A 55,403-nucleotide genomic window follows, 5' to 3' on the forward strand; every position below is an offset into this window, starting at 1 on the left:
GAGCCTTCGCATGAAGGCTTCCTTAAAACCCCAATATTCATCTAGCTTTCACAGCCCGGCCCTTTCCTAGCGGGAACCGCTTCTTCTCAGTAGTATCCACCTGGGTGATCTCCCCATCGTGCACCGTTATGATCACGGATCCATATTGCAGATCCTCCAAGCTTGAAATGATATGCCTGATTTTCGATTCTTCTTTCTTTTCCATATTATCTCCCCTTTACTGGTAATTAAGCTTCGTGTCATAGCTAATGTCAAAAGAGATCGGCCCCTGTTTTTTGAGGAATGCGGCCAGCTATCCATGAACAAAAATAATCCTTCGAAGGATTTCGGGATCCCTTTGCTTGCCTTTACATAAAAAAAGCACCCAGCATCCAATTTATTAGATGTAAGGGTGCCTTTAGTTGACTAATCGGCAATATTAAAGGGAAAAACCACATGGGAAAAGCAAAAGCGTATTATTCTTACCAACAAACTTGGTATTTAATAATATAATCCAATCTCTTCCTTTTGTCAATCATGCAGTAAAAAATACTCTGAATAATCTGCCTTTTATATTTTACTTATTTACCACTTTACCAAACTAAACTATTTACGATATACTATTTTAGTATAAGTAGTCGGCGCAACAAACACATCTCGCATTCAAGAAAGGTTCGATTATAAATGGTTAATAAAAAATGGGGTTTACTGATTTTGACCACTTTCGTAGTTGGAAATATGGTCGGCGGCGGGATCTTCATGCTACCTGCCCAATTAGCACAGGTATCCAGTCCGTTAGGGGCGACATTGGCTTGGGGCGTTACAGGACTGGGGGTATTTTTAATAGCGCTTGTTTTTGGCAACCTGGCTGTCCGGAAACCGGAATTGAAGGCAGGCCCTCAAAGCTATGCCCAATCATTGTTCAAGTCTCCTGCAAAAGGGAGGATTTCAGGTTATAGCATGGCTTGGGGATATTGGGCGGCGAATTGGGCTGCGACAGCTTCCGTCATCATTTCATTTGCTGGATACCTATCGACGTTTTTCCCAGTGATGCACAGTACGAAAGTGATTTATACAGCAGGTTCGTTTCAACTCGAGCTTGGTAAAGCACTGACGTTTGCCGTATGTACAATCGTCCTTTGGGGAATTCAGGCAATCCTTGTCAGAAGCTTTAACAGCGCCGGTAAAATGAATCTTATTGCTACCGTCACGAAAGTGCTTGGATTCTTGTTCTTCATCATCATCACGATATTCATCTTTGATTCTTCCAATCTCGGAAATGGCGGAGAATTTTATGATAAAGCTGGTACATCAATTTCTTTAGGAGCTCAAGTTAACGCTGCTGCGATTTCGGCATTATGGGCCTTCATTGGGATTGAAGCAGCCGTCATGCTATCAAATCGCGCGAAATCTCAAACGGATGTAAAAAAAGCGACAATCATCGGTTTGCTGATCGCCGTTTCCATTTATATCGGCATCACTTTATTGACGATGGGTGCCATTTCACAAGAGGAACTGAAGGTTTCACAAAAGCCGCTCGTTGACGCATTGCAATCCGTAGTTGGCTCAAGCGGCACCTATTTGATGGCCGCTCTTGCCGTCATCTCGCTATTCGGCTCAACCATCGGATGGATTGTCGTTGCATCTGAAGTTCCATACCAAGCAGCAAAATCCAATCTTTTCCCAGCCTACTTCGGAAAAGCGAACAAAAATGGCACGCCGGTACGATCCATGACAATAACGAATGTCATGACACAGATTTTCTTATTCTCCACCATTTCGGGTACGATTTTGGAAGCTTATAAGTTCTCCATGATCGTCGCAACACTTGCCTACCTGATTCCTTATCTTGCATCGGTCCTATATCAATTGAAGTTGGTCTTGACTGGGGAAACGTATGACATCATGAAGGGATCAAGGGTCCGCGACGGTGTCATCACCATCCTTGCATTAGTATACTCCATTTGGGTCATCAAGACAGGCACAGCCGATATGCATACATTCATACTCGGCATCGCCCTTTATGTCCTTGGACTGCTGCTATATCCGTTATGGATGAAAAAGAAAGCATAAACAAGAAACACCCTGGCAGCTGCCAGGGTGTTTCTTTATATCTCCTTCAAAATCAGTTTCGTTTTCAACAAAATCGTTTCCCCTGATCCCAGCTCCCTCATCCCCGTGTAGTCAGCCGGCAAAGAAAGATTGGGTGCATTCGTTACCCAAGTGTAGGGTTCAGGGCACACGAACCCCTCCTGATTGAATAATACCCAAAACTTATAATGCTGGTCGCCCTGATAGATGACCTGTACGCCGGCCTCTTGATCGGTAAGCACGCATTCGTTTTTCAGATTGCCTTCCTCGTCATAGCCAAATATATCATCAAACAGCCTTCCTTCCAGACAAAGTCCATCTTGGATTTCTTTTTTAAGGGCCGATTCGCGGATTTCCCCAGTGGGCAAAGACCGTTCATTCAATTCCCAATGCTCGTGAACTGGCAGCGATATGCGGCAATTCGCGAGTTGGCTATCTGCTCCAAAAGGAAAATTGAATACCGTGTGATATCCTGCCCCCCACGGAAAGGATTCAAGACCGTTATTAAGGATTTTCAATTGTAACTCCAAGGTATCATCTATTAAAATAAACGACATATTGACGATGATATCTTGCGGAAAGCTCTTTTTAAGAAGAGGAAAATCCCGGCTTGAAAATTCCGTCTTGATGACGATTCTATTCCCGGATACCTCCCTTTTGATGACATTCCATGGCCTGTTATGTACAAAACCGTGAATGTGATTCGATTTTTCCCTTTCATTGATTGGGAATTTGTATGTTATGTCCTTATAAGTAAATTGGCCATCTTCGATTCGGTTCGGCGGAAATAAAATGGGCATCCCGTATAATATCGGGAGTTTTTTATAATCACCTGAACAACCGGGGGTCCGAAGTACCTCAATATCCTTATCCTTAAACTTTAATGAAAGAAGATTGCTTCCCAATGACGGTACAAGTATCGCTTCCATATGATCATTGCCGAATTTTAGGGCCTGTTCCTTTATGAAAGTCATATCTTCTATATAACTTGCCACAAACTCTCCTCCTTTTGGCTTTCACATATTTCCATCGTACTTCCACCAGCCTTTTTTTGCAACAAATGGCACGTGAACCTATTAGACCTTCTGACACTTGAAAGAAACATGAACAGCAAGGGAAATCCATCAGTCAACCAATCTCGTTTTTTCTGGACAAACAAAAAAAGGATGCCTTTGCGGCACCCTTTACTTATCGATTGCTTTCACTTACCATGGCCACTATTCCTTCTTCATCATCCAGCACAAGTTCGATTCCGGAATAGGGATCTTTATTCATATATTCATCAAGCCATAGGCGAAGTGCTTCTATCAAATTGATCGTAATTAACACCTGCTTACGGCCATCGACAAATGCTTCCGCCGAAAAGCCATAATCATCATCATACATCAATTCCACCTCTACCTCATTTGGCTGTACTTGCTTTTTACGAGCAATGTATACGCAAACGGCATTGATGATATCTTGTTCAGAAATCTTTAGCCTCTCCATGGATTAGGATCCTCTTTCTTCTTCTTATCTTTGAAATAAGTGAATATTTTTCGGATGACAACGACTAAAGCAATGATCGCTAATACGTTAACCATTAGACCAAGGATCGAACCAAGTGCTCCCATATTGGCAAATAGGCCACCAAACAGCAAGCCGGCCAATCCTCCAAGCATGATTCCCTTCATTAAACCGCCTTTAGCAAAAGAACTTCCCGTATTCGTTTTTGCTTTATTGGTGGTAGTGGCATCCGATTTATTCGTTTGTTTATTTTGGAAATTCGAATTATTATTATTGTTGCTATTGAAGCTTCTTTTTCCGGATTTGTAGCCTCTTGCATCTACTGACTCCGCGTGGTCCTGGAATACATAGGCACCTAGTGGCGAGAATGCTAGTGAAATCGTAAGTAATGCAGCCATTAATTTTTTCATCATTGTTTTTTGCCTCCGTTTAGTAGTATGAAATGTTGATTCCTTATATGTTTTCCCAGATTTACTGAACGTCCACATCACCCATCCTTGTTTTATCTTATAGTATTTACGTTCCATATCAAAATAAGTTTCATTTTTTTTGATATTTTATTTAAAAAAATAAAAAAATAAGCAGGTGAGCCTCAGCCCCCCTGCTTATTGAAGAATCTTTAGTTTACACGTACGACACGGCCGTTGAATTTATCTGCCCAATATCCGCTGTACATATTGGCAATTGCAACACCTGTAGAACTTTGAGAACCGATGAACTTGCCCCCGCCGACATAAATACCGACATGGCCATCCGTTTTATACGTATTGAAGAATACTAAATCCCCAGGTTGCATTTGGCTTTTAGAAACTTGAGTTCCCGCGCTGGTCAATGCTCCCGTACTTGCTGGAAGATTCACACCCGCTTGTTTATATGCCCATGCAACGAACGCCGAACAGTCGAATCGGCCGTTGGCAATATCGGATGCCGTTCTTCCGCCACCGAATTTATAAGTCGAGTTACCGATATATTTATAGCCTGCTGTAATGGCAGAACCTGTATTTGCACTGCTTGGCTTGCTAACTTTTTCTGTTTTGCTGGCAGCTGGCTTGCTCGCTGCTGGCTTACTGGCTTCAGGTTTGTCAGCAGAGCTGCTTTTGGATGAATTGGAAGAAGCAGAAGTAGATTCATTAGAAGAACCTGATGACACCTCTTCACCTTTAGAAGATTCATCACTAGAAGACTTCGAAGTATTCACTTCTTGTGCAGCACGATCAAGATCTGCTTTTTCTGCTGCTTTACGCTCTTCTTCTTTTTTGATATTTTCACGAATCGAAGCAATTTGCGCTTCCAAGCCAGCATCTTTATTCTCTAAAGATTGTTTTAGGGCTTCTGCTTCCGATTCTTTCTTTTCACTCTTTTCCTTCATTTCGACCATTTCCGCTTTTTGGTCTTCAATTTGGGCTTGCATGCCTTTAAGTTCTACTTCCATATCCTTAAGATTTTGCAACTTTTTCTCTACAGAACCTTGTTTTTTCTCAAGGTCAGCTTTGTCTGCTTCCTGCTCGCTAAGAATTTGCTGGTCAGCTTCCACGATCGTTGCCACCGCTCCAACACGATTGACGAATTCTCCAAAGCTTTTCGATCCTAAAACGACTTCCAGGTAATCAACGTCCCCGCCGCTTTCTTGGAATGAAACGGCACGTTCTTTCAAGACTTCCTCACGTTTAGCGATTCTATCTTCCAAAGCTTTGATCTCTTTCTTTAAAGAATCTATCGCTTTTTCCGTATCTTTGATTTCCTGTTTAGTTTCGTTAATCTTTTCGTCATTTTCCTTCATTGACGTTTCAATCTGGGCAATTTGGGAATTCATTTTGGATTGCTCTTGTTTCAATTCCTTGATGACTTGCTCTGCTCCAGATATGTCTGATTGTATTCCTGTGCGTTGTGATTGGATGTCTGAGATGGACTCTGCCTTCACTGACGGTATTGCAAAAGCGCTTCCTAAACCGAGCATAATGGTCGTGTTCAATACGATAAGTTTTTTCTTCAAGCTCATTTCCCCTGCTTTCCTCCCCGTGCATTTCCATCGACCCACTTCTTTTTCTCTATGAAAAAAATCAGCCAAGTTAAATTGCTGGGAACTCTTCTCTATTTTTTTTACTCATTATGTATTTTTCTAGGGTTGTAACAATATGAAATATATTTCTGAAACGATACTATGTTTTTACCTAAGTCGTAGTATATCATCACATTTTGTCAAATGCGTAATAACAATATTACAATTACATTTCATTTTTAACATAAAACGTGAAAATTCGACTTTTTGACGTGATAAAACGTCCATTATTTTACAAAGCATGGCATGGATATGGATGCAAGACTATATATCTACTTTTTATACCCAAGGTACCAGCGACCATTGGCGGGTGGAAGCCAGCTTTTCATTTTCCATTTTGTCTGCGGATATACGGAGATGAAAACCTATTGCCTGCACTCTATTTGTTTAAGATTATCAGTATGAAACGTGAGCTGCGAAGCACTGGTCACACGCATATAGAGGGCGGTGGGTCCTGATGCCCTTGCATAGAACTGATCACCGATTGAGAAGGCAGGAAAAGCGAATCCCGTCTGCAGCTGCCGCATACAAATCAAAAAGGCTTCGGAAGGGGCAAGCTTTCCGAAACCTCCGTTTGTCGCCCTTAGCTTAAATCCCAGCCATATAGTCGACAAAGACTCTCAATTCTTTCGGCCTGACAAACACTCTTTCTCCTTTCTTTAATTCAAGCAGAGTATATTGTTCTTTGGTCAGTTCGATTTCAAGCGGTTCGTTCGTATCCTGGCGGATTACCTCGATGCGGACGATAGCTCCCAGCGAATGAATATGGTCAATGTTGGAGGCTATCGAATCATTCCCAGACGCTTCTCTTTCGATAATGAAATTATGGGCCCTCACATACCCTGTACTCACGCCATCTTCACTGTCAGGAGCATTCATTTCCACATTCCCGCTTACTAATTTGCCTTGTTGGACGTTACCCTTGAAAAGATTGACACTGCCAAGAAAATCATAAACAAATGGATTTATCGGATGGTCATACACTTCTTCCGGAGTTCCGACCTGTTCAATTTTCCCTTCATTCATGATGACCACACGATCGGCAACATCCATCGCTTCTTCTTGATCATGCGTCACGAACACACTCGTCACATTGAATTCATCATGAAGCCTTCTTAACCAACGCCTGAGCTCTTTGCGTACTTTGGCATCCAATGCCCCAAATGGTTCATCCAGCAAAAGAATGTTCGGCTCGACTGCAAGCGCCCTTGCCAAGGCTACACGCTGGCGCTGTCCTCCGGATAATTGGGACGGATAGCGCTCCTTGTATCCTTCCAGCTTGACAAGCTGAAGCAATTCGATCACTTTTTGTTCAATCTCTTTTTTACTTGGTCTTATTTTTCTTGGGCGGACCTTTAATCCATATGCAATATTATCAAATATGGTCATATTGCGAAAAAGGGCATAATGCTGGAAGACGAAACCAACATTGCGATCCTTGACATGCTTATGTGTGTAGTTTTCTTCATTGAATAAGATATTGCCGTTCTCTGCCTGCTCAAGCCCTGCAATGATTCGCAGTAACGATGTTTTCCCAGATCCGGAAGGGCCAAGAAGGGCGATGAGTTCCCCGCTCTCAATTTCCAAATTGATGTTTGTAAGAGCTTGATATGATCCGTAATATTTTGTAATGTTTTCAACGATGATACTCATGTCTTCCCTCCTAGCTCGCTTTTGTCGATTTAAAGTCCGTTTTCCATTCTATGATGCTTTTGATGATCAAGGTGATGATGGCAAAGATGGACATCATGGAGGCAACGGCAAACGCAGCTGAAAATTGATATTCATTGTATAAGATTTCTATATGAAGCGGCATCGTGTTGGTCATTCCCCTTATATGCCCGGATACGACCGATACCGCCCCGAATTCCCCTATCGTCCTTGCATTGCAAAGGATGACGCCATATAAAAGTCCCCATTTGATATTAGGGAGCGTTACATACCAAAACGTCTTGAAACCTCCTGCTCCAAGTGTCAGTGATGCCTCTTCTTCGGAAGTTCCCTGGCTCTGCATGAGCGGGATCAATTCACGCGCAATGAATGGGAAAGTGATGAAAATGGAGGCGATGACAATTCCAGGTATCGAGAAAATCACTTTCAAGCCAAGCGATTGCAGCACCGTACCAAGTGCCCCATGTAAGCCAAACAAAAGGACAAAAATCAAACCGGCGATGACAGGCGAAACTGAAAAAGGTAAATCTATCAGGGTTATTAAGAAGTTTTTTCCCCTAAAATCATATTTGGTTATCGTCCACGCAGCCACTACCCCAAATACGGCATTCAGGGGCACCGTGATGAGGACAACGATCAAAGTCAATTTGATTGCCGCCAATGAATCGGGATGGGCTATAGCCGCCAGGTAAGCATCTGCCCCTTTTTCAAACGCCTTTACAAAAATGGCGATCAAGGGGACGACTAAAAATAAAGTCAAAAATAGCAAAACGATGGAAATGAGGATCCACTGTATCAATTTTGGCTCTTTTGTCGCATTTTTCGTCATGATGACTGGTCCGTTCGTCTTTGCAACAACTGTATGATCTTGTTCCATTATGTCCCCTCCTACTTCCCTGAATATCTTTTCCCTGTCCACCATTGCAGGACATTAATGGTGAACAAGATCAGAAATGTAATGACGAGCATGACTGCCGCTACCGCTGTGGCACCTTCATAATCATACTGTTCAAGCTTTGTCATGATGATCAACGGTGAGATCTCCGTTTTAAATGGCATGTTCCCGGCAATGAAGACGACCGATCCATACTCTCCCAGCGCCCTTGCAAATGAAAGTGCAAAGCCAGTCAATATGGCTGGTATCAATTCGGGAAAGATTATTTTTATGAATGTTTGCATGCGATTCGCCCCGAGGGAAGCCGAGGCCTCTTCCATCCCCTTTTCAATATTTTCAAGCACCGGCTGTACCATCCTGACCACGAATGGAAGACCGATGAATATGAGGGCAATGATGATGCCCACAGGGGTAAATGCGATTTTAAAGCTGAAAAATTGGCCAATCCAGCCATTCGGTGAATACAAGGTGGTCAATGTTATCCCTGCGACTGCAGTCGGCAGGGCAAAAGGCAAATCAACCAATCCATCGATGATCCGTTTGCCGGGGAAAGAATAGCGAGTGAGCACCCAGGCAATTAAAACACCAAAAACCGCGTTCACGAAGGCCGCAGTTAACGCTGTCATAAAACTCAATTTATATGAGGCGATTACCCTTGGTTCTGTTATGGTCGACCAGAACTCCGGCAATCCCATAGAAAACGTATTTAGAAAAACCATCGATAACGGAATCAAAACGATGATGGTAAGGTACATCAATGTAAAACCCATCGTCAATCCAAAACCGGGTATGGTCCTTTTATTCTTCCGTTTTCCTTCTGTCATTATTGTCATCGTTTCGCCCCAGTTCCTTCATATGGATTATGAGGGAGAGGTGTGAATATGCACCTTCTCCCTCATGGCTTATTTGGGTTGGTAAATTTCGTCGAATGTGCCGCCATCGTTGAAATGTGTCTCTTGGGCTTTTTTCCACCCGCCAAACTTGCCATCAACCGTCACCATATCGATTTTGGCAAATTGGTCTTGATATTTCTCGAGAACCTTCTCATCCCTAGGACGATAGAAGTTCTTCGCGGCAATTTCCTGCCCCTCATCCGTGTATAGGTATTTCAGATAAGCTTCAGCCACTTTCTTGGTTCCTTTTTTCTTGACCACCTCATCGACAACGGCAACTGGAGGCTCTGCTAAAATACTGAGGGAAGGATTGACGATTTCATATTTGTCATCACCGAACTCCTTGAGTGTTAAATAAGCTTCATTTTCCCAAGCAATCAGGACATCGCCGATTCCCCGTTCCACAAATGTGGTCGTTGCACCGCGTGCTCCCGAATCCAAAACCTCAACATTCTGATAAAGCTTCTTCATGAAATCCTTCACTTTTGCTTCGTCATTATCGTATTTCTTCTCGGCAAAGGCCCAGGCAGCCAAATAATTCCACCTTGCCCCTCCGCTAGTCTTTGGATTTGGCGTAATGACCGATACATCCTTCTTGATTAAGTCATCCCAATCTTTAATTCCTTTTGGGTTATCTTTTTTCACCAAAAACACGATCGTTGATGTATATGGCGTCGAGTTTTCCGGCAATCGTTTTTGCCAATCCTCCGCCAATAGGTTACTAGCTTCATGGATGGCATCAATATCATATGCAAGTGCCAATGTAACGACATCCGCCTCCAGCCCATCAATCACGGCCCTGCCTTGTTTACCGGAACCGCCATGAGATTGTTGAATCGTTACGTCCTGACCGGACTCTTCCTTCCAATGCTTCGCAAATGCCTCATTGAATTCCTGATACAATTCCCGTGTCGGATCATATGAAACATTCAATAGCTCAACCGATTTCGGTTTCCCGTCTCCCTCCGTTTTTTCCGCCGAATTACAACCAGCCAGTAAACCGAAGGCTAAAACTACACTTGACCACACCAGCAACTTTTTCATGGACTTCCCCCTAGTATTCGCTTTTAACAACAAAAAAGGCAAACCACCCCCTCAATCACTCTATTCAAGGAGATCGCATGCCTTCAGTTCTCTGATCAGCAAATATTCTGAATTTACGTATAACTACCATAAAGGAAAGTATACCAAGTTGTCAACTATGTTTTTATGCAAATAGGTGGAACTATAGTTTTTCAAATCCCTTTAATTTTTAATATGAGCAAAATGAAATGGACTAAGCACATGATCCAAACTATGGAAAATCAAATTTTATGTTCATCTTTACGCTAAGGGCACTGAACAGGTCATGTCCAAATATCATACACAAAAACGCCCTATAGGATGGAATTTCCTCAAAGTGTCCATCCCATAGGGTCCATATTATAAACAAAGCGAGCACATACATGTAAACGCATTTAAGGCATGTCATCTTTTTGATACAGCTTCTTATCCAAAATATATTGATAACATCGATCAGGCAGCAAATACCTTGGCTCTCCCCCCATGGCGAATTCATCCCTAATATAGGTAGAACTGATTTCCATCGAAAGACCTTTATCAATTAGATGGAAGGTATTTCCGTCATCATAATTCCTAAGCAGCGGACTTCTGGAAATGATCTTCAGCATGTCAATCCCATCACGTGCCATAACGATAAATTTATGATTGGCAATTAATTTTTCCCTGAATTTCCATCGCAAGTGTACGGGCTGATCCTGATTATCCATATCACCGAGTAAGTCGGCACCCATTATGAAATACAATTCGTCCATCGGATACCGGGATTTAAAGAATTCCATCGTATACCAAGTATATTGTTTACCTGTACCGGCACGTTCATTGATTTCATAATCACTCGCTTCGAATAGCGGATTATCCTCAATGGCCATCCGAAGCATTTCCCAACGATGCTCATTGCTCGTTTTCATCTGTTTATCGATACGCCCACTTGCACAAGGTAAGAAAATCACCTTGTCCAGCTTAGCACGGTGCGCAATCGTGGATGCTGTCCATAAATGGACATTTGTGACTGGATCGAAGGAAGAACCGTAAATTCCAATCTTGCCCATCCATTCATCTCCCCCTTTTTATCACTGCCTTGACCCATCAAATTGAAACCGTAAAAACGGGAACGTCCATCAAAGCTTACAACCTCGTTCATAGCAGCCAAGCCTTTATTGAGTCATACGATTCTTCTTCCTCCTCACCTTCTCTTGACTTTCATCATGAAGGTGTAAACAATGCAAAGAAAAATCAACCAAGGCACTCCAAACTGGAGAACGATTTTAAATGGCCCGGTGAACCAGGTGGATACCGTCAAAGCAAGCAAAAGCAAGGCGCCAAGCCATGTTAAATACGGAAAACCGTGCATTTTTACGGGTAATTTCCGGCCGCCAGATTTCTCCCAGCTCTTCCTGAAATACAAATGCGAGATGAACACCATGAACCAGGTCAAAATGGCGCCGAACATCGATATCCCCATCATGAAAGCATAAGAGGTTTCAGGAAGCAGGACCTTTACGCCAGCGGCGAGGAAAATGCCCAATGTGGAAATGAACAAGGCCCTTACCGGGACTCCATTTCGGCTCAATTTCCGAAAAAATGCCGGGGCCTGCCTTTGCTCGGATAAAGAAAATATCATCCTCGTGGAGGCATATAATTGACTATTCATGGCAGATAGTGCTGCCGTTAAAATGATAAAATTCATGATTCCCGATGCACCGGGAATATTGAGGATTTCCATCACCCTGACAAAGGGGCTTTTATCAATGCCGGCATCTTGCCATGGTACAATCATTAACATGATCCCGATCGTCAGTACATAAAAAGTGGCGAGTCTGAAGACAGTCGCCTTTAAAGCTTTCGGCACAGCAATATCAGGATCCTTTGCTTCTCCTGCCGTCACCGCAATCAGTTCCGTTCCTAAAAAACTGAAGAGGGAAATGAAAATGGCGACCCAAAGCCCCCAGAACCCAAATGGCAGAAACCCATCGTGATCGGTATAATTCCCCACGCCGATTCCGCTTGCGGGCTCGGCACCGATGACCACGTACGCTCCCAATAAAATGAAGATGACGATGGCACTTATTTTTATCATCGAAAACAGATATTCGAAGTTCCCGAATGCATTGACGCTTGTAGCATTAACATAAACCAGCAAGGCCGCAAAAAGGATAATCCAAATGCTTCCAGGCACATCCGGAAACCAATATTTCATATATACAGCAATGGCGCTCACTTCGACCCCAATTGCCAGGACATTCGCGATCCAATACGAATACCTCACAACAAAACCAGCAAACGGACTGATATACTTTTCGGCAATCGTTCCAAAGGAACCCGATGTTGGGTAGGCTACCGTCATTTCCGCCAAACAGCCCATCAAAAGAAGGACGATGAAGGCCCCGATTGCGTAGCTGATCAGGACACTGGGCCCTGCTGTCGATATCGCGAGGCCGCTGCCCAGGAATAAACCGGTGCCTATTGCACAGCCCATGGCAATCATGGTGATTTGGTTAGATGATAATTCACGACGCAGTTTATTCTTCTCCATATGTTGCTCCCATCTTAGACAATGATATCCCTTTGATTTACATGGTTTTTCGTATAAGCAAGGCCCAGCTGCTACCAGCCCTTGAAGAAATCTTCGCTTATCTCAATCTCTTTTTCCAGCAACCGTTGCGGAAGGATCCTACGTCCATCGGCATCGGTCATTTGCAGATTTCTTTACCTTCCCCTGCCAACTTTATCATTCCATTAGGATCTTTTTCAATATAATCTCTTTTATCAAAGATCATCGTGTAACGATTGGCTTCCTTGTATTTTGGCCAAATTTCCCCTTCTGGCGGATTGGGATCTCCATATTTCGCAAAATTAACCCAATGATCCCTTATCCTGTCTGAAGCCTTATGCGCTGTTGGCCTGAAACGATCGGAACGGATTCTCTTCACAAGTGTGGCACCTAAAGTCCGGAAGGTAAAAGGCCGGTTCAAGCCAGGCGTCGCTTTCCATTTGTCTAAGCGATTGATCTCCGTTTTATGATCACAGCGATACATCCATGTTTTTTCAATACGGCTGTATGCCTCCGCAAAACAAATGGAAGGGATATGGTACGTTCCATCACAGCCAATACCAAGCGTTTCCTTTTCAGAGAACGAACAGTAAGCCTTTGAAATCCACTCTTTCTCCTCTGGCTCCGTGTTTTCATGCATTTCCCCGACACTCCCAGCATTTGTCACATTGTAAAGGAAATCGGATTCGCCAAATAGTGGCGTATCGTCCCGACTTATTCCGATAAGCAATGGGATGCCTTCGGTGTTCCTCGAGATAATCGATTCCAGTGGATAATCAGGCCAAAAATCACCATCGACGATAGGCCCAAACGGCAGCAGAGAACCGGGGATGACTTGGGCATTCTCGTGTTGAAATTGCGAAGAGGCCGCTATGATGTCTGCAACTGGAATTGTTTTTAACCGGTGTATTTCATCCATTCCGATCCCCAAGATCTGAAGGAAACTTTCACTGACTTTCCGTGCGCTTCCTTTTCCGACTGCAAATGCCGGGGCAGGGCAATCGGCTATAGCCCTTTGAAATAGTCCTTTTGCGGATGGGACAGACAGTAAGGTCGTTACGGCACTCCCCCCGGACAATTCGCCGAAAATCGTTACATTTTCAGGGTCACCGCCAAAAACCTCTATATTTTCCTTGACCCATTTTAGGGATGCAACTTGGTCTCGTAAACCTAAATTGGTTTCGAATTCTTCAGACTCTCCAGCAAAATCCAAAAACCCCAGTGCCCCTATCCGGTAATTGATGCTTACAACGACAACATCTCCACTTTTCGCCAAGGACTGCCCGCTAAATCGAGCGGCGGTTCCAGCATCGGATATGTATGTCCCACCTGGTATCCACACCATGACGGGCCGCTTGTTATCATCAGCTCTCGGTGACCATATATTAAGAAACAAGCAATCCTCATCCATTTTCCCAATGCCTGCCCCTTTGCTTGGCTGAGGCGGAAAGGCGCCAAATTCCACTGCATCCAAAACACCGCTCCATTTCTCCACCGGCTCCGGTGAGCGGAAACGCAGGGCATCAATTGGCGCCTTTGCATACCTGACTCCGCGCCAAACGCATATATCATTCTCCATCGTACCCTGAAGGTGTCCTTTTGCCGTCGTTACGATTGATCCTATCATCCACTCTCACCTCTTTAAAAAAGTTTTGATTACTAAAGTCTTCTTTTTCAATTCCTTCATATCCTTCATCTTTACAAAAAAAAGAAATATGAAGAATAAAAAATCAGCAATTGATCGTCACAAAAAAGGACCCAATGGGGTCCTTTTTTGGTTGAATGTCAACTGCTTAAGCCAAGCATGGCAATGATGCTCAATAAAGAACTGCTTCTAACGGAAAGCTGCTTCACGGCAAACTTTACCTGCTGTTCATCAAGCTGGTCGAGTAAAGGCTTTAATTCCATCAATTCATTTTCCAGCCCTTTAAGATCATTTGCTATCTGGTCCATCTTAAAGAGCACATGTTCAGAGTCGACGGTGGTTTCCTTCCAGACCTGTAATCGTTCCTTGATGTCATTCAATGGCATATTTTGTTCTTTATACCGATTGATCATCCGAAGGCGGTTTAGCGCATCTTCCGTGTAATATCGGTATCTGGACCCAGTTTTTTCATAGTTCAGCATTCCTAGCTGTGTGTAATAATCAATGGTTCTCCTTGAGACATTTGCAAGTTCAGCGAGCTGGCCAATCCGATAAATATTCACCCAGATAGTCACCTTCTTTTAAAATCTACTGTTAACGATACTATAACATAAGATTTCAAAAAAGGACTTCCAGGATGAATCAATTAGACTACTTTATCCGCACTTCCATTCATCTGTTTTTTAGCAAAATATAAGGCATCTTCCTTGGATTTAAAAAAATGCTGTTTCTCGATTTTATGGTACAACCCCGTGCTGAGAAGCAACTCCTTCGGTTGTTGCTGGATTCCGGAAATGATCAGTTTTCCTTTGCATTTCCTGATGCGATTAACGATTGCCAATAGTGCAGCCTCTGCTGACGTATCCATATAGGATACCCGGCGCATGCTTAAAACCAATATTTTCGTCTTATTATCCAAGTTCTCCAATATCGAAGACTCCAGTACATCTATCGAACCAAAGAATAATGGCCCTTCCAAATTATACACGTTGATTTTTGAATCCGAATCATCTGTCGGGATGATTTCAGTGATATCGTTCCTTTCTCTAACCTCTAAGGTATGGCTCATTTTTTTTATGAAAGTGACGAACGCAATCAATAGGCCAATGCCGACCCCCATGATTAAATCAGTGAAGACCGTGACAAGAAAAGTCACTAATAATACCGCTGAATCAGTCGTCTTCGTTTTCAATACATGGGCGAACTCCTTTCTTTCACTCATATTCCAGGCAACAAACATCAATATCGGAGCCATGCTGGCCAAAGGTATATGCTCTGCAAAAGGGGCAAGTACGAGTAAAACCATCAGAACGACGATTCCGTGAATGACTCCCGACACGGGGGACACTGCCCCGCTTTTTATGTTGGTCGCTGTCCTTGCAATGGCACCCGTTGCCGGTATTCCTCCAAAAAATGGAGTCGCCATATTCGCAATTCCTTGGCCGACCAATTCCTTATTGCTATCGTGCTTGGTTCCTCCCAGGTTATCGGCCACAGTGGCGGATAACAAGGATTCGACTCCTCCCAACAAAGCAATCGTAAAAGCAACCGGTAGGAGGGTGATGATGGTTTCCACTGATAAGTCCGGCACATTGAATTCCGGGAATCCTTTCGGAATCGCACCATACGTCGAGCCAATGGTGGCTACCTTATCCGGAAATAAAAAGGAGGCAGCCAAAGTCGAAACTAGCAGGCCCAGCAATGCCCCCGGCACTCGCGGCAGAACTCTCGGTGCCAGCAGGATGACGATGAAGCATATACACGCGACAACGATACTATAAAAATTGATCGTGTCCGCTTTGATCACCAATTCCTTCATGTTATCGATAAACGCTTCATGCTTTTCCACCTTCATGCCCAGAAAGCTGGCAATCTGTCCCGAAAAGATGATGATGGCAATGCCTGTCGTAAAGCCGATAATGACTGGACGGGGAATGAACTTCATCAAATTGCCCAGCTTTAGCAGGCCCATCAACACTAATATCAGCCCTGCCAAAAATCCGGCAATCAGCAAGCTTTCATACCCATATTGTATGACGATGCCGAATAATAAGGGAACGAAGGCACCAGTAGGCCCTCCAATTTGAAATTTCGATCCGCCCAAAATGGAAATGAGAATTCCTGCGATGATCGTCGTATATAATCCGTATATTGGTTCCACACCTGAAGCAATTGCAAATGCCAATCCTAAAGGAATGGCCACGACGCCTACAACCAACCCAGCCGTTACGTCTTTTTGAAAACCCTTCATGTTATACCCTCGAAATCTAGTATCTTTTATCATCTTGATCATTCTCACATCCTTGGTCATTTTTGATTAACATCCACCATCGACAGAGGGGGTATTCTAAAAGCATGAACCTTGCTTAATGGAAGAACTTCACAGGGGAAAATGTTTCTTACTGACTGCAGGAGCATTGGGTTTACGGAATGGACGTCATGTGCACTCTCCTTTGTTAAGTTATTTGACATGCTTCAATATTATACAGTAAAACGTAAAACTGTACATTGTTAGAAATGTAAACATTTGTTTACATTTTTTCCAACGTTTTTACACTCGTATTACAAACCAGGACAATACTTCCAGACTGGTTATTTTGATACCGGAGATATAGACTATGAATCAGGAAGATTGAACTTCCGGCTATTTCCCCATCCAAATCACCCTGCTGGAAGAAAGATCATGATTGTGGAAATTCCGTTCAAAATGCGCTCCTTCCTCATGAACATAAAAAAACCCGTCCTCCGATGAAGGGGGGACGGGTTACTGGGGAAGCAGCCTTTAGCGCATGACATTTACGGTCTTCCTATTTCTCCAATTTTGATATTCAGCCTTGATATTTTCCCATTTGAGTCCTTTTGTTGCAGTTACCTGATAATCTGATTTGTAAAGGGTATTCCCCACACCTACAGCAAACATTTTGCTTGCCTTGATCGAATCGATGCCGGCAGCGGCATCTTCAATACCGATCGAACGCTCCGGGTTTGCCTCAAGCCGGTTACATGCAGTGAGGAAGATTTCCGGATCTGGTTTTGATTTTTTCACTTTTGAAGCATCGACAATATAATCAAAAGTGTTGTCCAACTGCAGTGCCCGCAAAACCGTCAGGGCATTTTTGGAAACGGATGCAAGGCCAATCGGAACACCTTCTTTTTTAATGGCGGAGATCAGCTCCACTATTCCCGGCAGGATATCTTGAGGCGTCAAATGGTTTAAAAACTGGCAATAATGTTGATTCTTTTTTTCCGCCATAGATTCTTTTTCATGTAATGTGAAGTCGTTTTGTCGATTGCCTTCTTCCAAGATCAGTTCGAGTGAAGCCATGCGGCTTACGCCCTTTAGCCTTTCGTTAAACACTTCGTCAATTTCGATGTTCATCTCATGAGCGAGTTGCCGCCAAGCCAGGAAATGATAATGCGCAGTATCCGTTATGACGCCATCCAGGTCAAATACTACAGCATCAATGAACCTTTCATCCATTAGAACCGTCCCTCCCATTTTGAAGCAGTGCCGCCACATTCCGAGATGTTCTCTCGATATTCGCATAGGCACCGCCTAGAATTTCTTCAATTGGCCGCATCGCAGGAATGGTGGGGAAGATCGCATCAAAGCCATGTTCGTAAAGGGCTTCCGTGCCTTCACCCACACTTCCGCAAATCGCTATGACCTTCGCTTTTCGCGGCGCGCATTTCGCAACGCCTGCAGGTGCCTTTCCATAAATCGTTTGGCCATCCATTTTACCCTCGCCGACAATCACGATATCCGCATCATGGCAAACCTCTTTGACCTTTAAGTGCTCCAGCACAAGATCAATGCCCTTCTTAAGCTGAGCTCCTGTGAATAACAGCAGTCCTGCTCCCATCCCTCCGCCGGCACCGCTTCCCGGCAAGGAGGAGACATCCGTTCCCATATGGCTGCCTGCTATTTGATAAAAACTGCCCATAGCTTGATCCATCTCATTCAACATCGTTTCCGGGAGCCCTTTTTGCGGACCGTATATGTAAGTTGCACCGTTAAGTCCAGTCAAGGGATTTTCGACATCTGCAGCCACTGTGATTTTCATAGAATCCAAACGCCGGTCACGGTTAAGATCAGACAATGATGTTATCCTGAACAGATCCTTGCCGGTACCCTCTACAGGCTTTCCTTGTTCATCGAAAAATTCATATCCAAGCGCGGAGGCCATGCCCACTCCGCCATCATTAGTGGAACTCCCGCCGACTCCAATGATCAGTTCCGAGGCCCCTTGATCCAGCGCATGACGCATCAGCTCTCCCACTCCAAAGGAGGTGGTATGCATAGGATTTCGCCGATTTAGCGGAACAAGGTGTAATCCACACGCCTCCGCCATTTCGATAAAAGCTGTCTTGCCACCATTCGAGAATGCTATTTTCGCTTCTACCGGGTTTCCAAGCGGACCTGTAACCGAAATGCTTTCGATGCTCCCCTTATGAGCGGATACCAGAGCTTTGACCGTACCTTCACCGCCGTCTGCAATTGGCAGCAAATGATACTCCGCTTTTGGGAATATGGACATGAACCCTGCTTGAATTGCTTTAGCCACTTCGTCTGCTTGTAAACTCTCTTTAAATGAATCTGGTGCAATGACAACTTTCATGTTTGCCTCCCATTTTTTAATGATCACTTGCAAGGTCGAATGCTCCATCCGAAAGTGAAGGCCTCTTACCCAAGGTCCACTTCAACTATATTCGATACAAGAAATACATTCCCCTTTAGCTCAATGTACAGATCATCACCGGCAACCTTCGTGATCACGGCTTGCTCATGGGTGATGGCAATGTGTAAGCGGGTTCCTTGGAAAATGAGCGGAAAGGTAAGTTCCGACCATTCCGAAGGCAGTCTAGGGTCTAGGTTCAACCGCTGATTCTTGATGGAGACATTGGCAAAACCGAACATCGCAGCCATCCAGATGGCACCGAGGGAAGCTGCATGAAGTCCCTCATCAGATGAATGCGGATTCGGGCCCAGGTCGATTAAACAGCTCTCCTGGAAAAATTGATAGGACTTATCGATGTCACCCGCCCTCGCTGCAACTATGGCATGAATCGCTTTGCTCAATGAAGAATCGTGAATGGTATGCTCCTCATAGTAATCCAGATTTTTTGAAAGTATATCACGCGGGAATAAATCAGGTAATAAGTAAAGCAGCATGACGACATCCGCCTGTTTCAGGATTTGCATTTCATTCACTTCTTGTCGTGAATAGTCCATGAGGATCCCTTGGCTGCCTTGAGCTAGTTTGTACCGCGAAAGGTCGATCTCAGGCTTGCTCAGAAACGTATCATCTTGGGGGATGATCTTATCATCATTGGCCTTAGGCAGATATAAGCGCTTCAAAAACTCATGGCCCCGATTCTTTAATTGACCATCATCATCGCCGTATTTATCCATAAAAAACAGCGCCTGCTTGACATTGTACCAAGCCATATAATTGGTGAATGCATTATTATCTACGTGTTCCGTGTATTCATCCGGGCCGATGACATCTTTGATGACCAGCTGGCCCTGTTCTTCCTCGGCCCGGCTGATCCAAAACCGGCTCGTTTCCTTAAGAAGCTCCAGTCCTTCTTTTTTCATGAATGTGTCATCCAGTGTATTTTGGTAATACTTCACCACCGTATAGGCAATGTCTGCAACGATATGATGCTCCGCCAAGGCGGAGGCAACCTTCTGCCGCTTCCCGGTTTTAATGTTAATGGCGGCAAATTCGGGTGTTTCTTCTTCCCCAGTAAAGGCACTTTCCCAAGGGAACAAAGCACCTTCATATCCATTAGATGCAGCTTTACCGAGCGCCTGCTTCAGTTTCAGGTAACGGTAACGCAAGAGCTTTCTCGCTTTTTCCGGCTCCGTAAACAGATGGAAGGGTATGATGAATATTTCCGTATCCCAAAACACATGGCCTTTATATCCTTCTCCCGTCAAACCCTTGGCGCCTACGCTAAACCGTTCATCATGAGCAGGGGTCATGACCTCCAGTTGATAAACTGAAAAGTCGAGCGCAAGCTGGTCAAAATCCCTCGTGGAGCTCACTTTAATGCGCTTTTCCTTCCAAAATTGCGCCCACTCTGCTGCGGATTCGTGAAGCAAAGCATCATATCCGGCAGCAGAGAAGCTTCTTAGTGCCGCTTCACTCGCCTCTTCAGGGCTTTGCTCCCTCAAATCACCATCAAGAGACGTATAAATGACGCCGATTTTTTCAAGGACGAAAGGGGCATCGGCCGGAAGATCGTGCTTAATGGCGGATAGGAGCTGCCTATTTTTGGCTGTATGGGCTATCCCGCCATTGGCTGAACAGGTACAACATGCTGCAAGTGCGATCGTTTGCCCTGATTCGGTTGTTTTATAGATTCCCTGAAGCAGGTCCCCTTCCGCAACACGCACCTTTTCTTCAATAAGATGCTGTCTTCCATAATTCGTTTGCTGCGCATCGATTCCGGTCACGATCTTCATTTGAGCCGGTTTATCCAAAGAAGTTACCGTCAATTTAGTTGCCAGGACATGGAGGTCATTTTTGGCTGCAAGACGCTGGAATGTAAGGCGGAAGCGTGAACCGGCACCGTTTTTCCATACGATATCACGTCGCAATTCCCCATTTTCAAGGTTCAACTGGCGTTGGTAGGAAAGGATCTCTCCAGTTATCAGGGAAAAATACTCTCCGTCAAGCTCAATGTTCATGCCTACCATATCAGGCAAATTGACTAAATCGGACGGTTCATTGGCTGTAGCTTTATTATAAATCCCTGCCACATACATTCCTCTTGTTTGACCTACATAATTCTCCTCATGAGAAGCACGAAGACCGAAATATCCGTTACCTACAGTCATTAAACTAGCGAATTTATTTATATAACGCAGATCGAATCTATTTTCATCTAATTTTTTCATATGGATATGCTTTCACCTTTTTCAGCAGATTGATAGAGAGCTTCAACGAGTTGCATGATCAAGTAACCTTCCCTACCGTCAGCCACCATGACCTCTTTGCCAAGGCATTTATCAACAAAGGCGGCCATGCCCTTTTGCAGCCTGTCTGGGTCGGCTGTCTCCCTATCCAAGATCGTCACCAATTCCCCTTTTCGATCAGAATAAATGTGGGCAGGAAACAGGGTTGCACCCGCCTCGTCTCCAAGAAATTCCACATTCATGATCGATGTTTCTTTTATATTCAGAGCAAAGGAAGTCTCGATTTGCAGCAAGCACCCGCCCTCAAGCTCTATGAATCCAAATAGGGAGTCCTCCACTTCATACTTGTTCGGGTCCCATTCACCAAAAGATCCGTGCGATTTTTTCGTGCCGATTTTTTGAAACATTTTTGCCGTTACTTTTTCTACTTTCGGATAACCCATTACATAGAGGGCAGCATCAAGCATGTGGACGCCCAAATCGATTAGGGGACCGCCTCCCTGCGCTTCTTTATTGGTGAAGTTCCCCCAACCAGGTACACCGCTTCGGCGCAGAGCTTTTGCTTTAACGACATAAATGTCCCCAAGGACGCCCTCCGCCACTTGTTGCTGCATGATTCTAACATCTTCTGCAAAGCGATGGTGGAAATTATAAGCGAGAATAAGGTCATTTTCTTTAGCAACTTCATGCATGCGCTTTGCTTCTTGAGCTGAAATGGAAGGAGGCTTCTCGCACATTACATGACAGCCATGCCCAAGGGCCTGCATGACATGCTCATAATGGTATTTATTCGGCGTGCAGACACTGACGATGTCCGGCTGTTCCGCTTGAAACATCTCCTCGGCATCCGTATAGTATCGTGCGATTCCGTTCCGTTCCGCAAATTTTTTTGTCCGCTCGAAATTTGGGCCGACAACTGCGACAATTTCTACCTCATTCCTGGTACGGTAGAATGAAACATGGACCTTTTCTGCCATTTGCCCTCCACCTATTATCGCAATCCTCTTCTTCATCCATTCTCAGCCCCTTTAACCTAGTGATTGCCTTAGGTAATGTAATGCTTTCATATATTCCGCTTGCGGATCATTTCCCCTAACACGGCATTCGAGGGTTAAAAAACCATCATATCCATCTTTCTTCAGCTGATTGAAATGACGACTGAAGTCCAGTGAGCCGCTGCCTGGCTGAAAACGGTGGTTATCCGCCAGATGGATGTGCCGAATCAAATCACGATTCAGATGCAGTGCCTCGGATATACCATCTTCTTCAATGTTCATATGATAGAAGTCGGCGATGATTTTCACGTTGTTCAACTCGTTTTCTTCTATATAACTCCTTGCATCTGCAAGCGTATTGATCATATGATCTTGATAGCGATTCAAAGGTTCAAGAAATATCGTTGTCCCGGTTTCCCGTGCAACTGTCTCCAAGTAAAGCAGGGAATCGTTTACGGCCTTTCTATCTGCTTCCCGGCTTCTGGGAGCATCCATCGGCGGCAATCGGTAGGTGAACATGCCCCAGGCAGCCGGAACGACAATTCCGCTCCCGCCCACTTCTTGGAGCGCTTCAAGGATTTTTCTGATTTCTGCTAATCCATTCAGCCTGCGTTCCTCATTGAAGTCACCAATCCAACCCATGTACCCTCCGCAGGCAGTCGTTATCGGAAGCCCTGTCTCCCTAATGGCATCCTTCACTTCTTCCAAATGATCGACAAGGAGTTTGCCATCAATTTCAAAGCCTTCAAAGCCTGCCTCTTTTAAGAAAAAGAATTTTTCTTTCAAATCCCTCGGAAAAAACGGCTGATCCTGTGTACCGATTTTCATTAATACATCCCCCATTCACAAATATTTCAACATTGATCATCGCCCGATAAAGGCTCATTTATTATAGTCAATACCCATTTTGATACTTAATTCGGGATGCTGATCGATATATTCCATGTAGGCTTCTGCACTCTGTTCAAATGAAACGATTGGTTCGATGATATCCTCGCAATTCAGATAGCCGTTCATGAGCAGCTCCCAGCAGGTCTCTTCAATGCGCTTCCTGTTCCAGCGCGGAAAATCTGGATTAGGCTCGCTTGCTGCGCGGGAAAACACGATTTTGGCATTATTGAAATGGGCTTCCCTTCCGAAATTCAACCCTTCCGGAAAGGCTTTCCCAAAGGCCACATAGGAAATGATGCCGCCATACGCAATGCCCTTCAGTGCCGCTTGAAGGGCTGCCGCATTTCCGCTTGTTTCAATGATGGAATCCGCCCCTATTTTATTCGTCAGCTTCTTCACTTCAAAACCAACGTCATCAATCGTCGGATCAAAGCAAGCATCTGCCCCGTTACGCCGTGCGATCTCCCTGCGTTGACTCAAGGGATCGACACCGACAACGATGCTCGCACCCGCTTTCTTTGCCAACTGAATGGCCAATTGCCCAATTGCACCAAGGCCCACCACAACGACGTAATCACCTGCGCGTACGTTGGCATCGCGGACACCGCTCATGGCAAATTGTGCGGGATCATAGCACACGGCATTTTGCCATTTGGCGCCTTCAGGCATTTTTCGTAAACGGTGGTTATCCACAGCATTTACAATGACCGTTTCCATGATGGGTCCGTATGTACAAACCGTATCCCCCACTCGGTATTCCGTTACATCGGTTCCGATTTCAATGATTTGTCCTACAACCATATTCCCAAGCTGGAATTCACCGAATACGATCCCTTTAGTCGATCCTTCTTCCCTTGGCATGAACATCCGCCACTCTTCAGAAAAATCCTCATCCATGAAAGGTGTCATCCCGCGGAAGTCGATCACTTCGGTTCCATGTTTAGGCGATGCGAAATGCACATCTATTCTCACTTCATTCGGCTTGATGTCACTTTCTTCGTAATCGACCAATGCTGCTACCCTTGGTTTTACCGCAACTAATTTTTTCATCCTATATACCTTCTCTCATTTTTTTTTGAATTTTTCCGATTATCCTTTCACTCCGCCTTCGGTCATGTTCCCTTTAATGAAGTGCTCGGATATTGCATACATCCCCACAACAGGCAATGCCGTTATGAGCGAGGCTGCCATCATTCTTCCCCAAATATAGTCAGGTGTACTGAATAAGGCATTCAAGCCGATCGGAAGCGTGAAGTTTGCGGAATCCGACAGGAATATCGATGCAAACAAGTAATCATTCCAAGCGACCATGAAGGAATACACAAAAACAGAGATGATCCCTGATATGGCTAGAGGGATGATTATATAGAAAATGATTTGGACCCTGTTTAACCCATCAATCATAGCCGCTTCCTCCAGATCATCGGGAATGGTGTCAAAATAACTTTTTAACATGAAAATCGAGGTTGGAAGCGTTTGAACGATCATGGTGATGATCAATGCTGTTTTTGTATCATACAAACCAAGGCCCGAAATGATCTTGAATAAAGGCACGACAAGCAAAATCCCGGATAGCATGTATACGGTATAGAAGCTTGCATTAATGGTCGTTTTTCCGATAAAGTTCAATTTCGAAAGGGCATATGCCCCGAAAATCCCGATTAAAACAGACAGCAGCGCTGCAGTGAGGGCCACCGTTAAGCTGTTTTTAAAATAGGATAAAAAAGGGAAGATATCCGGATTGAAGATATCAACATAATGCTGCAATGTCCAATGCTTCGGAAAAAAGGTCGGTTCGGTAGCAACCGCTTCCTTGGAGTTCTTGAATGAAGTCATCAACATGATGAAGAAAGGAAATAAGGAAACGACCAATAAGGCGATCAGCCCGGTATAAAAGCCGATTTTCCTTGCTGCTTTATTCTTTTTACTGCTAGCCATTGCCATTGAACTTCACCCGCTTTCTTGATGCTATGATTACGATGGAAAGGATAATGAAAAGAATGACAGATATGGATGCGGCCTTACCGAGATCATTGAAGGCAAATGCCGTTTCATACAAGTAGATACCGATGATGTTCACTTTGTTCGTCAACAGATATACATCCGTGAACATATAGAATAACCAGATGGAACGAAGCGTTATTATCGTTATCAGTACAGGCATGATTGCTGGGATGGTCACATTCCTGAACTTCTCCCAGGTCGAAGCACCATCGATTTCCGCTGCTTCATACAAACTGGAATCAACCGTCTGCAGGATTGCCAGGAACGAGATGAATGCATAAGGGAAGTACCTCCAAATTGCAAAAAGCACGACCAGGATGAAGCTGCTGACAGGATTGTCGAACCAAAGGGGTGCTTTATCAAATAGATGGAACACGTCCACCCCCAAATGATTTATGACGCCATATCCATTATTGAACATGTATTTCCAGGCAAAAACCAAGGAAATCGAAGGGGTTACATAAGACAGGATGATTAATGACCGGGCCGCTTTGCGGAATTTGAAAGGGCGGTTAAAAAAGATTGCCACGGCCAATCCCAATGCCGTGCTCCCAGCCACTGCCAGTATCATGTATAAAACGGTAATCCCTAATGATTTAATGAATTCGACATCCGTCAGTATGTCGGTATAGTTTTTTAACCCGACAAAGGCTGCATCTAGCCTTGGGTTAATTGGTAGATCAAAAAAACTAATCCTTATATTGGATATCATTGGATATGCAACAAGCAAAAGCACTAAAAAGACACTTGGGAAAAGCAGTACCAATGCCAACTTCATATCCGATTTCCCTCTGTTTTTCATGTTCATGACCCCCTTAATACATCCCGTTTCCCCCTATGAAATGTCCAAGACCCCTTATTATGCTACCAATTATCACAAATAGGCATCGATCTTGGACAAATTTCCTGAAATGGGGGGCTTCCGGATGTTTTTTCCTTTCCTTGATTTTATTTGCTCAAGATATCTTTGATTTTCTTATCAGCGATTTCAAGTTCACTGTCGACGCTTTTTCCGCCAACTGTAATTTCATTCACTAATTTCGAAATGGCACCCGAGCTCGTTATATCGCCCATTTTCAAGTAGTTTTTTTCTCCTACCAAGCCAAAGACTTGGATATCGTTAAATGATGTGGCAATTTCCGTCGATAAGTCCCCAAAGGACTTCACCACTTCATTGGATTGATAAACAGCATTTTCCGTGACCGCTTTATTGACCGGCTGTGCACCGCCCGGTGACATCAATACCCACTCTGTCATATTTTCCGGTTCTGACAAGAACGCCGTGAATTTTTCTGCGGCCTCTTTTTGTGCATCATCCAAACCAGAGGAAATGGTGATGGCCGAAACCGTTCCATACACCGCTTTGGATTTTTGTTGCGGAATCGCAAAACCAATATTGTCTGCATCGCCTTCTGCATGAACCGAAGGCAGGATATACGTCGAATATACAGCCATCGGGGTCGTCCCATTCATGAATGCATCTTTCACCTCGGTGGTATCATTTGAACCTGGCATCGTGTATTGGGATAGCTCTTTATAATAGGTCAGCGCTTCTTGCATCGCTTTGTTATTCATATCCAGCTTCCCTTTGCCATCAAGTACATTCGCATCGTTCGATAGGGCAAATTGGGAGAATGCTTGCTCAGAGAATCCCCCTTCAACAGTCGGCAAGCCAATGCCGTACTTTTTACTGCCGCTGTCCGTAAATGCTTTGGCGACTTTCAGTACATCATCCCAGGATTTCGGCTCTTCAAAACCTTTGGAAGCGAGCATCGCTTTATTGAACCAAATCCCTTGTACCCAGCCACTTATCGGAATACCGGTATACCCCTTCCCATCTTCTGGGGTCACTAATCTTAAAGCGCCATCATAGAAGTCCGTTTTACCCGCTTTCTCAAGCGTTTTGGTGACGGCCTCTTTATCAATGAGCTGCTCCTTATCCATTACCTTTGCATAATCCTGCCCGACTTCAAGGACTGCAGGAAGTTTTCCTGCGCTTGCTAACGTTATGATCTTTGTATTATATGAATCTTCTTGAACTGGAACTTGCTTGATTTTAATAGTCGGGTTTTCTTTCTCGAATTTATCGACCAGCTTGTTGATCACGGCCAGGCGCTCTTGTTCAACCGAGGAATGCATGAACTCGATCGTTATGTTCTCTTCTGTGCCTGCCTTGCTTCCACCGCTGCAGGCTGATAACACAATGCTTAAAACGAAGATCAACGCTACACTCATGATTTTGAATTTCATCGGTTTGCCTCCTAGTTACTTGATTTCAACCAAAGGAATTGATAAGGATCCAGTGTAATAGTATCGGTGAAAGTCATTTCTTCCCCAGTGAGCACATTGACGAATTGTCCCGATAATTCGAGCTCCACCTGTTCATTCGCAATATTATGAATAATGGTAAGATTTTTTCCCGAACCGGTGCCCCTCTTCAAGGCAAATATTCTTTCACCTTTGTCCAAAACCTCCATAGGCACATCCGGATGGAATAAGGCTTCCGCTTTCCTTATTTGGATGATGTGCGTCAATTCCCGATATACCTTGCTACGCAGCGTGCTTGGTTTGGTCAGCTCCGTTACTATATCATCCAATTTGTACTTTTGGCGGTTAATGGATCGGTTCATTCCCGTTTTGACTACACCTTCATGATCATTTCTGGATCCCAATATACTTTGGATGTATACTGCCGGCACTCCCTGAAGTGTTAGTAAAATGGAGTGTGCTGATAAAAAGCGTTTCACCCTTAGTTGATCATCATCCTCCCGTTTATTTAACGCGTCCAGGTACGTCACATTTATTTCATATGGACTTTGTGTACCATCCGGATTATTTTTATAGTTCACCCTAGCTCCTTCTTCTTTTAGATCAGATACAAGAGCAAGGATTTCTTCTTCAGGGATGATGCCGCGAATCGGATTCAGGCCAATGCCGTCATGGGAAGCAAGAAAATTAAAAAAAGTTGTCTCGTCTCCGGCTGGCTGTAAATTCCTTGCCCAGCTTGTGAGAGCGCTCCCATTGCCGCGATTAATTGTATATAGCACAAGCGGCGGTAGGGGAAATTGATAAACCATATGTGCTTCATCGCTACCATTGCCGAAATATGAAATATTATCTTTATGAGGTACATTCGTTTCCGTGATGATGACCGTTCCTTTTGCTACTTCCTCCACGATATCACGGAATAGTTTGATGATTTGGTGTGTTTTTTCAAGGTGGATACACGTGCTTCCTACTTCTTTCCACATGAATCCCACCGCATCCAGCCGAATATATTCCGCTCCATGTTCGATATAGAATAATAGGACTTCGATCATTTTCAATAATACATTCGGGTTTTTGAAGTTCAAATCGATTTGGTCTTCACTGAAGGTTGTCCAAATATATTTTTCCGTTCCATCTTTCATTTGAAACTTGGTAAGGACTGGAGTCGATCTTGGTCTCGTAACTGCACTCAAATCTGTGTCAGGATCCATCTCCGTAAAAAAGTGAGCATACTCGGGGCTGCCTTTTATGTATTCTTTAAACCACTCACTCTTTGCCGAAATATGATTGCACACGTAATCAAACATGATTCTCGTTTTCGTTGAAAGGCTTGCCACATCTCCCCAATCCCCGGCTATTGGATTGACCTTTTTATAATCGATGACCGAAAAACCATCATCCGACGAATAAGGATAAAAAGGAAGCAGGTGAACGATTTCGAATTTATCTGCCAAATACTGATCAAACACCTTCTCGAAAGTCGCCAATGTTGGCTTTCCTTCCTCCCGGAATTGATCTGAATAGGTAATCAATACAAGATCTTTTTCATCCCATCTTTGTTTGCGATCTTTATAGTGTGTTTGTTTTGCTTTTAATAGCTTCTCTTTCAGGGTGGTCCATATCTTTTGTGCATCAGAATCCCCATATATTGCAGATAGCCTATGTTTGATATATTCCATAATACGCCTCCTCCTTGGAACCGTTTCCATATATTTATAGAGAAATTCCCCCTCGTGGTACCGCTCCCACAAACAAAATATAATACAGTAAGCGCTTTCTGTCAACGAAACAATTCTCACATACTTGCTATAAAGAGCCTTCTCATCCTGCTTGCCTGCCAGTTTTAAAATTTCTATTGCCAGCATCACGTTTGACACATATAATTTACCCTATGAAACCGCTCTCTTTATCAATCATGCAGAACATTTCCTTTTGAACCTATTAAAATCCAGTAGAGATCATACAGAATACAGGAGGGGGAGAATATTATTGGGACACACCATCTACGATATTGCCCGTGTTGCGATGGTTTCGAAATCCACCGTGTCACGCGTTCTCAACAATCAAAGCAATATCTCTGAAGAATCGCGCGAGCGCGTGTTAAAAGCAATTGAACAACTGAACTATCATCCCAGCAAATTAGCCAGGGGCCTTTCCTCAGGATTTGATGCCATCATGGTACTATCTCGTTCTACCAAGACTACCGCTAATAATCCATTTTTCTCTGAAATTATCCATGCCATTTCAACCAATGCCGAAGATAAAAACTTCGATGTGATTTTACAGACTGCGAAAAACAGCCAAGATGAGCTTCAAAAATGCATCAGGAAAATAAAGGACAAATTCATCAAAGGGATTATCATGCTAAGTTCCCCTGCAGATGAGAACTTTTTCCAACAGATAGATCCCTTCAATATCCCGATTGTCGTCATCGGCAAGGTTGAAGGACATTATAAAAATGTTTTTTCTGTAGACACGAATAACTTTAGGGACAGCTATGATTTGACGCAATACTTGATTGATAAAGGACATCGCGATATTGCCTGCCTGCATTCTCCGCTCGATTATCATGTGTCCATCGATCGCCTGGAAGGATATAAATCATGTATGGAGGCAAACGGCCTCCCTCTAAAGGATGAATGGGTCGTGAATAGCGGCTACACCATTGATGCCGCCCATAAATCAGTAAAAAAAATGCTCGGGAATAACCGGCCGACGGCCATTTTCGCGACTGATGACCTTAAAGTGATGAGTATCTATAAGATGGCCGCAGAAAACGGCCTCACCATTCCGGAAGATCTATCCATCGTAGGATACAGCAATTCGAATTTACATCCATTCCTTTCTCCATCCTTGACTTGTAAAGAAATTCCCGTGAGGAAATTGGGGGATGTGGCAAGTCAGATCCTTTTTGCAAAAATGCAGAACGACCCAAATCCGAACCCTCATACGATCATTCCAACTGAAAACATCATCCAAAATTCCGTAGCTGAAAAGTGAATGATGGAGTTTTCAGGACGAACCTTAAACTATGATCACAAATGCAAAAACCGTCCTCCATTCATGGAAGGACGGTTTTTGCGCTATTGTTTTCATCTTCACTCCACGACCGGGAGCCAGCCTTTTACCCCGATTAGTTTTTCCCAGAGCGGATCCGGAATCACCAGTTCGGCCTGATCTTTTTTGGAAAGCGTCGTCCGGATTTCCATTTCCTTGCCTGACCTGATTTTTTCGATCCAATGCGGCTCCATCAGAAGTTCCCGGCCAAGTGCGATAAATGGGACACCCGTTTCCATGGCTTCTGCCACTTCATCCGGAGTGTGCAAGGCCCCAACTCCGACGACCGGGATACGGTTGCCCACTTTGTCATAAATTTTAACGATGCGTGACTTGGTCCTGTCACTCTCACGGAAGGAGCCATTCCAGAAATGACCTACCGAGATATGCAGGTAATCAAGGTTCTGGTTCGCCAATCTATCGACAAGCTGCAGCGTATCGTCCAAGGTGATCCCTGGATTGCTGCCTTCTTCGGGTGAAAGGCGGTAGCCGATCATAAAGGGCTCGTTTGCATGCTCAGCAACTGTTTTCTCCACTTCATTCACAACTGTGAGCGGAAAAATCAATCGTTTCCCTAATGTTCCTCCCCATTTATCGATACGTCGGTTCGAGTGCGGCGAGAAGAACTGTTGGAGCAAGTATGTATTGGCACCATGGATCTCCACGCCATCGAACCCCGCTTCAATTGCCCTTCTTGTCGCTTCCCCAAATGCCTTGATTACGTCCTGGATGTCGTCTTCACTCATTTCCCGGGGTACTGGTGCATCTGCATCGGAAGCTACGGAACTGGCTGAAACAGGCTGGTTATCAGGCAGTAATTCCGTGGGACTTTGGCGCCCGCCATGATAGATTTGCAGGATGGCTTTCGACCCGTTGGATTGAATCGTCTCCGCCAATTTCCTTAAAGATGGCAGGAAGGAATCGTCATCTGCACTTAATTGACCAGGAAATCCTTTGCCGCCGGCAGTGACATAGGCACAAGCCGTAATCACGGCGCCGACACCTGCAGAACGATCGGCGTAATAAGCCAGTTCAGCCTCGGTAACCACCCCATGGTCATCTGAAGAATAGGTTGTCATCGGAGCCATCATGATACGGTTTTTCACTTCGACCCCTGAAGAAAATTTATATGGTTGAAAGATTTTTTCGTATTTTTGATTCATGCCAATTATCCCCCTTCGATTTCTGTTGTTAATGATGATGATGCCCGTGCGGCTCTTTAGAAGGGTTCGTAATTTCAAATCCCTCTTGGGGCACGTAAAAATATTTGATCCAAACACCATCGAGGAATTCCTCACGAGAGTCCAGTAAAATATCAATGTCTTTATCTGTTTTTACCATTTCATCATGCTCTGTAGGTGTATCCAGCTTCATATCATAATGAGCATGGTCGCCATGCATATGGGTGATATATACACGGATCATCTTACCAACTGCTTCTTCCGTGTTCAGCATATTATGTAGAACCTTTGCTGCATTCCGATTGATTTTGCATTTCATGTCCATTCCTCCAGCTATAAAATTGACCATGTAATCAATTGTACCCAACTTAGGGTTTTCCGTAACATCCATTTATCTCCTGCCCTGCCTGCTTTAGGCCGTTCCTTTTACAATCGGTCCGAAGGAAAAACGATGCCGATCTGATGTCGTGCTTCATCCATGATTTCCATCGTCGTTAGCGAATGGGTGAATGAATTGATTGCGGATTCCCGTTTCCCCTGCTGTATCAATTCAACGAATTCTTTCGCTTCATAATACATTGAAGGCTTATCCTGCGTAACCGTGATATTTTCTGCAGTTCCATCGCGATACTGAATACTTGCTGCAACGGGTCCTGAAATTTTCTGGATCAGGATGCTTCCAAGTTCGCCCTGTATTTCTGTCGGCTGATCGGATTGGGTGATCTTCGAAAATATGACGACTGCCTCCATATCATCGTAAGAAAGCAAGATCGAGCCCTGCCCGTCAACTCCGGACTCGAGCATCGTTCCTGTTGCCTGTACCTTATTCGGTTTACCGAATAGTACCACGAGCGGATACAGGACATAAATTCCCAGATCCATTAATGAGCCGCTTGAAAATTCCGGATTGAATGCATTCAGCACCGTACCCTGTTTATATGCATCATAACGGGATGAATATTGGCAAAAGCTAGCGGTGTAACGGCGGACTTCGCCGATTTTACCCAAATTTTCCTGCACGCTTCGAAAATTCGGCATGATCGTTGATTTCATCGCTTCCATCAGCAGCACCCCATTTTGTTGGGCGGCCTCGATCATTCGCTTCACTTCCCTCGCATTCGATGCCATTGGTTTTTCACATAATACATGCTTTTTACCTTGTAAAAACAATACCGCCTGCCTGCAATGATGAGAGTTGGGGCTGGCTATATAGACAGCATCGATTTCATCACTTGCGGCCATTTCTTCCAGATTCGTAAAAATTGTCGAGACCCCATATTTTCCGGCAAATTCCTTTGCCTTTGCTTCCGTACGTGAATATACCGCAGTCAGCGATAAATCCGCTACATGCTTTGCCCCCTCCAAAAATCGTTCCGTAATCCAATTTGTCCCTATTACTCCTAATCGTATCAACAGCTTATCCCCTTTCAAGCTAACTTATTATGTACTCAATATACCGACAATCCATAAAAAAACAAAACATTATGTACAACAGCAGCGGTTATAATTGGATTTTTCAGGTAATATTCGTTTATAATTTCCTATATTACCACTGCCATGAGGTTTCTACATACTCCCATAAGGGGAAAGAAAACTAAAAAAAGGAGCGTGTGAAGTTTATGTCAGACTTAATGAAAAATAAAGTGGCCATCATTACCGGCGGAGGATCGGGAATTGGCCGGGGTGCAGCACTGAAGCTAGCTGAAAACGGCGCGAACATCATCTTTTTTGACCGCACCGTGGAAAAAGCTGAAAAGGTGAAGGAAGAGGTTGAAAATCTCGGCCGGGAAGCTTTAATCATTAAAACCGATGTATCAAAGCCGGAGCAGGTAGAACATGCCTTCAAGGCTGCCTATGACCATTTTGGGAAAATTGATTTTGTATTCGCAAACGCGGGCATCAACGGCGTGATTGCCCCAATTGAAGACATCAAGCCGGAGGATTGGGATCAGACACACACCATCAATCTTAAAGGCACCTTTCTCACCATCAAATACGCCATTCCATACATGAAAGAAACGGGCGGCAGCATCGTCATCAATAGCTCCATCAATGGAAACAGATTTTTCAAGAACTTTGGTTTTTCCGCCTATAGCGCCTCCAAAGCTGGGCAAGTCGCGTTTGGTAAAATGGCCGCGCTCGAATTGGCTAAATATAAAATCAGGGTCAATACCATTTGTCCAGGCTCAATTGATACGAATATCCACGACAATACCTTCCCTGAAGATGAAAACCTAAAGAAAATCACGATACCCATCGAATATCCTCAAGGCTCACAGCCATTAGCCAATAAGGCCGGAACCACCGAGCAGGCTGGTGACCTTGTTTTGTTTTTAGCCTCTGACATGTCCTCACACGTCACCGGCACCGAGGTTTATATCGACGGAGCTGAATCGCTTTTATAATCCATACAATCCTGACAAAAAGAGCTGAAATCCCATCATGGGATTTCAGCTCTTTTCTTTACCTATGCCATCTGCTTTAAGCCGCGGCGTGCCAGCATGAAGTAAGCGAGCATGGCAATCGCTTGGCAGCTCACCATCACGATTCCCATCGGCATGGGGGAATCACCAGAACCCAAGCCGACCAAAGGTGCCATGAGCGAGCCCAGTATGAAAGGCAGCAATCCAATCAAGGCCGATGCACTCCCTGCCGTTTTTTTCTGATTTTGCATCGCTAATGAAAAACTCGTCGTTCCGACAATGCCGACGCTTGAAACGGAGAGGAACAAAGCGATTAAGATACCAGCTAACCCGATCTCGAAAAAGACCGAGGCAATAAGGAAAACCCCGCCAAACAGAGCAAGGCATAATCCGAATTGAAGCAGTTTTTCCTCTTTCACCCGCCCTGCCAGCTTTCCGGCAACTTGGGAGGCAATGATGATCCCGACTCCATTCATGGCAAAAATCACGCTGAATGCCTGTGGGGAAACACCATAAATGTTCTGAAGGACAAATGGCGAACCCGAAATGTAGGCGAACATGGCAGCACTTATGAAGCCTTGAGAAAGCGCATATCCCATAAAGGCACGGTCCTTCACAAGATTCCCAAAAGTCCTGATTGTGTCATTTACCCCGCCTTCACTCCTGAGATTAGGCGACAACGTTTCCTTTATCCCGAAAAAGGCAGCCCCGACCATCAGGACACCCAATATGGCAATGACGATGAAAACGCCACGCCATGATGTGAACTGTAAAAGTTGACCCCCAAAAACCGGAGCCAAAATCGGGGCCGCTCCATTCACAAGCATTAGCATCGAAAAGAATTTGGTCAAGTCCGTTCCTGAAAATAAATCACGGACAATGGCCCTTGAAATGACAATGCCCCCCGCGCCGGCAATGCCTTGGATAAAACGTAATAATAAAAGCAATTCAATAGTCGGAGCGAAAGCGCATAACAAAGATGAAAGGCCATAAACCGATAAAGAAACGATTAATGGCGTGCGCCTTCCTTTCGCATCGCTAAGCGGTCCCAAATATATTTGCCCGATTGCCAGCCCTAATAAGCAGGCAGTCAAACTTAGCTGTGCTAGGGACGTACTGCTTCTCAGATCCTCCGCCAGGGTAGGTAGGCCTGGTAAATACATATCCAATGACAGCGGTCCAATCGCTGCAAAAGAGCCGAGCATAAGAGCCAAAAGCAGTCTGTTGGATTTAGTCATTTGGTTGCCTGTCAATATCGTGTCCTTCATTTCAATCATTCTTTAACCTATCCCTTTCAACATATTGTTTTTTAGCTTTCTTCATTTTACAAAAAAACGGAACATTTTACGATAAGTTTGCTTTTATTGAATTGATATATGCCCTTCCATGCTTATCTCTTCCCGAAACTACAAAAGAATAAATATATGTAACGGCTACCACGAAGAAAATTTCCCGCCTTGGAATGTAACAACAACTGGGTATTCTTTAAAGCTTCTGCACATAAAAAATGACCGCTTTTTGGAGTCATTTCAATTTATCAACCTTTTTTCCTGCTGATCGCGGATATTTATGCTTTTTTCAACTTTATTAAATTACGGGGCGTGTCTCCCGCTAATCCTTCCGTCAGGTTCTGCACTGCGAGAGCTGCCATTTTCAATCTTGTGGCAATGCTGGCACTCCCGATATGCGGTAATGTCACCACATTGGGCAATGCTAGCAGCGGATGATCGACAGGAACAGGTTCTTCTTCGAATACATCCAATCCTGCCGCCCATATTTCGCGGTCCTGCAAGGCCTGGTACAAGGCTTTCTCATCTATGATCCCGCCTCTTGCCGTATTTATGAGCACTGCCGTTTCCTTCATCATTTTCAGCTGCTTCATGCCAATCATATAAGCGGTCTCCGGTGTGAGCGGGAGCATGACACAAACAAAATCCGAGACTTGAAGCAGTTTTTCAAGCGGCAAATATTCGATGTCCCATTCTTTTTCCTGTTCATATTTACGGCTTCGATTGAAATAAACCAGCTTCATATCGAAACCTTTTGCCCTTTTGGCAAGCGCTTCCCCTATCCTTCCCAAGCCGATGATCCCCAGCGTTGCACCATGTACATCTTGCCCTGTCAGCTGCATGGGCGACCATGTCTCCCATTTTCCTCTTTTTAAATAAGCCTCTGCCTCCATCATCCTTCTTGCCGTTGCCAGCAGCAAGCCAAAGGTTAAGTCAGCTGTTGTTTCCGTCAATACCCCAGGCGTGTTCGTTACCATGATGCCCCGTTTCGCTGCACTGTGAATATCAATATTATTATAGCCGACTGCCATATTGGCAATGATCTTCAAATGATCCGCCCGATCAATCAGTGACTCATCGATGTTTTCCGTCAACAGGCAAAGCAGCCCATCAACTTCCTTCACTTCCTCTTCAAGTACCTCCCTTGGAACCGGTATTTCTTCTTCCTCCCACATCCTGATATCATATTTCCCTCTTAACCCGTCAATGATTTGTTCCGGCAGTTTCCTCGTAATATAGATTTTCGGCTTCACTTGATCCCCTCCTATTCCCATTCTTTCATGTGCCCCCTTATCAAACGGGAGCTTCTTCTTGACAGTTTCCTTGCAATCAACTAATCATAGAATAACAAAGTCTCAATATTTCGTCATTTTGCCAGTTTTCCAAAATGCTGATTTTCAGGAGGATCTGTGACATTCATGAAAACGAATGCAGATTTTGAAATTTATCCAATCATCGCCCCAAGTGCATTATCTTTAAAAAGCATAAACTTTTACTTAGTTAAAAGGGAGGAAGCTCTAACATTGATCGATGCAGGCATGAATGATGAAACTTCATGGAATGCACTGCAGCAAACATTGCAGGAAAATGGTTTGAGCAACGGGGATATTACGGATATTTGGTTAACTCACCATCATGGAGATCATGTTGGTTTGGTCAATCGGATCACCGAGATCCATCCGGTTCCCATATATGCCCATCCCAAAGCCGTCCCTCGCCTAAAACGCGATCCCGGCTTTTTAAGCAAGAGAATTGAGTTTTATCAACAGCTTTATCTGGAAATGGGCTGTGGCGAGCTCGGCGATAAACAGGTCGCTTACCTTTTCAACGCGGTCGACCATAATAAAGATCAAAAGCTGAATGGTGACATCATCGAAATTACGGAAAAAAACTTGTATGGCTTCGAAGTGATTGAATTTCCCGGCCATGCCCCGGACCAGATCGCCTTTTTTGACCAAAAGGGAAAGCGCCTGCTCTCCGGTGATTTATTGATTGAGCATATTTCAAGTAATGCCTTGATCGAGCCTGATGATAATGGGAAGAGATTGCTGACTCTTGTCGATCATATCGACTCTTTGCAGAGGTGCTTGGCATTAGGGGTTGATTTCATTTTGCCCGGTCACGGCAATATCATCGAACAGCCACGGATGTTAATCGAAAAAAGGCTCAATAACATCGAGAGGAAATCTCAAAAAATCTTGGCGATGATAGAGAACGGGATTTCTTCAGGAAATGAGCTGGCAAAGGCATTTTACAGGCAAAAGTATGTATCCCAATTCCCGCTTGTCATGTCAGAAATCATCGGTCATCTGGATTATTTGGAATACAAAGGGGAAATCAAGAAGGAATTCTCCGGAAAAGCGGTCCATTATCAAGCGATGTAAACAACAAGAAGGCTGAAACCCGGTCAAGGTTTCAGCCTTCTTGTATGGCTTCACTCACATACTACAACCTGCCTCGAAAAAACACCTTTCCTCGCTACACATCGATCGGCAATCTCGAACCCTGATTCCATGATCATTTGATCCATCGTATCGATCGTCACGACGACAACCTTGTCGGCAATACGTCTTGCATGTTTAAGGATGGCGAGCTGATCCTCCGGTGTCGCATGCGTATACAAATTGTAGGGCATGTCGATGATCGCCACATCATAGTGACTAGTGACCTCTGAAATCGGGCCGGTAGTTACATCGCCTTCGAGATCAAAATAGGCAATGTTCTCCCTTGAACCATCAGTAACGAGTGGATTGATGTCCCGCCCGACAATATCTATTCCCATTGATAGCGCTTCTACCAAAACGGTTCCGATTCCGCAGCATGGATCGATTGCCTTCACCCCATCAGGATGGGGAACGGCTATATTCGCAATGGCCCTGGCCACCCTTGTACTTAGGGCTGTCGAGTATTCTCGCGGCTTCTTCATATGATGCAGCCAAACTGCATCAGGCTTGACATACTCGCCAAAATACCAACGACCTCCGAGGGGCACGATCCCGAAGATACAATCAGGAGTGCGCACATCAGCCTCCCCTTGGATCTCCCAGCCGATCTGCCGTTCGATTTCACGCTGCCCATCATAATCTATTTTTTCATCTTCTTTCAAATCATTGATTTTCACGAATAGCACCTTGAACGTTGAATCCGGCAGATGGATTTCCTTTACTTGCTCGACGATGTCGGAAATGCTCTCCCCTTCATACATGACGTCCACACGCCCTTTTATAAAAGGGCTTCTGCTCGGTTCGATTTTGATCGGGCTTTTTAAAATATTACCTGCAGCCTCAAAGCCAAAGAACGAGCGCATCTCCATTTTGGATAACGAGCGTTCGTCAGGACTGCACGTAAACGTATATATATGTGCCGTTTTCCGGCTATGATTAGTCAATCCATTCCCATCCTTCTTTAGATTATATCTTTCTATCAAACATAGCCGTAAAGCGATAGAAAAGCAAATGGAATCGCGCAAAAAAACGTGAAGGCTGCATGGTGTTTTTGCCCAATTTCATTCAACATCTAAAGAACAGGGAACGTTCAATCCAATTTGTAGAGCTGACTCCTGATATATTTGGCCCGATCGTCAATGAATTTCAAGATGAAATCAGGCTCGTTATCAAAAATCGCCTTATTGACTCTAATATATGGATCATTCGGCACATAAGGGCTTAATTGATCATGCATCCCGAAAATGATGGGTTTCATGCGAGCGACATTAAAATGGGTGTCCATGATTTCTTTTAGAAGTCTTTGGTACCGAAGACGAAATTCCCTTATATCAAGGATTCTGGCAGTCAATGTATTGAACCCCTCGATCCCCACATAATCCTCCTCCATCACTTCCCCATTGACATCCCTTCCCCACGTCGCATCATAATCCCAAGGGATGATTTCAAACAGTCCTGTATCACCATTTCGGTACAGGGCATAGTTATGCACGAACCCATCGTAGTTTTGCGTGAAAATGACGCCTGCCAGCCAGCGCAAGTACTTTTCCACATCGATATATTTTATGATTTCCCCTTCGAAATCCGCCCTTGAAATGGTATTGATTTGGATGAGCAATTCCTGTAAATGCATCTCATCTTTTACGGGCCCGCATTTTTTTTGATACCCCATCTCCAGAGATTTTTTAATGCCTTTATCCAAATCACTCATTAAGGAAAAATTGGCATCCCCGTCCACCGCATAGAAAATGGAACCTTCGGGAAGATTCCTTTGCTTCAGGTAATATTGATCCACGGACTCCAACTCCAGGTAAACCCCCTCATCCTTTCCGTTCAGTTTTAGGTGTACAAACTGGGATTTAGGCGCCAAGGTTCCGATATCCGCAAAAAAGTCCAGCGATAATTTATTTCTCAGTAACGATTTATCGTTATATTCAGCATTCAAATGAATCTCTTTAGCGCCCTTGAATGTATTTGGTTTATGAAAAACTACATGATAGGACTTTTTCCGAAATTCCCGGATATGCGAACCACGGTAAACAATATCAATATCCAGCTTTTTTTTGTTGATGGTCAGCTTTGCAGGCAGCGGATCATTGCACCATATATCCCTGCGCAGCTCCATTAAATTGACAGGTGGAATAAATAGCTGATATACAGGCAGCTTCTTGTCGGCATCCATATAACCCATCCCTTTCACTTTCCTATTAAAATATGGAAAAAGGTGAAGGACGTCACCAAAATGCAACTATTTTTTTACAGGCTGTGCGATTATCTTTAGCACTTTACGTACAAGCCGCATAGTTTATCGTATGGAAAGGGGGATTTATTACGATGTCAAAATTCATCCGAGATATACAAAATGCCGTGGAAAGAGCCAATTCCATGGGATTGGGCGATTTCATGTTCAATGACCCGCGTTCAAAAGGACGCTCGACATGCGGCACGAAGCGTCGCTCTAGCCGCAGGCGATCCACTTGCTGCACGAAGAAGCGCCGCTCTAGCCGGGTGCGGTCAACACGTGACACACAAAGACGTTCTACCCGGGAGCGCTCAACACGCGACACACAAAGGCGTTCTAGCAGGAAAAGGAACACGTGCAGGAAACGGCGTTCCTGCCACAAGCGCGGTTGCCACGGAAGCGGCAGCATTAAGTTCAAGAAGAAGTGGAAATGGAGCTTCTAGCTTCATGATGCCTTCTCATGTATTTTGAAAGGCAAAGAGGCGTGTTTTTTAACGCCTCTTTTTTTCATTCCATATGGCATGGAGTCATAAAAAAGGATCCAGCCGACTTCGTGCATCGGCAAGATCCTTCCGTTTTCCTCTATTTTCCGGAGACCAGTTCGAACTGTGCAAACACATCCTTCAGCCCAGCCTGGATGGCTTGACCAGCCTTTCCCCGATAATGCATTTGCACCCGATCGATCAACGCCTCGATGCCATCTTTCAGGCAATAACCGCGAAGCAGCTGCCGGATGAATTCCCTGCCATGCTCTGTAGCAAGCGTGCAGGACGCCTCGACGATGACCCCATATTTAAAGTCCAGCTCCAATGTGATCGTAATGGAATCATATAGATTCCTCGCTGCCATCCCTTGTGGGAGTTTTGCATGCCCTGCAATGAAATATGTGTTCATCTCTGATCTCCTCTATCTATATTTAATGTACCGAAGCCTTCTCGAAGGGCCATGCTGGCAATTGCTTCCGGAGCTCTTTGTCCTGCCTGTAACCGAGTGCGTATTCACCCTGCATCACGGTATGGATTTCACGGGTTCCCTCGTAAATGACCGGAGCTTTCGAATTCCTCAGGAAACGCTCGACCGGATATTCATCGGAATAGCCATAGGCGCCGTGAATTTGAACGGCATCATTGGCTGCTTCGTTAGCTGCATTGCATGAAATCCATTTTGCCAGGGACGTTTCCTTCGTATTCCTTTTTCCTTGGTTCTTTAGCGTCCCCGCTTTAAAGACCAGCAATCGGGAAATCTCCAAATTTGCCGTCATCTTGGCAATCATCTGTTGGACAAGCTGATGCCTGCCTATTTCCTTGCCAAAGGTACTTCTTTCATGGCAATATTTCAGGCTGGCTTCGAGACTGGCTTCAATTAATCCCACTGCACCCGCAGCCACCGTAAATCGGCCGCTGTCCAATGCCGACATGGAAATTTTGAACCCTTCGCCTTCTTCACCCAGCCTATTCGCTGCCGGGACTTTTACATCCGTTAAAAAGACTTCCCCTGTATTTCCTGCGCGAATACCCAGTTTTCCTTTAATGGCCTTGGACTCCACACCCTCGAAATTCCGTTCCACGATAAATGCCGTAATGCCTTTTGAGCCGAGATCATGATCCGTTTTGGCAAAAATAAGAAAATGATCGGCATAATCACAGAGCGAAATCCATGTTTTCGATCCATTCAAAATATAGTGATCGCCCACACGCCTTGCTGTAGCTTTCATTGCCGCGACATCGGATCCTGCGTTCGGTTCAGTCAGTCCAAACGCGCCAATTTTCGTCCCTTTCGCCTGCGGAACTAAATATTTCAATTTTTGTTCTTCCGTACCCCATTGCAGCAGCGTCATGCTATTCAACCCTGTATGTACCGATACCGCTGTTCTGTAGGCCGTATCGCCCCGCTCCAACTCTTCACATACGATGGCCAATGTATTATAATCCATTCCGACGCCGCCGTACTCTTCTGGGATGCACACGCCCATCAGCTGTAAGTCCGCCAACCGTTTTAAAATATGCGGTTGGAATTGACCCTGCCGATCCCACTCTTGGATATAGGGGATGATTTCCTTATCCACGAATTTCCTGACCACTTTTTTCACACTTTGCTGCTCTTCTGTTAATTCGAAATTCATCATCGAAATTCCTCCTAGATAATTTTATTTTGCTTGAATTTGTCGATTTGGCCTGGTTCATACCCCAATCCAGCCAAAATGGAATCGGTATGCTCTCCATACAATGGTGGATGCAGCCTCATCATGACCGGTGATTTAGATAGATTCAGGGGCGAACCAATCATTCTCAAATCCGTGATGGTCGGATGCTCCATCTCCACAACCATGCCTCTTGCGCTGATTTGCGGATCCTCGAACATCTCTGCGATATCATTGATCGGCCCATTCGGTATCCCTGCCGCATCAAACAGCTCTTTCCACTGTTTTTTTGTCTTTCTTTTCAATGAATCTTCCAGTATCGGCACTAATTCTTCCTTGTTCAGCAAGCGCTTTTCATTAAGGGAAAACCGCGGCTCTTCGGCTAACTCAGGTCTGCCAACTACCGCCGCAAAACGTTTGAACTGCTCATCGTTCCCTACCGACACGACAAGCTCCCCATCACTTGTGTGAAAGGTTTGATAGGGAACGATATTGGGATGCTGATTTCCCATTCTTCCCGGTGTCTTCCCATTGAATAAATAGTTGCTAGCGACATTCACTAACGAAGAAACCTGACAATCCATCAGCGAAATATCGATTTCCTGGCCTTCCCCCGATTCATTCCTATGATGCATCGCTGATAAAATGCCAATGCATGTATACAAGCCAGTCAAGATGTCAGCTATGGCGACACCGACTTTCACCGGACTCCCGTCGCGTTCCCCTGTGATGCTCATCAACCCGCTCATCGCCTGGATGATATAATCATAGCCCGGTAAATCTTTGTATGGGCCGGTTAAGCCAAACCCCGTAATCGAGGCCATGATCAGGTTTGGATTGCTTTCCTTTAACTCCCCATAGCCTAATCCCATCTTTTCCATCGTACCGGTTTTGAAATTTTGGATCACAATATCACCTGATGAGACCAGCTTTCGAAAAATCTCTTTCCCTTGATCAGACTTCAAATTCAACGTCATGCTTTGCTTATTTCGATTGGCGCATATATAGTAAGCGCTTTCCCCGCCAGCGAACGGCGGACCCCACCCCCTCGTTTCATCACCTGATTCATGATGCTCAATTTTAATTACTTCCGCTCCCAAATCACCAAGAATCATGGAACAAAACGGCCCCGCCAAAACACGGGATACATCTATGATCCGGACTCCATCCAAAGCTCCCTTCATATACTCACTCCTTTCAAATACATAAAAGGGCCAGTAAAACAAACAATGTCATCACATTGAGCGTTTCACTGACCCTCATCCACGCACTGTCTTCCTGTAAAGGAAGATCAAATGAACCAAGTCAATTTTTTTTAATTTCAGTTTTATCACAAGCCGTCCATGCAGCAAGGTACGATGCTTGCTGTCAGCGGTTTGGTAAATTAAGTATAAAATAATTATTTGAATTTTTCAACAATAATACCTTTCATTTTAGCGGAAGATGCATGAATCGAAAGTTATTGTGATTAGAATTGCCTTTGGCTTTGAAGCATGTGAAGATAATGGTAGAAACGAACCTTAAAGGGAGATGCGAAATGGATAGGATAAAAAATGAAATAGTGGCAGCCATCAAGAACTATTCGACCATCATCATTCATCGTCATGTAGATCCTGACCCGGATGCCCTAGGGTCACAAGTCGGCATGCAGCACCTATTGAAGCACTCTTTCCCGTCGAAGGAAATCTTTGTAGTAGGTGAGGAAATCGATAAACTGCTCTTCATTGGTGAGATGGATCACATTCCCGATAATCTATACGAAGGGGCGTTAGTGATCGTTTGTGATACGGCCAACCTTTCGAGAATCAGTGATTTTCGTTTTGGTTTAGGTGATAGGCTGATTAAAATCGACCACCATACCGATTACGAGCCATTTGGCGACCTCTCCTGGGTCGACGCTTCATATAGCTCAACAAGTGAAATGCTTACGGATTTGTCCTTGGAATTTCCAGACTACCTTGCAATGAATAAAGAGGCCGCTAAATCCTTTTATGCAGGGATACTTAGTGATACAGGTAATTTCATGAATCGCACGGTTACTCCACGGACAATAAAATTGGTTTCTCAATTGCGGACCTATGATTTTAAGCCGGAACGAATACATAACTTCCTCCAGGTAAAGTCGAAAAACTCTTCCAGGCTTCAAAAAGATATTCTCATGAGCTTTAAGGTAACGGAAAAGGGCGTTGCTTATTTCATCATTACCGAGGATTTGCTGAATATGTACAATATGGATCGAAACGAAGCTTCAAATTTGGTCAATACGCTATCAAGTATCCGGACAAACAAAATTTGGGCATTTTTCATCGAATATCCTGAAAAAATCCGCGTCAGGATCCGTTCACGCAATATTCCCATAGACTCGGTGGCACGCCAATTCAATGGCGGTGGACATCCGCTGGCCTCTGGTGCGTCCATCGATACCTGGGAGGAAGTAGATCTGATAATTCAAGCATTGGATCAAGTTTGTCCATGACCGAGGACTGTTTACTTCCCATAGTTTTTTTGCCTGATCGGTTTCCGGATTTTTTCGCGATTTAGTTCTACCATTACTGGTGCAGCCTAATCATTCATCCCATTCGGCCATTTCGGGAATTGCTTTTGCCTCCTAAAAGGATTATTCTGATGCAGCTAGAATATCCTGCTTCCATACAGTTTATCCTTCATCTTTTGCGTTCTTTCATGCAGTGGTTTTTTCAGGAGGATGCCAAAGGCGATGGTCAGTAACAAATAGATGAACAAAATGAATATATCCTTAGCAGCAACACTCCAGGTTATCCCGCCAACCGATTCCCGTAGTAACCCGACAGCATAGGTGAACGGCAGGAAAGGATTGATATGTTGAAAAAATGGCGGTGTTACTTGAATCGGAAAAGTGCCTCCTGATCCTGATATCTGAAGCACCATCAGGACTACGCTTATCCCTTTTCCGACATTCCCGAGAACCGAGACGAAGGTATAAACCATTAATGTAAATACCGTACTTATTAAAACGGAAAATAGGACGTACTCGAATTTATCCACTGCATAAACATCTATCAAAAATAGGTTTCCGATAGAAACGGCCAAAGCCTGCACCAATCCAATGATGAAAAATATAAGGTACCTGCCAATATAAATTTGATAGGGACTGTAGCCTTTTTGCGAGACACTCACGTTAAGCATGGAAATCAATATCGTCCCGCCAACCCAAAGGGACAGTGCCGTGAAAAAGGGGGACATGGCCGATCCATAGTTCGGAATGGGAAATAGACTGTGTTTTTTAAGCAATACCGGCTCCGAGAAAAATTCACTTTCCTGTTCGATATCATTTTTCAAGAACTCAATGACTTCTTCCATATTGTAAGACTTATCGATTTCCCGCATTTTAGAAGCCAGCGCCTTGATTTTGGCTTCGATTTCCGGGAACTTATCCTGTAACTTATCGATATCCCCCGCACGGGCCCCTAGCGTTCGATCGGTCGCATTCAACAACGCCTTCACGTCCGGAAGTGCCTGGCCCCCCTCTTTTAGGATAAGTTGGGCTTGCTGTAGTATGGCATTCGCTTCCATCCATATTTCATCGATTTTTGATCCCGTTTCCTTGGACAAGGTATCCTCGAAGCTTCCCAAACCTTGATTTTTATTTTCACCAAGAACCCTAAGTGAATCGAAGGAACGGTCATTCAGCGCCTGAAGTTGGCCTGAAGCATTATCCCGTAGCCCATCCACTAGCGTTATTTCTTGCCGAAGGCGGTCTTTTTCGCTAAATTGATTGACGCTCGCCAATAAGGCATACATACTGTCCAAAAGGTAGAGCTCTTTATTAATCGTTGTTCTCCCTTGTTCAACTAGCTGATTCACCTCTTCACTGGGCAAATTCGGATCTGCTGCCCTGCTCGCAAGTACTAAAATCGTTTCATTATCGCTCCTGATTTTCGCACCATCATTTCTCAAGAGTGGTTGAATCCCTTCGAATGCCTGCTTGGTTGAGTCTACATATTCTGTAACTCCAGACACCAATTCATCCTTCTGAGAGGTTATCCCTCCTATTGAATCCAGGCCTTGATTGACCATGTTAATGATCTCTTCCGCCCGCTTTACATGTGTTTGAACGATTTTCAGATTTCGATCGAGCTCTGGAAGTTCTCCCTCCAATAAATACACCATATTCTTCATTTTCTGAATGGTCGGCAATTCATTTTGCAACGTGATGCCCAATTCATTAAAGATTTCCAGGATACTCCCGCTCGCTGACTTAATAAAGCTTTTGCTCACATTATCAACAATGGTGTTTGCTCCTGCTGCCGTAATTTTTGGGGCGATGGAATTGATTTTTTCATTAACATAGTAATCGATTTCCGCTTTCATGGGCTCATCGGTCATGATCGTGGCAATATGCTCGGAAAAATTTTCAGGGATGATGATCGTCGCGTAATACTCCCCTTTCTTCACCTTAGCAACCGCATTCTTTTCCGATGTGAATCTCCAGCCTAAATCTTTATTTCCCCTTAACCCTTCGATGACCTCATTGCCTAGGTTCACTGCCTTGCCATTCAGCTCGGCACCTTTATCATTATTGGAAACACCAACAAGGATTCCTTCCGTATTTGCATAAGGGTCCCAGGATGCGACAATATTGAACCACGCATAAATCGACGGGATGAGCATAAGGAAAACAACCACGATGCAAACAAAGAAATTTTTATAAATGCTTTTTAAATCATCCATGAATATCTCCCGAATATTTCTCAAAATATCCCCCCGTGCATACGTATTTTGTTCCTATTATTCGGAAAACCTTCATATTCGATACTAAGTAAACATATCCATGTAACGCTTCACTTTGTATGAAGTCTACGTTAAAATCCTGTTGCCCGCAGGTTTGCAGGATTTTGTTTGCGCCGCGTTGGCTCACATCCATCTGCACTTCCAAATGCCAGCGAAGCTTTTATGAAAGAAAAAAAACTGAAGGCAAGCCCGCATTTCTTAGGGATTGCCTCCAGTTAGTTGGATCATCGTTTTTCAATCACCTTGATCAATTCCCTTAAGTAATCAGGCAGATCAGGCGGACGTCTGCTGGATACAAGGTTTCCATCAACAACGACAGCTTCGTCTATCCAGGTAGCGCCGGCATTTTCCATATCATCTCTAATGCCCGGCGTACTCGTTACTTTTTTGCCAGCTAAAATCTTAGCCGAAATCAGCACCCAGCCAGCGTGGCAAATTTGCCCGATCGGTTTTTTAGATTCTTCCATGCTTTGGATGAGTGAAATCACTTCAGGGAACCGACGGATTTTGTCAGGCGCCCAACCGCCCGGGACAAGAATGGCATCATACTCTTCCGCTTTGATGCTTCCATACTCATAATCGGATACGGCGGGTACACCATATTTCCCAACATATGTTTCGTTCGCCTTCTCTCCAGCGAGATGCACGATTGCTCCCTCTTCTTTCAATCGTAAAATTGGATACCAGAGCTCCAAATCTTCAAAATCATGATGCACTAGACTGATAATTTTCTTTCCGGCTAACCTCATGAAAATCTCCCCTTCCCTTGTGCTATTCTACCTTACCATTCTTCCCTGTTACTTCGCTTTTTCAACCGGTTTTTAGACAACAAGCAGCAATATTCAGGCTAAAAATCAACCTTCACTAAATACAGACCGGCAGCTTCCGCCATACGGCCCGTTTGGATCCTTTCTTTCGACTCCAAAATGCCCGGGATCCGCTCAGGATCGATTTCACCCAGACCGGTTTCTATCAACGTTCCGACCATTTTTCTAACCATATTATAAAGGAAGCCATCCCCTCTTACACTGATTTCGATGAAGCCGGCATTTTCTTCTAGATCAATGGCATAAATTTCGCGGACCATTGATTTTTTCTTCGATTTTGCATTTGAAAATGCAGTGAAATCATGTGCACCTATGAAATATTGAAACGCTCTTTTCATTCGTTCTATATCCAGCTTTTCCTCGACATGCATGCTGTACTTCCTCATGAACGGATTCGTATAACTCTCGTTCCAGATCTTATACAAATAAGTCTTGTCCTTCGCATTATAACGGGAATGAAAACGATCAGAAACTAAATTGACCTCTTGGATGCTGATATCCCGGGGCAAATATCTATTCAAATAATTCATGACTTCCGCTTCAGTCAAATTTCCGCCGAGCTTGAAATTGGCAATTTGGGCAAAGGCATGCACACCTGCATCCGTTCTGCTGCATCCGATGATTTCGATTTTCTCCCCTGCCAGTTCCGTTAAAACATTTTCTATTTTTCCTTGAATCGTATCATCGCTATTTCCAAGCCGTTGCCAGCCCTTATAGCGTCCGCCATCATATTGAATGGTCAGCTTATAATTGTTCATTGCTTCCTCCTACTGTAAAGCTATCCAGACAAAAAAACCTGATAAAATTAAGCCCCCATAAACACCTGCGTATGAGGGAACATTTGATTTTTTCTTCGAAACCGCTTTTTTTACATATTCAAGATTTCATTCGCTTGGCCCGAAAACGAAAGAGCAAACAAATCATCAAAGTGAAAAGCACTTTTGCATAGTGTACCAAAGAGACTGATGTCATGCAACGGACGAGCCGTTGTCACATATCGCTTTTTTTTACTTTTCACCCTGTCAAAACTACCGATTTAAAGAAATCCTGACACCCTTTTTCAATCAGCCTCCCACACTTTCCGTTTTCTTTGATGATTATTACATCAAAAACGAATTTGAAGTTGATATCTCAGGAAAATACTCCTAAGGAAATGAAAAAATAAGATATAATTAGGATATTAGAAGAGGATCAACCAATAGAAGTGTCACTGTGATCATCAGTATTGCCATTAGTATAGGAGGTATGTTTTGAAAGAGTCTACATCGAATAAAGCATGGGTAAGTTTGGGCGCGATCGGGCTGTTTTTCCTAGGGAAAATGAAATGGCTGTTTGCGCTATTGAAGGTAGCAAAAATCGGTTCTCTCCTTTCTATTTTCGTTTCACTGGGCGCATATGCCTTGGTTTATGGCTGGAAATTCGCTGCTGCCTTAGTCTACCTCATTTATATTCATGAAATGGGCCATTTACTTGCTGCTAAGCGAAAGGGCATCAAAACATCCAGTGCTATTTTCATCACGTTTGTTGGAGCGTTAATTGCCCTTAAGGAAGAACCGAAGAACGCTGACCAAGAAGCTTATTTTGCATTTGGAGGACCACTGTTAGGCACATTAGCGTTTTTACCAGCCATCCCCTTATTCATGATGACGGATAATCCGTTTTGGCTTTTGGTCATTACCCTTGGAGCCATGATTAACCTGTTCAATCTAATGCCCGTGCATCCTTTGGATGGAGGACGTATAGCGGGAGTCATCTCGGCAAACCTTTGGGTAGCAGGGATTATTGGCATGGTCGTATATATGTTCTTCCACCCCAATCCGTTATTAATTCTTTTTTTACTATTAGGGATCTCTAAATGGTGGAACGAATTCCGCAACGAGATAACCATAAATCAAAGAGATAACGCAATTGAATTCAATCAATATGGGTTAAAGCAGCTAGAAGAATTTGCAGTTGCATCAGAATAAGAAAAAATTCGCCTCGTCAACATTTGGAATATGGAATTAGATCGGCTGCATGAAAAGTTTAACAACATGAAGAGGTGGCATATCCCTCTGTTCGATGATAATAAGCTAAAGGAAAAAAAGCTGACCGAGGTAAAACTAACCATTTATAGAGCCTTACTGGATGCTGCTAATTCGAATGAATTCCAGTACGGACCGACCGATTTTGAAAATATTGGCACGTATGAACGAATAGCAGCAACATTTTTTAAAGAAGTGCAAGAACAAACTGAAATCAGGGAGAAGGAGAAATCCTATTACTCATCGAGTCCCAAAACAAAAGTGACCTGGTTCACCTTATACCTAGGGCTTGCGATTTTCTTAATGTTAACGAGCTTATATGCAGGTGATCTAATGGAACAACATAAAACTTCGTTACCTTAAGGCATGTTGAAGAAGGGGCATCATTAATGATGTCCCTTTTGTTTGGTCCAAGTTCCATCAAATCTCATTTTTACATGTTAAGGCTTTTGGGATTCGAAACTACGGGTCTCAAAACGATCTCATTGTTATCCTCGGCATGACAAGTCGTTACGCTTATTTACTGTCCGAATCATCAGGCATCGATTTTGCCAAAGCTAATTTTAAAAAATCAATATAGACTAAAATCTCTGCCGGCAGATGAACATCCTTTCGTTTCACCAAACCCACTTGAATCACATTGCCTTCTGCCAATGGAATGGCAACGATATTGTCGTTCATGTAATTTTTCACGATACAGCCTGTTCCCAGATTGTAGCTATCTGTATTTGACAGGAGATTATTCATGGCCCCTCTATCCTTGAGATACACTAGTTTCACGATATTGTCTACATTCAGAGCTTCTTCGGCAAAATGCAGCAGCATATCGTCCTGCTGGTAGGTCAGATAAGGATAGTCCCTTAACTGCTCCAAGGCAATGCTTTCGAGATGGGCCAGAGGGTGCTCTTTTCGCAGGAATACTTGCTGGTTCAATGATGCAAGCGGAGTAAACGTCAATAGTTTTGCGGTGAAATAACGCTCAAAAAAATGCCTGTTTAAGTCGTTCAGAGATAAGATTCCCATGATACTTCTGCTTGCATACACGTCATCGATCACATCCGTCGTCTTGCCCTCGCGAATTGACAGCTCATATTTCCGCTCGGCAAAATGATCCATTAAATTTGCGACAGCTTCTATAGCGAAACCATAATGTTGAGATGAAATGGAAAGCTTTGTTACGTCCATTTTTTTCTCTTTATTAAAATGATGGACAACGGACTCCATTTGTTCTAGAAGCTTCTTTGCATAAAATAATAACTCTGTACCTTCTTTTGTGAAGGCAACACCTTTATTCGTCCGATCTAGAATCGTGATTCCTAACTCTGTTTCGAGTTCACGCACCGCCTTGCTGATACTCGGCTGTGTTACGAAAAGCGCAGAAGCAGCTTGGCTAATGGAGCTGTGCTTGGAGATTTCGACTATGTAGCGGAATTGTTGCGGCGTCATGTACTCACCATTCCTTATCTGAATTTGCTATAACTTTATCCTATAGCAAAGGATTAAAAAGTTCAATTTTACGTTTCGGCTGGCACATTCTACAATGAATAAGGAAGCAAACTGATTTTGAAAGGAAGAAGAAAATGATCAGAGAAGCAAATATGGAAGACTTAATGGATATCTTGGACATTTATAATGACGCCATTCTCCATTCTACGGCCGTATATAGTTATAACCCCCATACTCTAGACATGAGGCAACTTTGGTATGAACAAAAGGTGGAAGAAGGTTTTCCCATACTAGTATGCGAATTGGATGATAAAGTAGTCGGATTTGCGACATTCGGTCCTTTCAGGGCTTGGCCGGCTTATAAATATTCCATTGAACATTCCGTTTATGTAAATAAGGAATACCGAAAAAAAGGAATAGCGACTTCTTTAATGACAGCATTGATCGCCATTGCCAAGGAAAGAGAGTATATGACCTTGATTGCTGGAATTGATGCAGGCAATGAAAAAAGCATTAGCATGCATGAACGCTTCGGCTTCGTTCATTCAGGGACCATAAGAAAGGCAGGATTTAAATTCAATCGATGGCTTGATTTAGCTTTTTATCAATTAGAGCTTAACGGGCCTGAACATCCTCTGGAGGAATGAAAAATGGCCGTTTCGATACTTAAAAAATGAGGGGAATTCCGAAGATGACAGACGTGATCAGCCGGAATGAAAAAGAACATGCTTCCAGTCACCAAAAGCAGGTGAGGGGGTATATCTATACCGCCTTGGCCTACCTGCTTTGGGGGTTTCTAGGATTATACTGGAAAGCACTTAATAATGTCTCCTCCATGGAAATCTTGGCCCATCGAATTCTATGGGGATTCATCTTCATTTTTACTATTATGATGTTTCAGCCCAATAAGCGGTCGGCTTTCTTTACGATGCTTAAAGACTTTAAACGGAACTGCAAACAATTCTTTTTATTCCTAGTGGCATCTCTTGCGATAAGTGGAAATTGGTTGATTTTTATATGGGCGGTTATATTCGGCCATATCATGGAGGCAAGCTTAGGACTTTATATTTCGCCTATCGTTAGTATGATGTTAAGTGTCCTGATAGTAAAAGAGAAAGTTCGAACAGGTACGCTGCCATCCATGCTGATGGCTTTGTTGGGAGTGCTAGTAATTACATATGACTACGGAAAGATGCCATGGATTGCCCTATCTTTAGCCGTCACCTCCGGGTTGTATGGATTAATGAAAAAGTATATCAAGGCGGATGCATTAGTCGGGATGTGCATAGAAACCATGATGGTCACTCCTTTTGCCCTAATTATTTTAGTGTTTTTACAAAAAAATAATGAAATGCATTTCGGATCGGATATTCATTTAACCGCATTATTGCTTTTTGCTGGCATCCTGACCGCGTTGCCGCTGCTCTGGTTCACAGAAGGTGTAAAAAGAATTCCGTTAGTAACGATCGGTTTTTTTCAATACATTACCCCAACCATCACTTTTCTCCTTGGGATTTTCATCTTTAAAAATACGATTCCCTTGATGCATTGGATTTCCTTTAGCTTTATTTGGTTATCAGTTGCCGGTTTTTCTTATTCAGCCTGGAGAGGGAAGAAGTAAAGTATGAGAAAGATAGCTTCAGACTGTAGACAAACTCGGTGAAATCGAGTTTGTCTGCTTACTTGTGGCTTTTACAATTTGATGGCTGATTTCCACTCCAAGCACCCGCTTATCCAGAGGCGGTCCGGCAGCCTCCGGTGTCTCCGATGACTCTCATGTCCCGCAGGAGTCTTGTACCTTCCGTTCCAATCATCTACCTACTTACCCAAAAATATTCACCAACTTAACTCTTTAAACCGTCCTCGAACAGGGTCTTTTGCAATCCTGACGATAAATACGATGTACAATTTGAATACTTGACCCTTTGGTGAAATTGGCTGATTGCGAGTATAAAAAACGCCTAAACACTATACAACTTGCCCCGTTAATCGAACAAATTCTCTTTGTGAGATTTGCTTAACAGCACACGACTAATGCTATACAGAATTGCGTTTCTTGATTTTAATGAACATCTCGTTCGACAGCCTAAGTTACAAATAGTTTTCCTGTAATTTGTTTACATCCTTTAAAATTCGCCACCAATTAAGAAAGACAAAAAAAGACCCAAACCCTTATTATATCAAGGATTTGAGCCTTTGTTAGTTGATGACCTGTGAGGGATTCGAACCCACGACCCCTTCCCTGTCAAGACTATCTCATTCTTTTCCTCTAGTTCTTTATTATTCCCAGAAATACTGATAAGTAAGGGATTATCGCTCTTTTTCACAATAAAATTACCCTCTGATACTTTCCGATTCATTGCAATCCGCCCCCATTTCGCCCCCAATCAGACCGTATATTACTGATAAAATAGTGATTGTACTAAAACCATATTTCACTCACTTCATTTAATTTGACGGCTAGGTCGCAGACACTTTTTAGTTAAAGATGTAGTGGTCTTTACCTATTTTCATCAGATAACAAACTATCCATAACCAATTTATTTTTTCACATGACAGCACGCTTTTGCTTAAGTCCTTTTTCAAGTAATTGGAATAATCATTGTCCAACTTGTTAAAAATTAACGAAAAAGCATTAGAAGGGACTTCCAATGAGTAAAAGAAGAGTTAAATATACAAAAGGTGAGTATATAACTGTATCAATTATTTTCTCAATATTAATAATGATTCAATACCCAATTTTAGCATCATTCATTGTAATAGGTGCTTTATTAGTGGGAACATACCGCTACCTTATTTCTTTCAAGAGATACAATAGGGACTTTGTTAAAGTCAAAGACCATCTTTTTATTATATCAACAATAAGATACTGGAGGCGAAGAAACAAAATTATTTTAGGAATAGCACTATATTTATTAATTGTGGTTTTAAGTGATACAGCTTCAAATCCTGTGTTAAGGTTGGTATTTAACCTTTTGTTCATTGGTATTTTCTTTGGTTCAATTGGCTTAGGGTTACGTTGGTTATACTGGGTTTGTAAAGCTCTTTTATTCAATATAAAGCCAACAAATTTAATTGAACCTATAGAAGATGTAGATAAAATGAGTGGTCTTGAATTTGAACATTTTTTAACACCACTTTTTAGAAGTCAAGGCTACAACGTAGAAGTAACTAGCCCCTCTGGTGATTTTGGTGGAGATTTAATATTAAAAAAAGGAAAAGAGAAATCTGTGGTACAAGCCAAGCGATATGGGGAAGACAAGAAGGTTGGTGTAGATGCGATAAACGAAGTGGTTGGAGCTACCGGATACTATAATGCAACTAAAAAGATTGTAATTACAAATCGTTATTATACCGATGCTGCAAAGATAACCGGTAAAAGGAATGGGGTTACTTTACTTGATAGGGATGACCTAGTAAGGATGCTTAATCAATACAACGATGCACAAATTAGATTTTCAAAGCAGAAAGAACCTATTGATATATAAATTATTTTTTTATTAATGCTGATTGAGCTTTGGTGTGAAGGAGAGGAGGACAAAAAATGCCCTTAATTTTAAGGACAGAATTCCATTGTTATATGAAAAAAATTGTAACAACCAAACTTTTGGCGCTTCAATCGAGTATGGATTATTTAAGGTGCCAAGAGCAGGATTTTCATACTCTTGACTTGCCCAGGTCTCACTTTACCAAGCACTCTACTACGAGTACACCTTATTCTGCCTAGCTTTCGCTATGAGGACGGTCACATCTGGGGAAGTGTATTCCCTTTTAACGGGAGACACTACGAGAGTAAATCGTAGCCGGGGCAGACGGGATACCCAACGGAAAGCTTTTACGTCATATTACAACAGCATATTTGCCTTTCAAATATATTGAGGAGCGCTTCGCCACATCTATAATTGGAATTAAAATAGTTCAAGATGGATTGTTTTATCCATGTTTATCATTTTAAATTAATTTTATTAAATCCTTTTTATCTATAGAATTTACTTATTTATGGTCATCCTGCTATTTTGATGCGGTTTAATATATTAATTTTTCCTAAAAAAGTCTCTGTTAAACTCTATTGTTGACTTTTAATCAAAAGAAAAAGACCGAATATACGGTCTTTGTTTAAGGCTT

Annotated in this window: 48 protein-coding genes and 2 pseudogenes; 12 read left to right on the plus strand and 38 right to left on the minus strand. The window is 43.6% G+C overall.

Annotated features, from left to right (window positions below):
• Positions 1-37: 37 nt before the first annotated feature.
• On the minus strand, positions 38-205 hold the full coding sequence (locus QNI08_RS21245) for a YezD family protein (protein ID WP_285769347.1): 168 nt from the start codon (positions 203-205) through the stop codon (positions 38-40).
• Positions 206-663: 458 nt separating this feature from the next.
• On the opposite strand from QNI08_RS21245, the gene QNI08_RS21250 reads away from it, so the two are divergent.
• On the plus strand, positions 664-2,052 hold the full coding sequence (locus tag QNI08_RS21250) for an amino acid permease (RefSeq protein WP_285769348.1): 1,389 nt from the start codon (positions 664-666) through the stop codon (positions 2,050-2,052).
• 35 nt (positions 2,053-2,087) lie between these two features.
• On the opposite strand, the gene QNI08_RS21255 is transcribed toward QNI08_RS21250, so the two are convergent.
• From QNI08_RS21255 to QNI08_RS21365, 23 genes are all read right to left on the minus strand, one after another.
• Complete coding sequence (locus tag QNI08_RS21255) at positions 2,088-3,065, minus strand: aldose 1-epimerase (RefSeq protein WP_285769349.1); 978 nt, start codon at positions 3,063-3,065, stop codon at positions 2,088-2,090.
• A 193-nt stretch (positions 3,066-3,258) separates the two neighbouring features.
• Positions 3,259-3,558, minus strand: coding sequence for a YxcD family protein (locus QNI08_RS21260; protein ID WP_100533905.1), 300 nt, complete (start codon positions 3,556-3,558; stop codon positions 3,259-3,261).
• Positions 3,546-3,986, minus strand: a complete 441-nt coding sequence (locus tag QNI08_RS21265; RefSeq protein WP_285769388.1) for a hypothetical protein — start codon at positions 3,984-3,986, stop codon at positions 3,546-3,548. Before QNI08_RS21265 ends, QNI08_RS21260 begins: the two co-directional genes overlap by 13 nt.
• A 209-nt stretch (positions 3,987-4,195) precedes the next feature.
• A complete protein-coding gene (locus QNI08_RS21270; RefSeq protein WP_285769350.1) occupies positions 4,196-5,575 on the minus strand; it encodes a C40 family peptidase in 1,380 nt (459 codons plus the stop codon).
• Between the two features lie 648 nt (positions 5,576-6,223).
• Entirely contained in the window at positions 6,224-7,288 is a 1,065-nt protein-coding gene (locus QNI08_RS21275; RefSeq protein ID WP_285769351.1) for a sulfate/molybdate ABC transporter ATP-binding protein, read from the minus strand.
• 10 nt (positions 7,289-7,298) lie between these two features.
• The gene (gene cysW, locus QNI08_RS21280; protein WP_483313805.1) at positions 7,299-8,183 is read right to left on the minus strand and encodes a sulfate ABC transporter permease subunit CysW; all 885 of its coding nucleotides are present in this window, start codon (positions 8,181-8,183) and stop codon (positions 7,299-7,301) included.
• 11 nt (positions 8,184-8,194) lie between these two features.
• Positions 8,195-9,034, minus strand: coding sequence for a sulfate ABC transporter permease subunit CysT (gene cysT, locus QNI08_RS21285; RefSeq protein WP_285769352.1), 840 nt, complete (start codon positions 9,032-9,034; stop codon positions 8,195-8,197).
• A gap of 69 nt (positions 9,035-9,103) precedes the next feature.
• Positions 9,104-10,138, minus strand: a complete 1,035-nt coding sequence (locus QNI08_RS21290) for a sulfate ABC transporter substrate-binding protein (RefSeq protein ID WP_285769353.1) — start codon at positions 10,136-10,138, stop codon at positions 9,104-9,106.
• 413 nt (positions 10,139-10,551) lie between these two features.
• The gene (nadD, locus tag QNI08_RS21295; protein ID WP_285769354.1) at positions 10,552-11,205 is read right to left on the minus strand and encodes a nicotinate (nicotinamide) nucleotide adenylyltransferase; all 654 of its coding nucleotides are present in this window, start codon (positions 11,203-11,205) and stop codon (positions 10,552-10,554) included.
• Between the two features lie 134 nt (positions 11,206-11,339).
• Complete coding sequence (locus QNI08_RS21300) at positions 11,340-12,689, minus strand: amino acid permease (protein ID WP_285769355.1); 1,350 nt, start codon at positions 12,687-12,689, stop codon at positions 11,340-11,342.
• Between the two features lie 157 nt (positions 12,690-12,846).
• On the minus strand, positions 12,847-14,334 hold the full coding sequence (locus QNI08_RS21305; RefSeq protein WP_285769356.1) for a carboxylesterase/lipase family protein: 1,488 nt from the start codon (positions 14,332-14,334) through the stop codon (positions 12,847-12,849).
• A 158-nt stretch (positions 14,335-14,492) separates the two neighbouring features.
• The gene (locus QNI08_RS21310) at positions 14,493-14,915 is read right to left on the minus strand and encodes a MerR family transcriptional regulator (protein WP_285769357.1); all 423 of its coding nucleotides are present in this window, start codon (positions 14,913-14,915) and stop codon (positions 14,493-14,495) included.
• An 83-nt stretch (positions 14,916-14,998) separates the two neighbouring features.
• On the minus strand, positions 14,999-16,636 hold the full coding sequence (locus QNI08_RS21315; RefSeq protein WP_285769390.1) for a SulP family inorganic anion transporter: 1,638 nt from the start codon (positions 16,634-16,636) through the stop codon (positions 14,999-15,001).
• Between the two features lie 498 nt (positions 16,637-17,134).
• The gene (gene pgmB / locus QNI08_RS21320; protein ID WP_285769358.1) at positions 17,135-17,833 is read right to left on the minus strand and encodes a beta-phosphoglucomutase; all 699 of its coding nucleotides are present in this window, start codon (positions 17,831-17,833) and stop codon (positions 17,135-17,137) included.
• Positions 17,826-18,971 (minus strand): glycerate kinase family protein, encoded by a 1,146-nt coding sequence (locus tag QNI08_RS21325; protein WP_285769359.1) that lies wholly within the window; start codon positions 18,969-18,971, stop codon positions 17,826-17,828. Before QNI08_RS21325 ends, pgmB begins: the two co-directional genes overlap by 8 nt.
• A gap of 65 nt (positions 18,972-19,036) precedes the next feature.
• Positions 19,037-21,259, minus strand: coding sequence for a glycoside hydrolase family 65 protein (locus tag QNI08_RS21330; RefSeq protein ID WP_285769360.1), 2,223 nt, complete (start codon positions 21,257-21,259; stop codon positions 19,037-19,039).
• Positions 21,256-22,290, minus strand: a complete 1,035-nt coding sequence (locus QNI08_RS21335; protein WP_285769361.1) for a Gfo/Idh/MocA family protein — start codon at positions 22,288-22,290, stop codon at positions 21,256-21,258. The genes QNI08_RS21330 and QNI08_RS21335 overlap by 4 nt, the downstream gene beginning before the upstream one ends.
• Before the next feature lie 15 nt (positions 22,291-22,305).
• Entirely contained in the window at positions 22,306-23,100 is a 795-nt protein-coding gene (locus tag QNI08_RS21340; protein WP_285769362.1) for a sugar phosphate isomerase/epimerase family protein, read from the minus strand.
• Positions 23,101-23,154: 54 nt separating this feature from the next.
• Positions 23,155-24,213, minus strand: a complete 1,059-nt coding sequence (locus QNI08_RS21345; protein WP_285769363.1) for a zinc-dependent alcohol dehydrogenase — start codon at positions 24,211-24,213, stop codon at positions 23,155-23,157.
• A gap of 39 nt (positions 24,214-24,252) precedes the next feature.
• Positions 24,253-25,101: a carbohydrate ABC transporter permease gene (locus QNI08_RS21350; RefSeq protein WP_483313806.1), complete on the minus strand. Its 849-nt coding sequence runs from the start codon at positions 25,099-25,101 to the stop codon at positions 24,253-24,255.
• Positions 25,094-25,969 (minus strand): carbohydrate ABC transporter permease, encoded by an 876-nt coding sequence (locus QNI08_RS21355; RefSeq protein WP_285769365.1) that lies wholly within the window; start codon positions 25,967-25,969, stop codon positions 25,094-25,096. The genes QNI08_RS21350 and QNI08_RS21355 overlap by 8 nt, the downstream gene beginning before the upstream one ends.
• Positions 25,970-26,115: 146 nt before the next feature.
• Positions 26,116-27,417: an ABC transporter substrate-binding protein gene (locus tag QNI08_RS21360; protein WP_285769366.1), complete on the minus strand. Its 1,302-nt coding sequence runs from the start codon at positions 27,415-27,417 to the stop codon at positions 26,116-26,118.
• Between the two features lie 11 nt (positions 27,418-27,428).
• Positions 27,429-29,114 (minus strand): sugar phosphorylase, encoded by a 1,686-nt coding sequence (locus QNI08_RS21365; RefSeq protein ID WP_285769367.1) that lies wholly within the window; start codon positions 29,112-29,114, stop codon positions 27,429-27,431.
• A 310-nt stretch (positions 29,115-29,424) separates the two neighbouring features.
• Here QNI08_RS21365 and QNI08_RS21370 point away from each other — a divergent pair, with 310 nt between their 5' ends.
• Positions 29,425-30,435, plus strand: a complete 1,011-nt coding sequence (locus QNI08_RS21370) for a LacI family DNA-binding transcriptional regulator (protein ID WP_285769368.1) — start codon at positions 29,425-29,427, stop codon at positions 30,433-30,435.
• A 98-nt stretch (positions 30,436-30,533) separates the two neighbouring features.
• Here QNI08_RS21370 and QNI08_RS21375 read toward each other — a convergent pair whose 3' ends face one another.
• The 3 genes from QNI08_RS21375 to QNI08_RS21385 form a co-directional block, all read right to left on the minus strand.
• The gene (locus QNI08_RS21375) at positions 30,534-31,655 is read right to left on the minus strand and encodes an NADH-dependent flavin oxidoreductase (RefSeq protein ID WP_285769369.1); all 1,122 of its coding nucleotides are present in this window, start codon (positions 31,653-31,655) and stop codon (positions 30,534-30,536) included.
• 28 nt (positions 31,656-31,683) lie between these two features.
• Positions 31,684-31,992, minus strand: a complete 309-nt coding sequence (locus tag QNI08_RS21380) for an iron-sulfur cluster assembly accessory protein (RefSeq protein WP_285769370.1) — start codon at positions 31,990-31,992, stop codon at positions 31,684-31,686.
• Between the two features lie 107 nt (positions 31,993-32,099).
• Positions 32,100-33,086 carry a Gfo/Idh/MocA family protein gene (locus QNI08_RS21385; protein ID WP_285769371.1) on the minus strand — a complete coding sequence of 329 codons (987 nt, stop codon included), beginning with the start codon at positions 33,084-33,086 and terminating at the stop codon, positions 32,100-32,102.
• 206 nt (positions 33,087-33,292) lie between these two features.
• Between QNI08_RS21385 and QNI08_RS21390 the strand changes: the two genes are divergently transcribed.
• Positions 33,293-34,078 carry an SDR family oxidoreductase gene (locus QNI08_RS21390; protein ID WP_285769372.1) on the plus strand — a complete coding sequence of 262 codons (786 nt, stop codon included), beginning with the start codon at positions 33,293-33,295 and terminating at the stop codon, positions 34,076-34,078.
• A 62-nt stretch (positions 34,079-34,140) separates the two neighbouring features.
• On the opposite strand, the gene QNI08_RS21395 is transcribed toward QNI08_RS21390, so the two are convergent.
• Positions 34,141-35,364, minus strand: coding sequence for a multidrug effflux MFS transporter (locus QNI08_RS21395; RefSeq protein WP_285769391.1), 1,224 nt, complete (start codon positions 35,362-35,364; stop codon positions 34,141-34,143).
• A gap of 299 nt (positions 35,365-35,663) precedes the next feature.
• The gene (locus QNI08_RS21400) at positions 35,664-36,638 is read right to left on the minus strand and encodes a 2-hydroxyacid dehydrogenase (RefSeq protein WP_285769373.1); all 975 of its coding nucleotides are present in this window, start codon (positions 36,636-36,638) and stop codon (positions 35,664-35,666) included.
• 165 nt (positions 36,639-36,803) lie between these two features.
• Here QNI08_RS21400 and QNI08_RS21405 point away from each other — a divergent pair, with 165 nt between their 5' ends.
• Positions 36,804-37,769, plus strand: a complete 966-nt coding sequence (locus QNI08_RS21405) for an MBL fold metallo-hydrolase (protein ID WP_285769392.1) — start codon at positions 36,804-36,806, stop codon at positions 37,767-37,769.
• Positions 37,770-37,819: 50 nt separating this feature from the next.
• Here the strand turns inward: QNI08_RS21405 and QNI08_RS21410 are convergent, their stop codons facing one another.
• Positions 37,820-38,773, minus strand: a complete 954-nt coding sequence (locus QNI08_RS21410; protein WP_285769374.1) for a TRM11 family SAM-dependent methyltransferase — start codon at positions 38,771-38,773, stop codon at positions 37,820-37,822.
• 146 nt (positions 38,774-38,919) lie between these two features.
• Complete coding sequence (locus tag QNI08_RS21415) at positions 38,920-40,011, minus strand: CotH kinase family protein (protein WP_285769393.1); 1,092 nt, start codon at positions 40,009-40,011, stop codon at positions 38,920-38,922.
• Positions 40,012-40,163: 152 nt separating this feature from the next.
• On the opposite strand from QNI08_RS21415, the pseudogene QNI08_RS22625 reads away from it, so the two are divergent.
• Together QNI08_RS22625 and QNI08_RS21420 are read left to right on the plus strand one after the other, a co-directional pair.
• Positions 40,164-40,217: pseudogene (locus QNI08_RS22625) on the plus strand (hypothetical protein); the annotation flags it as partial.
• 22 nt (positions 40,218-40,239) lie between these two features.
• Positions 40,240-40,542, plus strand: coding sequence for a hypothetical protein (locus tag QNI08_RS21420; protein ID WP_285769375.1), 303 nt, complete (start codon positions 40,240-40,242; stop codon positions 40,540-40,542).
• A 111-nt stretch (positions 40,543-40,653) separates the two neighbouring features.
• On the opposite strand, the gene QNI08_RS21425 is transcribed toward QNI08_RS21420, so the two are convergent.
• Genes QNI08_RS21425 through QNI08_RS21435 form a run of 3 tightly spaced genes read right to left on the minus strand, consistent with a single transcriptional unit; the run spans position 40,654 to position 43,395 of the window.
• Positions 40,654-40,965 carry a DUF3870 domain-containing protein gene (locus QNI08_RS21425; protein ID WP_285769376.1) on the minus strand — a complete coding sequence of 104 codons (312 nt, stop codon included), beginning with the start codon at positions 40,963-40,965 and terminating at the stop codon, positions 40,654-40,656.
• 22 nt (positions 40,966-40,987) lie between these two features.
• Positions 40,988-42,193, minus strand: coding sequence for an acyl-CoA dehydrogenase family protein (locus QNI08_RS21430; protein WP_285769394.1), 1,206 nt, complete (start codon positions 42,191-42,193; stop codon positions 40,988-40,990).
• A 14-nt stretch (positions 42,194-42,207) separates the two neighbouring features.
• The gene (locus QNI08_RS21435; RefSeq protein ID WP_285769377.1) at positions 42,208-43,395 is read right to left on the minus strand and encodes a CaiB/BaiF CoA transferase family protein; all 1,188 of its coding nucleotides are present in this window, start codon (positions 43,393-43,395) and stop codon (positions 42,208-42,210) included.
• A gap of 353 nt (positions 43,396-43,748) precedes the next feature.
• On the opposite strand from QNI08_RS21435, the gene QNI08_RS21440 reads away from it, so the two are divergent.
• On the plus strand, positions 43,749-44,687 hold the full coding sequence (locus QNI08_RS21440; RefSeq protein WP_285769378.1) for a DHH family phosphoesterase: 939 nt from the start codon (positions 43,749-43,751) through the stop codon (positions 44,685-44,687).
• 155 nt (positions 44,688-44,842) lie between these two features.
• Here QNI08_RS21440 and QNI08_RS21445 read toward each other — a convergent pair whose 3' ends face one another.
• The 3 genes from QNI08_RS21445 to truA all read right to left on the minus strand — a co-directional run bounded on the left by QNI08_RS21445 (position 44,843) and on the right by truA (position 48,566).
• Positions 44,843-46,921, minus strand: a complete 2,079-nt coding sequence (locus QNI08_RS21445; RefSeq protein ID WP_285769379.1) for a YhgE/Pip domain-containing protein — start codon at positions 46,919-46,921, stop codon at positions 44,843-44,845.
• Between the two features lie 284 nt (positions 46,922-47,205).
• Positions 47,206-47,730 (minus strand): type 1 glutamine amidotransferase domain-containing protein, encoded by a 525-nt coding sequence (locus QNI08_RS21450; protein WP_285769380.1) that lies wholly within the window; start codon positions 47,728-47,730, stop codon positions 47,206-47,208.
• 98 nt (positions 47,731-47,828) lie between these two features.
• Positions 47,829-48,566 (minus strand): tRNA pseudouridine(38-40) synthase TruA, encoded by a 738-nt coding sequence (gene truA / locus QNI08_RS21455; protein ID WP_285769381.1) that lies wholly within the window; start codon positions 48,564-48,566, stop codon positions 47,829-47,831.
• Positions 48,567-49,058: 492 nt separating this feature from the next.
• Here truA and QNI08_RS21460 point away from each other — a divergent pair.
• Positions 49,059-49,560: pseudogene (locus tag QNI08_RS21460) on the plus strand (site-2 protease family protein); the annotation flags it as partial.
• A 281-nt stretch (positions 49,561-49,841) separates the two neighbouring features.
• Positions 49,842-50,195 carry a hypothetical protein gene (locus QNI08_RS21465; protein WP_285769383.1) on the plus strand — a complete coding sequence of 118 codons (354 nt, stop codon included), beginning with the start codon at positions 49,842-49,844 and terminating at the stop codon, positions 50,193-50,195.
• Positions 50,196-50,348: 153 nt separating this feature from the next.
• On the opposite strand, the gene QNI08_RS21470 is transcribed toward QNI08_RS21465, so the two are convergent.
• Complete coding sequence (locus tag QNI08_RS21470) at positions 50,349-51,278, minus strand: LysR family transcriptional regulator (RefSeq protein WP_285769384.1); 930 nt, start codon at positions 51,276-51,278, stop codon at positions 50,349-50,351.
• 134 nt (positions 51,279-51,412) lie between these two features.
• Between QNI08_RS21470 and QNI08_RS21475 the strand changes: the two genes are divergently transcribed.
• The 3 genes from QNI08_RS21475 (at position 51,413) to QNI08_RS21485 (ending at position 54,766) form a co-directional block, all read left to right on the plus strand.
• Positions 51,413-51,925, plus strand: a complete 513-nt coding sequence (locus QNI08_RS21475) for a GNAT family N-acetyltransferase (RefSeq protein WP_285769385.1) — start codon at positions 51,413-51,415, stop codon at positions 51,923-51,925.
• A 44-nt stretch (positions 51,926-51,969) separates the two neighbouring features.
• The gene (gene rarD, locus QNI08_RS21480; protein ID WP_285769386.1) at positions 51,970-52,899 is read left to right on the plus strand and encodes an EamA family transporter RarD; all 930 of its coding nucleotides are present in this window, start codon (positions 51,970-51,972) and stop codon (positions 52,897-52,899) included.
• A 1,030-nt stretch (positions 52,900-53,929) separates the two neighbouring features.
• On the plus strand, positions 53,930-54,766 hold the full coding sequence (locus QNI08_RS21485; protein ID WP_285769387.1) for a restriction endonuclease: 837 nt from the start codon (positions 53,930-53,932) through the stop codon (positions 54,764-54,766).
• The last annotated feature ends 637 nt before the right edge of the window (positions 54,767-55,403 follow it).

Source organism: Peribacillus folii, assembly GCF_030271255.1.
Classification (GTDB): Bacteria; Bacillota; Bacilli; order Bacillales; family DSM-1321; genus Peribacillus.

Coding starts and splice junctions, on each gene's coding strand:
- QNI08_RS21440 (WP_285769378.1), top strand. CDS start 43,749: ATGGATAGGATAAAAAATGAAATAGTGGCAGCCATCAAGAACTATTCG.
- QNI08_RS21365 (WP_285769367.1), bottom strand. CDS start 29,114: ATGGAATATATCAAACATAGGCTATCTGCAATATATGGGGATTCTGAT.
- truA (WP_285769381.1), bottom strand. CDS start 48,566: ATGAACAATTATAAGCTGACCATTCAATATGATGGCGGACGCTATAAG.
- QNI08_RS21245 (WP_285769347.1), bottom strand. CDS start 205: ATGGAAAAGAAAGAAGAATCGAAAATCAGGCATATCATTTCAAGCTTG.
- cysW (WP_483313805.1), bottom strand. CDS start 8,183: ATGGAACAAGATCATACAGTTGTTGCAAAGACGAACGGACCAGTCATC.
- QNI08_RS21450 (WP_285769380.1), bottom strand. CDS start 47,730: ATGAGGTTAGCCGGAAAGAAAATTATCAGTCTAGTGCATCATGATTTT.
- QNI08_RS21290 (WP_285769353.1), bottom strand. CDS start 10,138: ATGAAAAAGTTGCTGGTGTGGTCAAGTGTAGTTTTAGCCTTCGGTTTA.
- QNI08_RS21405 (WP_285769392.1), top strand. CDS start 36,804: ATGAAAACGAATGCAGATTTTGAAATTTATCCAATCATCGCCCCAAGT.
- QNI08_RS21420 (WP_285769375.1), top strand. CDS start 40,240: ATGACCCGCGTTCAAAAGGACGCTCGACATGCGGCACGAAGCGTCGCT.
- QNI08_RS21430 (WP_285769394.1), bottom strand. CDS start 42,193: ATGAATTTCGAATTAACAGAAGAGCAGCAAAGTGTGAAAAAAGTGGTC.
- QNI08_RS21355 (WP_285769365.1), bottom strand. CDS start 25,969: ATGAAAAACAGAGGGAAATCGGATATGAAGTTGGCATTGGTACTGCTT.
- QNI08_RS21300 (WP_285769355.1), bottom strand. CDS start 12,689: ATGGAGAAGAATAAACTGCGTCGTGAATTATCATCTAACCAAATCACC.
- pgmB (WP_285769358.1), bottom strand. CDS start 17,833: ATGGATGAAAGGTTCATTGATGCTGTAGTATTTGACCTGGATGGCGTC.
- QNI08_RS21315 (WP_285769390.1), bottom strand. CDS start 16,636: ATGATAAAAGATACTAGATTTCGAGGGTATAACATGAAGGGTTTTCAA.
- QNI08_RS21270 (WP_285769350.1), bottom strand. CDS start 5,575: ATGAGCTTGAAGAAAAAACTTATCGTATTGAACACGACCATTATGCTC.
- QNI08_RS21345 (WP_285769363.1), bottom strand. CDS start 24,213: ATGAAAAAATTAGTTGCGGTAAAACCAAGGGTAGCAGCATTGGTCGAT.
- QNI08_RS21445 (WP_285769379.1), bottom strand. CDS start 46,921: ATGGATGATTTAAAAAGCATTTATAAAAATTTCTTTGTTTGCATCGTG.
- QNI08_RS21275 (WP_285769351.1), bottom strand. CDS start 7,288: ATGAGTATCATCGTTGAAAACATTACAAAATATTACGGATCATATCAA.
- QNI08_RS21260 (WP_100533905.1), bottom strand. CDS start 3,558: ATGGAGAGGCTAAAGATTTCTGAACAAGATATCATCAATGCCGTTTGC.
- QNI08_RS21340 (WP_285769362.1), bottom strand. CDS start 23,100: ATGAAAATCGGTACACAGGATCAGCCGTTTTTTCCGAGGGATTTGAAA.
- QNI08_RS21390 (WP_285769372.1), top strand. CDS start 33,293: ATGTCAGACTTAATGAAAAATAAAGTGGCCATCATTACCGGCGGAGGA.
- cysT (WP_285769352.1), bottom strand. CDS start 9,034: ATGACAATAATGACAGAAGGAAAACGGAAGAATAAAAGGACCATACCC.
- QNI08_RS21465 (WP_285769383.1), top strand. CDS start 49,842: ATGAAGAGGTGGCATATCCCTCTGTTCGATGATAATAAGCTAAAGGAA.
- QNI08_RS21325 (WP_285769359.1), bottom strand. CDS start 18,971: ATGAAAGTTGTCATTGCACCAGATTCATTTAAAGAGAGTTTACAAGCA.
- QNI08_RS21350 (WP_483313806.1), bottom strand. CDS start 25,101: ATGGCTAGCAGTAAAAAGAATAAAGCAGCAAGGAAAATCGGCTTTTAT.
- QNI08_RS21265 (WP_285769388.1), bottom strand. CDS start 3,986: ATGAAAAAATTAATGGCTGCATTACTTACGATTTCACTAGCATTCTCG.
- QNI08_RS21475 (WP_285769385.1), top strand. CDS start 51,413: ATGATCAGAGAAGCAAATATGGAAGACTTAATGGATATCTTGGACATT.
- QNI08_RS21485 (WP_285769387.1), top strand. CDS start 53,930: ATGAGTAAAAGAAGAGTTAAATATACAAAAGGTGAGTATATAACTGTA.
- QNI08_RS21360 (WP_285769366.1), bottom strand. CDS start 27,417: ATGAAATTCAAAATCATGAGTGTAGCGTTGATCTTCGTTTTAAGCATT.
- QNI08_RS21435 (WP_285769377.1), bottom strand. CDS start 43,395: ATGAAGGGAGCTTTGGATGGAGTCCGGATCATAGATGTATCCCGTGTT.
- QNI08_RS21470 (WP_285769384.1), bottom strand. CDS start 51,278: ATGACGCCGCAACAATTCCGCTACATAGTCGAAATCTCCAAGCACAGC.
- QNI08_RS21305 (WP_285769356.1), bottom strand. CDS start 14,334: ATGATAGGATCAATCGTAACGACGGCAAAAGGACACCTTCAGGGTACG.
- QNI08_RS21335 (WP_285769361.1), bottom strand. CDS start 22,290: ATGAAGAAGAGGATTGCGATAATAGGTGGAGGGCAAATGGCAGAAAAG.
- QNI08_RS21250 (WP_285769348.1), top strand. CDS start 664: ATGGTTAATAAAAAATGGGGTTTACTGATTTTGACCACTTTCGTAGTT.
- QNI08_RS21395 (WP_285769391.1), bottom strand. CDS start 35,364: ATGAAGGACACGATATTGACAGGCAACCAAATGACTAAATCCAACAGA.
- QNI08_RS21415 (WP_285769393.1), bottom strand. CDS start 40,011: ATGGATGCCGACAAGAAGCTGCCTGTATATCAGCTATTTATTCCACCT.
- QNI08_RS21375 (WP_285769369.1), bottom strand. CDS start 31,655: ATGAATCAAAAATACGAAAAAATCTTTCAACCATATAAATTTTCTTCA.
- QNI08_RS21330 (WP_285769360.1), bottom strand. CDS start 21,259: ATGAAAAAATTAGATGAAAATAGATTCGATCTGCGTTATATAAATAAA.
- QNI08_RS21380 (WP_285769370.1), bottom strand. CDS start 31,992: ATGAAATGCAAAATCAATCGGAATGCAGCAAAGGTTCTACATAATATG.
- rarD (WP_285769386.1), top strand. CDS start 51,970: ATGACAGACGTGATCAGCCGGAATGAAAAAGAACATGCTTCCAGTCAC.
- QNI08_RS21425 (WP_285769376.1), bottom strand. CDS start 40,965: ATGAACACATATTTCATTGCAGGGCATGCAAAACTCCCACAAGGGATG.
- nadD (WP_285769354.1), bottom strand. CDS start 11,205: ATGGGCAAGATTGGAATTTACGGTTCTTCCTTCGATCCAGTCACAAAT.